Origin of the sequence: Flavobacterium johnsoniae UW101, from assembly GCF_000016645.1 — a bacterium.
Classification (GTDB): domain Bacteria; phylum Bacteroidota; class Bacteroidia; order Flavobacteriales; family Flavobacteriaceae; genus Flavobacterium; species Flavobacterium johnsoniae.
This window is the reverse complement of record NC_009441.1, coordinates 402511-460181: the sequence shown is the minus strand read 5'-3', so window position 1 is coordinate 460181 and position 57671 is coordinate 402511. Positions and strand designations below refer to the sequence as shown.

Below are 57671 nucleotides of genomic sequence, written 5' to 3'. Positions count from 1 at the left end.
GAGAAATCTTCGCTAGAGGCTCCTTATCGAATTTTGCCAATCTTTGTAAAGCTGCTTGAGGAGATTTCTCCTTCGTCGAAATGACAAAAATGCTTAAATTAAATTTTGTAAAGCTTTTTCTAAAGTGTCAAACTTAAATTGAAATTCATTTTCTAAAAGACGTTTCGGAACTACATTTCTGCTTTTTAAAACCAATTCTGTTTCTGTTCGAATAATAAAAGATCCGATTTCCAGAAAGAAATTATTCATCGAAATTCCGAATGGAAAGCCAACTGCTTTTCGAAGTTTCTGCATAAAATCAACATTTCGAATAGGTTTAGGAGAAACAATATTAATAACGCCAGTCATTTCTTTTTCAATAATAAAATCAATTGCATTGGCAAAATCGTCTTCATGAATCCAGCTCACAAACTGAATGCCTTTTCCTTGTTTTCCTCCAAAACCAATTTTTGCCAAAGTCTTTAACGGAATCAATGCGCCGCCATTTTTTCCTAAAACAATAGAAGTTCGCAAAGCAGTTTTTAAAGTCTTTGGAGTTTCAGTTTTAAAGAATGCTTTTTCCCATGAAAGTGCAACATTTATAGAAAAGTCATTTCCAATTTCACCATCATCTTCATCCATTTTTTTGTCAAGAGAATATCGATAAATGGTTGCCGTTGATGAATTCAGCCAATGTCTCGGTGGATTTTGGCAATTTAAAACCGCTTTATTTAGAATTTTGGTGCTTTCAATTCGGGATAAAAGAATCTCTTTTTTGTTCTTTTTCGTATAACGACAGTCAACAGATTTTCCTGCCAGATTAATTAAAACCGTTGCGTTTTCTAATTCTTTTTCCCAGCCTGAAAAAGTTCCGGCATTCCAGTTTACGTATTTAATACCGTTAATTGACTGAGATTTTCCTCGAGTCAGAATTACAATTTCGTCAAATTTATTTTTGAAATGATGGACTAAAACTTGTCCGAGAAAACCTGTTCCGGCTGCTATAATGAGTTTTTTCATTTGAGTTTTTTTTAGCCACGACCCGAGCGATAGCGAACAGGTGAAGCAATCACACGAATTACACCAATTTTTAAAATGTGTACAATCTGCATTAAAAATAATTAGTGAAAATTAGTGAAATTCGTGGCAAACTATTTTTAGGCTTTAAAAACTAATCTTTCTTCTCTCTGAGCTTCTTTAGCTTTTCTTTTTCCTCTAAAAAAGAAATATAAGTTGAAGAATAACATGATACCAAGATAAATAGAAAATCCTCCAATTTTGTAACTTAAATTTTCAATTAATTCCTGATAACTGTCGCGGTTTAACTGCATTTCTAAAATCATTAAGGCAAAACCAATGTTTAAAAGATAAAATCCGGTTTCAAAAAGTTTGTTGGTTGCCTGTGCAATATCTTCACGCCCTTTAAATATATCAAGCATAAAGATTTTTCCGTTTTTAAAAAGGGTTTTAGAAACGTAATATGTTAATAATAAAGCGACTGGCAAATAGATTCCGTAACCAATTAAAATTTTTGTAGTTTCCATAATATTTAGTTTTTGTTGTTATGAATTAGTTTTTGAGCGTATTTAGTTATAATTAAAATGTTGAGATAATGCAGAATTGAAATAATAAAAATTATAACAGCTGTTTTTATGCAGATCGTTTCAATTAATTGGGTGGATGAAATAATTTTTTGCCAGGAAATTAAAGTCATAGCGCAATAGCCAATATTTAAAAGATAATAGGCGAGAAGTAAAACCTGATTTATTTTCTGGCAGAGATCGGCATGGTTTGGAATTAGCTCTAAAACAAAAACATTTCCGTTTTTGTAACAGATTTTTCCAACTTTTAGGATAATGAAAATAGTTATGATGAGATAAATAAAATACCCAATAATATTATAATTCATGATTTCCAGATTTACAAGGTTTAATACATTTCTTCCAGAACAGGAATAACCTGCAGTTTTCTTTTATTTTTTACGGTAATTTTTGATCCTTTAGCCAGAAATACAGAAGTTGGTTTTTGAGTTTGAAGAAATCCGAAATCACGTCCATAATTTTTTTCAAAATCAATATCAATACGATGATTTAAGACTTCATATTGTTCCCATCTTGGATGTATAACTTCGTATTCAAAAGTAGTTTCTTGATCAATTTTTGTATATCCAAAATAATGTTCTGTAATGAATTCAGCTTCAGAATTAGTTTCAATTTGTGTCAATACATTTTTAGTTTCTAATTCAATTGTATTCCATTCTTTGTCATTTTTCCATTGATAAATAAAAGTATTGGTATTGTTACTTTCAATAATTTCATGTCTCATTTTCTGAGTTTCATAATGTTCCTGATACAAAGTATTGGCAATAAATGTGATGGCTTTTTTAGGTACAATTTCTTTAATAAAAACCACACCGCGTTTCCATTCGCCGTTTTCAAAACGTTTTACATAGAATCGCAGATTGACTTCTTCAAAATCAACATGAAAAGGAACTTTAATGCCTAAAACTTTGGTGTTTTTAAACATAAAACCAACCAGACTGACATAACATTTGTTGTTCCAAATATCGATTTCTGTTCCTTCTGGAAGATATTTTTCTAAAATTTCTCTATCAACCTCATAATTAAATAAGGCTAAATTTTTCCATTCTGCTTTTAAGAAATCCATTTTAATTGTTTTTAAATTTTTAAACTTTCAGAAAAAAATGAAAGTTTGAATTAAATTTTTTTATTTGAGTAATTTGATAACCATACGGCCCAGCCAGTTTTCATTCATTTCTGTTACTTTGTCAAGCATGTTGTCAACTTTTAAAACGAAATCATATAGTTTTTCTGTTTGATCTACAAAGTGTTTTTCTTCAGCAGAATCTTTTGGTTCTATTGTCGAAACTTCTTTTAAGATTTTTAGAGTAGGCTTAATTTCTCTTTTACTTCTTTCTCTGGATATTTTTACCGCAAGTTCATCCAGATCTTTTTCTGCTGTGAAAAACTCTTTTCTTTCTCCAGCTTTAAATTCTTTATAAACAATTCCCCAATCCATTAAACCTCTCAGGTTCATACTGGCATTTCCGCGGGAAATTTGCAATTCTTCCATAATTTCTTCCATAGAAACAGGTTCGTTTGAAACCATTAATAAAGCGTGGATCTGTGCCATCGTTTTATTAATTCCCCATTGAGAACCTAATGCTCCCCAGGTTTGTACAAACTTATTTTTTGCTTCTTTGAATTCCATGGATCAAATGTAAGTAAAAGTTTTTAAACTTTCAAAAATAATTGAAAGTTTAAAAGTTTTTGCTTTGGTATGTGTAAGAATAGTTTTAGTGTTGTTGTTTTAAGTAGTTCATACATAATATTTTGTGTTTTATGACATTTTTTACTAGTGTGTAAGAATTGTAATATAATTTCGTTCGTGGAAATATAATTAAGCTAGCCCAAGATCTATTTTCTACTTGATTTAAATGTGGAGCAGAACCCACTATAAAAAACGAGGCGGAACCTGAAAAGCCTTATGAGTAAGGAAAATAAACCAAAAAACAATGTCAATACCTACAAATCAATGCACGGTCTTTGTTCAAGTGTGGGCAGATGTCAATTCACTAAAACAAGGAAGTACTAATGGATGTTATGCTGTTAGTAACAAAAGCCAGCAATCAACTGGTGAAGGTTCGGCAAACTTAACTACTAAAGTAATCACTGGTAGTAATGTATGCTGGTCGGTTTTACCAATCGATCCTCAGTTTGCTAATGAATTTGCAATTACTCAGGTTGGAGCTCAATCTGGATGGGCGACTCCGCCGGCTCCAGTTCCAGGATCTCCTAATATGTTTACAGGACAGCTTACAACATCAACTGTTGGAGGAAATGTTAATTCAAATATAGTATTCAGCTATAATGGAGGAGGGCAATCTATAACAGTAACTCTGCCTGTAACTATTATACCTGTTACTGCTTAATAATTAATTAAAAAATAAAACTATGAATAATAGAACAAATTTAGCTTTTAGCGCAAGCTCTGTAATTCCTGCAAGAGTAATCAATATTGCAGTTGATACAGTCTTTTTATATAGCCAGACTTCTGGTCCATACGCAGGAACTGGTATTTATATGATGGATAATAATGCAGTTGGCGGAAGTACAGGAGAAGGTGGACTTGAGCTGTCTTCACAAGTTACAGCAGGTTTTGGAATCGCATTTAATGTTTTTCCTATTGATGCCGCTGGACAACAGGGAGATACTGTTCAAATTGTTGGTCTTGAGATTTCTAATGGTACAAATATTTTTGGAAATTGGGGATGGCCGGCACCACAGGCGACAGGATCATATCAGTGGTTAGGAACTGCTATGGTTCAAGGACAATGTACTTATCAAATTAAAATAGGAGTATCTGTTGGGGGGGCACCTATGCAGTATTACTGGTGGGACCCATTTTTAACATGCACCGCATAATATTTTAAGTGTATTACAAATTAGTACCTCCTAGTTTCCTCGGAGGTACTAATTCTTTATTATTGAAAATATTTTACATGACATTCATTAAGAATAAAATTGACAGCAGTTGGTTAAACTCAATAAATTAATACTGTGATTGAAAGTAATAAAGAAATAAGAAAATCTAAAATTGCTCCGTCAACATGTACTGTCTTTATCCAAGTATGGGTTGATGTTAATATGTTGTATACAAACAATCCAGAAAAAGGCTGTTATGTAGTTGATAACAGAAGTAAATATTCTGAATTTGAAGGCACTGATCAATTACAGACTTGCGTTGTGTCTGGCAGTAAAATCTGCTGGAGTATACTGCCTGTTGATCCGCAATATAGCGGCAAGCTAATTATAACTTCAATTAATGTAGAATTTGCCTATAATGACCCGCCTTTGCCTTACGATGATAATTTAAATGTTTGGACTGGAATTGCTGCGGTTACTCTTACACTTAAAAGTATTCCTGGTAATTTAACTTTTAGTTACAATGACAGTTCCTTGAGCCGTACAGTTGTATTGCCTATTTGTGTAAGACCTTCTACGAGCGGATGCTGAGGACTATCTGAAGGACTCGTTTTACGGTGTTTTTGAAAGTCATTTTTAAGATAATTGAAAAAAATAAAAACAGCTTATTTTTTCTTGTGTCATCTTTTTCGAGTTTTATGACTCAGAATTCTCATTTCATAACATTTTTTTAATTATGTCTATCTATCTAATATAGTTTTGGTATAGAAATAAACCCAATCCTATTATTTAAAATGTTGGTAAGCAATTAAATAATAAAACAAATCAAATAGGTGGAGCAGAACCCACTAAAAAAAACGAGGCGGATCCGAAAAGCCATACGAGTAGGAAACCAAAAACGAAAAGTTATGTCAGATTTATTAGCAGGTGCTTACTTAGCAAAAGGCACAATTGGAAATGTTGGAACACCAGGTGCTCCAATTGCATCATTTAGTTTAGTTGTTGTACCATCACAAAATTCTGTTTCTGGTACAGTAGTAATTACTCAGGCTGTACATGGCCCTGATAGCCATATTGTTGTTCCGGTAACTGGAAAAATATATGCAACTGGATTTGGACAATTTACTCAAGTTGTGAGTTTAAAAGGACAGTATGTTCACACTTTCCCTCCTCCTGCAATTGGTGCTTTTTTAGCAGATTTTGATGCTCATTTAGCGATTGATGGTTCATGGAATGGAACAGGAGGTTTTTCATATTATCAACATGATATTGAAAACGTACCAGTAAAAGCTGCTGCAAATTTACAAGCTGAGTTGGCATAAAAAAAGACCCCAAATTTTAATAACTCCAAAAACGATATGATTAGGAATTTAATAGAGTTCCTGATTTGGTTACTGTTTTGATTTAAAGGGTCGTCTAGTTTAGACGGCCCTTTTTTATTACCCAAAAAATAAATCTCAAAAATGAAAAAGAAAACAATTATAACCACAGCAGTTGCTCTTACAGCAGCAGCGGGGTCATTATTTTTTTTGAATAAAGAAAAAATAATGGATAAAACCGCGTATGCCGATAATGCAGCTGAATCTTGCAATTGCGAAGCCAGCTGGTTTCCGCATGAGCAGACTCCCGCGCCAGCAGAAGGCGACGGAAGTCCATTTGATTCTTCAAGCACTACCAATTGTATTTTTCATCAATGGTCATGGCAAAAATTTTTATGGGCAACAAAACCTCTGCCAAGCGGCAATCCGCTGTTTTTAGATTCTTTAGATATTGTTACTCCAGAAATGGAACGTGTTAGTCCGCAGTTAGGCGTAAAATTGGTTTTAACCTCAATTGCTCAGGCAGGTCCGGCTGGTGTTTTAGTCTCTAATCCAAAGGTTGTTCCGGGAAAAACTGCTGGCGATACTGTCTTTTATTCTATACACGTAAACAAAATATTATTTGATAAAGCAATTATTGCAGCTTCAGAAATCAACAGCGGAAAAACACCTTATTCAAATCTGGAAACATTTCCGGTTGGTTCACTTGAATTAAAAGTTTCATGGATCAGCACAGCTTCAATTCCAAAAGAAAAATTAGGAGATTACTTTATTACTAAAGCTGCAGTTAAAAATAAAGCCGGACAATACGAAGCAAAATCGGTTGCATTATTGGGAATGCATGTTGTAGGAGTTGTAAAAAATCATCCTGAATTTATCTGGGCTACTTTTGAGCATAAAGACATGGCTCCAATTTATGACTGGAAAAATAATTCTGTAACATCAAAGGATGAAAAACTGCTTTATGAAAGCGGTACAGATTCAGGCTTAAAAAGTATTACCTGGGATAGAACTAATAAGAAACCATTAGTGCCGGGTAAAGCATTTGTTCTTTATGAATATGGAGTTCCAAAGGTTGTTGAAACTAATGCGTACATGAAAACAAGCCAGTCAGAGCCAGTTAATTTTAATAATATTGATTTTATTAATAAATGTGTAGCTTCAAAACTAAATGATGTTTTCAAAAATTACTTTTACAATGGCTCAATTTGGCTGGATACTGATGGAATGTCTCCTTCAGATCAGGCGAAAGCAATTGTAAAAAGACAAATATCAAGTGTGCTTCCAGATTCATTGGCAAGAGGCTCTTCAAATTTGGCCAATATTACAATGGAAACTTATACGCAGACATTTAAAGACAGCATTCATAAAATTAATGCCGGCAATTTGGTAAACTGTTTTACTTGTCATCAATCTCAAAACTTTGATAAAACCCGCGGTATAGGAAAATCGCCTTTGTATTTAAGCCATATTTTTGAGTCTTACTTATACACAACAAAACCTAAACCTGTAACAGGGAAAAATACAGGTAATGCTAATCTGAAAGTACAACGTATAGAAGAAACAGAATCACTTAAACTAAAACAGTTTGATGAGTTTGTTCGTAACAATAAATAATACACAAAGGTGTTTTATTGATTTTGCTCCAAAAGATGAAAAACCGAAGCATTGCTTCGGTTTTTCGATTTATTGTTTGTTTTCTTTTGAGGAGTTAGGGGTTTTAAGAATGTTTTTCTGAAAATTATAAAGTTATGTTAATTCAGTACTTGAAATTTTAAATTAAATAATGAGAAAGATATTTTTGTAAAAATCACAATTTATGGAATTATACTACACTTTTTCAGTACTTATTGTACTAGCCTCTTTCTTCGCCTATTTGAATTTAAGATTTTTAAAACTTCCGGGAACTATAGGAATCATGATTATTGCCATGTTGGTTTCAGTTGGAATTCGCTTACTGGGAGATTCTTATTTTCCTGCTACTACAAGACATTTTTTTGATTTAATAAAAGAATTTGATTTCAATGAAATCTTAATGGGAGCAATGTTGAATTTTCTTTTATTTGCTGGAGCACTGCACGTAAATATGGCTGATTTGAAAGAACAGAAAGTGCCTATCATGATTTATTCTACAGTAAGCGTTGTATTATCTGCGTTAATTATTTCGATGCTGTTATATTATATCGCACCGTTTTTAGGAATCAATATTCCTTACGTATTCTGTCTGGTTTTTGGAACACTGATTTCTCCAACCGATCCAATCGTGGTGCTGGGTGTTTTAAAAGAAGCTAAAGTTCCTAAAAGAATAGAAACTAAAATTGTTGGAGAATCCTTGTTTAACGATGGAGTAGCGGTAGTAATGTTTGCTGTTGTTCTTAAAATGGCAACCGACCCAACATTTGATGTGAGTTTTAGTTCTATCGCATGGCTTTTTGCAAAAGAAGGAATTGGTGGACTTTTATTAGGAGCTGTTTTTGGATTTACAGCATCAAAAGTCATGAAGAAAATCGACGATTATAAAGTTTCGGTTTTAATAACACTTTCGATTGTAACGGGCGGATTTTTAGTTGCGCAGAGTTTACACGTTTCAAGTCCGCTGGCGATGGTCGTTGCCGGATTAATTATTGGAAACTATGGTAAAAAAGTTGCGATGAGCGAAGTAACTAAAGATTACTTAGGAAAGTTTTGGGAACTTATCGACGAAATCTTAAATGCGGTTCTATTCTTATTTATCGGTTTTGAATTGTTATTACTTCCAGATTTAAACAAACAATTGCTAACAGGATTTGTAGCTATTTTTATTGTTCTTTTCTCAAGATTGACTTCTATAGTTCTGCCTTGGAAATTCTTCGACATTTTTAAGTTCTTCGGAATTAAATCTGCTTATAATAAAGGTTCTTTGATGGTTTTGGTTTGGGGCGGAATTCGCGGCGGGGTTTCGATTGCTTTGGTACTTTCTATGCCTGAAGGAGAATATAAAAACCTTTTACTTGAAGTAACTTATATCGTGGTCTTATTTTCAATTGTTGTACAAGGACTTACAGTTGGAAAATTAGCTAAAAGAGTTTTAGAGAAAGAATAGTCAATTACAAATATTAAAAGTTTTTATTAGTAAAGGCCTGTAAAGATATTTTTATCAGGTCTTTTTTATGATTTCTGTTTCTTTAAATATTTTTAAACCACTATTTTTTTGAGCGATTTTTCTTATTTTTACTCTTTATTTTTTAATTTGCAACTAAAATATAGTTACGAATTGGATTTTAATGATAAATTTGTATGAGTAAAATTGATAAACTTATCGAAAGGTTGAAGTCAAAACCTAAAGATTTTTCTTGGGACGAAATGCTAAAAGTTTTGAACCATTTTGGTTATAATCAGATTTCACAAGGAAAGACAGGTGGTTCAAGAAGAAAATTTGTGAATGAAAATAAAGTGATTATAAGTCTACATGAACCACATCCACAAAAAATTTTGAAGGGATATCAGCTTGATATTATTATTGAACATTTGGAATTGTAAGATGAAAAACTATTTAGAATATAACGGATACATTGGTACATTAGAATTTTCTGCAGACGATAAAATATTCTTTGGAAAAATTCAAGGTATAAATGATTTAATAACCTTTGAAGGTTCTTCTGTTACAGAATTGGAAGAATCTTTTAAAGAAGCTGTTGATGATTATTTGGAGACATGCAAAGTCTTGAATAAAGTTCCAGATAAAACATATAAAGGATCTTTTAATGTGAGAGTGTCTCAAGAGTTACATCAAAAAATAGCTCTTTTAGCTTCTAAAAAAGGATTAAACTTAAATGAAATTGTAAAAGAAGCGTTGTCGTATGTTGTTAAACATGAAGAAATTTTAAGTTAGAAAAAACTAGAAACAGAAATGTTTCTGGTTTTTTCTTTATCGTTTATCTTCTTTAGAATAGTTCGATTCTCCGTTAATATTAATCTCTCCGCCTAAAAAACGAGGTTCGCGATTTCTTAGAACATCAAAGAAAGATTTAAAAACGGAAAGATATTCTCTAAAAGTAACATATTTATATCCTAAATATTCTCCATTATTAGCAGAAAAACCAACTGACTTTATTTCTAATTTGTTACCAATATAAACCGCGCGGTTTAAGTGATATTCCTGAGAGATTAAAGTGGCTTTCTTAATTTTGAAAATATGTTTAGCACGATACATTGTTGAGTAAGTATCAAAACCTGCATAATCAACAAATATTTTGGTTGTATCAACGCCCTGATTGTAGCAGTAATTTTTCATTACAGTTAATTCATCATATTCATCACGGCCATTATCTCCCGAAAGTAAAATTTTATTGATACGTTTTGCTTTCCAAAGCATAATTCCGGCATCCAAACGATCTTTTAAATATTTGCTTGGCTGATCTCCGTTAATTCCTGCTCCAAAAATAATTCCCACATCATTTTTAGGTAACTTTTTAATTGAGTAATAAATCTTGGTTTCGGTTGAAGATTTTACCCAATAATTTACTGTAACAACCGCAATTAACCCGATAATGGCAAGGTAAAACGCTATTTTAAAATATTTTTTCACGACTTATTTTTGTAAGATTAAGATTTAAAAAATGCGAAGATAGTTAAAGTAAAACAAATAAAAAACCGAAGCATTTCTACTTCGGTTATAATCTGAAATCTATCCCGATAGCTATCGGGTCTAAAATCTAAAATTAAAGCAATCCCGCTCTTTTCAGCAAAGCTTCCGGTTTTGGTTCCTGACCTCTAAAACGTTTGTATAAAGTCATTGGATGTTCTGTTCCTCCTTTTGAAAGAACGTTATCTTTAAATTTCTTAGCAATTTCTTCGTTGAAAATTCCGTTTTCATGGAAATATTCAAAAGCATCCGCATCCAGAACTTCAGCCCATTTGTAGCTGTAATATCCAGAAGAATAACCTCCTTGGAAAATATGAGAAAATGCTGTACTCATAGCATTTTCTTTTACGTCTGGATACAATTGTGTGTTAGCAAATTGTTCAGTTTCGAAAGCTTTTAGATCTGTAATATTGGTTGGATCTTGTCCGTGCCATGCCATATCTAATAATCCAAAACTCAATTGGCGCAGCGTTGCTAAACCTTCTTGGAAACTTGCACTTTCTTTAATTTTCTGTACATATTCAATCGGAATAATTTCTCCCGTCTCATAATGATTCGCAAACAAAGCCAAAGCTTCCGGCTCATAACACCAGTTTTCCATAATCTGACTTGGCAATTCTACGAAATCCCAGTAAACAGAAGTTCCAGATAAACTTGGGTAAACGGTATCAGCCAGCATTCCATGCAAACCATGTCCAAATTCGTGGAATAAAGTCGTTACTTCATTAAAAGTTAATAATGAAGGTTTTGTTTCTGTTGGTTTCGTGAAATTACAAACGTTAGAAATATGCGGTCTTTCGTTTACGCCGTCTTTCACATATTGCGATTTGAATGAAGTCATCCATGCACCGTTTCTTTTTCCTTTTCTTGGGAAGAAATCTGCGTAGAAAATAGAAACTAAATTGTCATTAGCATCTTTTACTTCATAAGTGGTAACTTCTTCGTGGTATTTATCAATATCAAAAACTTCTGTAAAAGTTAAACCGTATAATTTTTTGGCAACTGTAAAAGCACCGTCTAAAACTTTTTCTAATTGAAAATAAGGTTTAAGCTTTTCATCGTCTAAATTAAAAAGCTGTTGTTTTAATTTTTCAGAATAATAAGCACCGTCCCATTTTTCTAATTGTTCTATTCCGTCCAATTCTTTCGCGAAAGCAGTTAATTCTGCAAATTCTTTTTGAGCCGCTGGTTTAGCTTTTGCCAATAAATCATTTAAGAAAGAGAAAACTTTCTCTGGACTTTCAGCCATTCTTTCTTCCAGAACAAAATGCGCGTGTGTTTTGTAACCTAATAAATTGGCTCTTTCATGACGAAGTTTAGCAATTTTCAAAACGTTTTCTTCATTGTTGAATTCGTTATTCTGAAATGCTTTTGCTCCAAAAGCAATCGCCATTTTTTTTCGCAATTCACGATTGTCAGCATAAGTCAAAAACGGAATATAACTTGGATGATCTAAAGTAAAAATCCAACCTTCTTTTTCCTGATTTTTGGCTAATAATCTAGCTGCTTCAATTGTTCCTTCTGGCAAACCTGACAAATCCTTTTCATCTGTTAAATGCAACTCGAAGTTGTTCGTCTCTGCCAAAACATTTTCGCCAAATTGTAAACTCAATTTTGATAATTCTTTGTCGATTTCTCTTAACTGGTTTTTCTTGTCTTCTGGCAAGTTGGCTCCGTTTCTAGAAAAGCTTTTGTATTTTTTATCTAATAAAGTTGTTTGTTCCGGATTCAGATTCAAACTTTCTTTTTGATCATAAACTGCTTTTACTCTCGCAAATAAATCTGCATTCAAACGAATGTCATTTCCAAATTCTGAAAGTAGAGGCGAAACTTCTTGCGCAATTTTCTGCATTTCGTCATTCGTTTCAGCCGAATTTAAATTGAAGAAAATACTAGAAAGACGATCTAAAATGTCACCAGAATAATCCATTGCCACAATGGTGTTTTCAAAAGTAGGTACATCTGGATTATTTACAATCGCATCAATTTCGGCTTTAGCCAAAGCAATTCCTTCGTTGAAAGCAGGAACATAATCTTCGATTTTAATTTGCGAAAAAGGCGCGGTATTATGTTTGGTGTTAAAGTATTGTGTTAAAATGCTCATATTGTTTATGCTATTTAAAAATATAAAATTAGAAAATCATAATTTGAATTTCTCCGTATCCTGAAAAGTATTCCAAAATCGAAGTAACTCTAAATTAGTGTTTTCGATACGATAATAAAGTGAAATGTGTTTGGTAATGACAATTTTATAAACGCTTTTGTAGTTTGTTTTTATAAATAAAACATTGTCATTTTTTAAAAGTTTTATTGTGGCATTTACTTTGTCAATGAAATTTTGAGCAACTTTTTCAGACCATTCGGCTTCCAAATAATCGATGTTGTTCCAAAAGTCTTGTTTAGCTTGTGGAGCCCAAATTACATTCATTATTTAAAATATTTTGAATAACGATTTTTGGTTTCTTCCATAACAACATCATGCGAAATTCCTTCATTATTGTCTAAAGAATAAATAGCCTCACTTATATTGTTTTTTAATTTTTCAGAAAGGCTTTCTTTAGATTGAATGAACTCTACAATTTCCTGAATTAAATCAGGATTATCAATGTCTAAAACAATTTTAGCGAGCTCTATTTTAGAAGTTTGAATGTTCATTTTGCTTTTTTCTCAAAGTTAAGTTTTTCTTTTAGAATTTTTTATAATGAATCGTTAATAATTCCGATGTAGATTATTTCGCAAAGTTTCTCAAAGTAAAAACACAGAGATACACAAAAAATTTGTGTGCCTCTGTGTCTTCTTTGTGTATCTCTGTGAAATTACTTCTTTAAACCTTCAGCCGCTTTATTAACCGCAGCTTTCAGTTCTTCTTTATAAGAAATAATAGTATCTAAAACTTTTTTGTCGTGGCTTCCAATGATTTGTGCTGCTAAGATCCCAGCGTTTTTTGCACCGTTTAAAGCTACAGTTGCAACAGGAACACCGCCTGGCATTTGTAGAATCGATAATACCGAATCCCAGCCGTCGATAGAATTGCTTGATTTTACAGGAACTCCAATTACAGGAAGCGGAGACATTGAAGCCACCATTCCCGGTAAATGTGCTGCACCGCCCGCTCCGGCAATAATTACCGAAATGCCGCGAGTATGTGCATTTTTACTGAAATCGAATAATTTCTCCGGCGTTCTGTGTGCCGAAACGATATCAACTTCAACTTCTACATTAAATTGTTTTAATATGTCTATTGCATCCTGCATAACTGGCATGTCTGAGATGCTTCCCATTATAATGGCTACTTTGCTCATGTTTTTTATTTGTTTCAAGTTTTAAGTTTCAGGTTTCAAGTTATTTCTGATACTTAAAAATATTATAGTTTTAAACTGTAAACTGTGACTGCAGACTAATTTAAGCGCTAATTACTTTAATAGTATTCTTAACTTCTTGTGCAATTCTTCTGGCTTCCTGCATGTTTTCGTTTACGATCGTAACGTGTCCCATTTTTCTAAAAGGGCGAGTTTCTTTTTTGCCGTAAATATGCGGTGTAACGCCATCCCATCCTAAAATGGTTTCGATATTTTCATAAACGACATTTCCAGAATGACCTTCGGCACCCACTAAATTTACCATAATTCCGGCAACTTTACTGTCTGTGTTTCCTAACGGAAGATCTAAAATAGCACGTAAATGATTTTCGAATTGTGAAGTGTAGCTTGCTTCGATTGAATAATGTCCTGAATTGTGCGGACGCGGTGCTACTTCGTTTACCAAAATTTCATCGTCCTGAGTCTGGAACATTTCAACAGCCAAAAGTCCAACATGATTGAATTTCTCTGAAACATTCAAAGCAATTGCTCTGGCTTTTTCAGCTACTTTTTCGTCGATTCTTGCCGGGCAGATTACGTATTCAACCTGATTCGCTTCTGGGTGAAATTCCATTTCTACAACCGGATATGTTTTAATTTCTCCTGATGGATTTCTTACTACAATTACCGCCAATTCGTTTTTGAACGGAACCATCGTTTCTGCAATACATTCTACATTTGGTAAATCGTCCATGTCAGAAATCTGACGAATTACTTTTACGCCATTTCCGTCGTATCCAAACTCGGTGCATTTCCATACAAACGGAATAGTGATTTCGTTGTTTCCAACAGATTTTTGCAAATGTGCAGGACTTTCAAAACGTAAATATGATGCAGTTGGGATATTACTTTGAGTATAAAAATCTTTTTGAGTTCCTTTATTCTGAATTCCTTTTAAAGTTTTAGGAGACGGATATACTTTTACGCCTTCGTTTTCTAACTGCGTTAAAGCTTCAAGGTTTACCAATTCGATTTCAAAAGTCAGAACATCGACTTGTTTTCCAAAGTTGTAAACCGTTTCATAATCCATTAAATCGCCTTTAAAGAATTTGTTGCAGGCAATTTTACTTGGTGCTTCGTCGCTTGGATCCAGAACGTAAGTTTGTATGTCAAATTTTCTGGTGTCGAACAAAAGCATTTTGCCTAATTGCCCGCCGCCTAATATTCCTAATTTAAAATCAGAAGAAAAATAATTCATTTTGAGTTGTGTTTTTGCAAAGATACTTTTTAATCTTTTTTCAGCCAAAATTTAGTTTTTTTCGCCACGAATTGATAAAGTTTTGCCACTCCCGATAGCTATCGGGATAAAAGGATTAAAAATGATTTTCTACTTTTTGTTTTTTGCCACGAATTCACGAAATTTTATTAAATCTATGTTTAAAAATAATTCGAGAATTCGTGGCTATTAAAACTATTCAATTTTTTTTAAAACTTCGCGTGCTACGGCTTTGTAAGCTGCCGAATGATCTCCGTAATCTTTATTCAGGATGATTTGTAATTCAGGATGAATCCAGTCGTAGTGGTTTCCTAAAACATATAATGTTCTTATAGAATACGCTTTTGTCGCAACTTTTACGTCGTTAATAAGCCAGTCAAAACTTGCCTCTATGCAGTCCTGAAGATTTTTTTCTGATAAATGAATACTATTTTCGTCTTTTTTATAATGCGATTTTACTAAGAGCTGTACGACTTTTGCAATAGGGCGAATAGAACTTTCGTCTTTTAAAACTTTTAGATTCGAAAAGAAAAAATCGAGATGAGGCTGGAGCCAAAGCAATTCTTCATACGATACAAACTCTAAAATCCAGCAGGCTTTGTGATTGTTTTTGTCTTCGGGCGAAAAACAAATCGAAATTAATTCATTAAACAAATATGGATTTTCGAGAACATCCTGCGCGCACTTTAAACGGTTTTCCCGATAAGCGCTTACATAATCCAGTTTTTCCTGCAATTCAGAAAGTACGGTCATTGAATTTGTTTTGGTTTCAAGCATCTAAAATAAATAATTTAAGGATACGGCTCCGTAATAATTTACAGGAAGTCCCGGATAATAATATCGTGGAGATGAGTTTCCTGTTGGCACTGCATTTGGCAGAATCAGCGAAGCATATTTCTCATTGGTTACATTGTTTACCCCGGCAGAGATATGGCTCGTTAAACCTCGTAAAATTTCAAATCGATAACCTGTTTTTAAATTCAGAATAGTATATGAATCTGAATATGCTGTATTGGCATCATTTAGCTGAATTTCTCCCACAAATTGATAATCAGTACTAAAGTAAACGCCAATATTGGTATTTAATGTTATGCCTGCATTAATTTTTTGAGGAGCAACTCCTGTTAGTTTGTTTCCAGAAAAATCATTACCGCTGTCAATAAATTCTTTGAATTTGTAATTTCCTATAGATCCTGCTAAATAAGAGTTCAACACCAAAAATCGATTAATGGGCCAATTGTGATTTAAAGTAATTTCGATGCCTTCATGAAATGTTTTTCCCGCATTTGCACCCACATATTGGTCATCGCCGACTCTTTTGGCAACCAGTAAGTCTTTAATCTCCATTCGGTACAAAGAGATTTCGGTATAAAGTCTTTTGTTGAAAAAGTAGAATTTTCCGCCGACTTCAAAATTATATCCGTTTTCTGGTTTTATGTCAGGATTGATTTTGCCTTCACTTGTAAGTGTTTCTTCTGTTGCAGGAAGTGAAAATCCCCGGCTGACAGAAAAATAAAGTGTTTTTAAAGAATGTGGTTTGTATAGAAATGAAATTTGAGGTGAAAAAATGCCATCATAACTATATTCTTCATTGATGTTTTCTGTATAATTGTTGAGGTCAAATCTGGTTTTGTTATAATTTAAACCTGCCTGAATTTCTAATTGATCAGATAATAAAGTTCTTAATTGGGAAAATATATTGTAGAAATGTCTTTTTTGATCCGTTTCTGTAAGTTGATTTCCCTGCAGACTTCCTAAGCCATTATTTTGCTGATAAAGATTTTGAAAAGTATTCCCACTATACGTATCTGTAAAATATTCTGCACCGGCAATAAACTGATTTTCGACTCTTCCAATTTTAAAATTTCCCGAAAACTGAGTTCTTGCACCTGTTGCAAATGTATATTGACGAAGAATATCAAACGGACGAGGTTCGTTGCTGTCTTTATAATTGATAAAAACTGAAGTTGAATTCTTCAAATTTTCATTAATATTAAAATCATAAGCCAATCCGCCCAAAACCGATTTGTATTCTTTATATCCTTTTGAGGCAACCCAGGTTGGCGCTCCGGCTTTTGGATTTGTATTAAAAACTTCTTTACTAATCGAACTCGGAATAAAAGCCTTTAAATAAGTATAATTTGAAAAGTAGGTAAGTTTGCTGTTTTCTTTTCGGAATAATTCTCCGGCAAGTGTAATTCCTTCGCGATTATAGGAGCTGTTTTCCCGCCAGCCATCGGTTTTTAGATTGTGGTAGCTGATGTTCAAACTTCCTGATTTTTCATCTAAACCAAAATTCAGGCTGTTTTTTAATAATCCAAAAGAACCGAAAACAGTACTTATTCCTGCACTTTGGTTTCCGTTGTTAGAAAGTTGAGGTGAAATTAAAATTGCACCGCCCAAACCTGCGCCATAAACACTCGAAAGCGGTCCTTTAATAATTTCAATTTGATTGAGGTTTTCGAGATCAATATCATCAATAACCGTTTCGCTGTTTCCGGATGTTAATGGAATACTGCCATAAAAAGCTCTAATTTTATTAGTTCCATAAGTAGTTCTTGCGCCAATACCGCGAATAGAAATTCGGCTTGTTGTAAAATTAGAAGACTGCATAAATACACCAGGAATTGTATTGATAACCGTTGTAATATCAGTGGTATTATTTTGCAGTAAATCTTTTTTTGAAAGAATACCTATCGAAGCCGGAGTATTTAATAAACTATTATTAATGTGCAGTGAACTGATAACAACTTCTTTCAGCTTTTCAGTTTTGAGAGAATCAATAGTTTTGCTTCCCTTTTTTTGTGCTTCTATGTTTTGAAAAACAAAAAGTACAAAAACAAGAAAACAATATTTTTTTAAAATCATAAGATAAAATTAAGGGGCAGCATTTTTTTTAACACATAGAAACACAGCATTGATTGAGGCAAAAAAGGCGTTTCATGTATTTAACAACTTCTTTTTAAGCAAAAATCTATGTCTCTATGTGTTTAAAATTTTCTTATAGTTGGTTCTAATCCCTATCCAGATTTGAATTTGGGTTTTAGAATTTGGAATTTAGAATATTTATTTGGCTGTCACTTTCCAAATTGTGTTACTGCTGTCGTCATTTACTAAAAGCGAACCATCGTTCATAACCGTCACGGCAACCGGACGCCCGTAAACTTCTGCCTTATTTTCATCAGAAATAAAACCTGTTAAAAAATCTTCTGGTTTTTCCGAAGGTTTTCCATCTTTAAAAGGAACGAATAAAACTTTGTAACCCGAAATTTTAGAGCGGTTCCAAGATCCGTGCTGTCCAACGAAAACACCATTTTTATATTTTGCAGGAAAAGCATCTTTTGTGTAAAAAGCCAATCCTAATGAAGCTGTGTGAGCACCAACCGGAACATCCGGAACAATTGCTTTTTCAACTAAATCTTTTCTTTCGCCTTTCATTCTTGGATCAGGAATACTTCCAAAATAAGAATAAGGCCAGCCATAGAAACCATCTCTTTTTACGCTTGTAATATAATCCGGAACCAAGTCATCGCCTAATTCATCACGTTCGTTTACCGCAGTCCAAAGTTCTTTATTAACAGGATTCCAGTCCATTCCAACCGGATTTCGAAGTCCCGAAGCGTAGATTTTTTCACCAGTTCCATCAGGATTAATTTCCAAAATTCCGGCTCGGCGAACTTCTTTGTCTACACCATGTTCAGCATTATTACTTCCTGAACCTACAGAAACATAAATTTTGCTTCCGTCCGGACTTGCTAATAAATTTCGCGTCCAGTGATTGTTGTAACCTCCGGCTGGAAGTTCAAGTATTTTTTCGCCTTTTGTTTCTAATTTCAGCGGATTGTTTTTATAAGGATAACGGTATAATCCGTCAGTATTTGCGATGTAGAAAAAGTCTTTTAAAACCAGCATTCCAAAAGGTTTGTTTAAACCAGAAATAAAAACCTCACGAGTTTCAAATTTTCCATCTTTGTCTTTATCGCGCAAAACCGTAATTTGATTTTTACTGGTTCTTGTTCCGCTTTCTACTACAAAAATATCCTGATTAGGAGCAATATAAGTCCAACGCGGATTTTCGAATCCATCTGCAAATTTTGTTACTGTAAAACCTTCCGGCGCTTTAGGAGTTTTATCTTTTGGCCAGCCAATAACTTTGCTGTTGTTTGTTTTAGATTCGGTTGCATAGGGAGGAGGAAGCGTAATGTCTCCAACGGCAGTTTTTACAACATTGCCCAGCTGTTTTGCTAAAGCTTCTTTTTCTTCTTTTTTCACCTGCCCGTTGCAGGCAGTCATTAATGCCAATAGTGGTATTGAAAATAAGGTTAAGGATTTTTTCATTGGTTTTTTGGAGTTAAATAATTATATCAGAACAATTTAATAAAATTAAAAATAGCGACAAGATGGCATTTGTAAATATTAACTGATCTTTAACATTCGTGAAAAAATATACTTGGACTGCTTATTTTGATATAAACTGTTAAGTTCTAATTCTGTATCTTTGTCCATTATTTTAAAAAGAAAAATAATGATACAACTTCACGATAAACAATTTGTTCCGTTTATTTCGGCTAAAGAAATTGATTTTGCTTTAACCAAATTAGTGGCTCAGGTAGAAGATGATTTTGGAGATGATACTCCTATTTTTATTGGAGTTTTAAACGGTGCCTTTATGGTGGTTTCCGATTTTTTAAAAAAGTATAAAAAACCATGCGAAGTTTCATTTATAAAAATGGCTTCTTATGAAGGAACTGAAACAACAAATTCAGTTAAAGAATTAATTGGAATTAATCAGGATTTGTCAGGCCGAAGTGTTGTCATTATAGAAGATATTGTCGATACAGGAAATACAATCGAAGAATTGAAGCATTTATTTAAAGCACAAAATGTAAAGCATTTTAAAGTGGCAACTTTGTTCTTTAAACCAGAGGCTTATAAAAAAGACATGAAAATTGATTATGTGGGAATCAGAATCCCAAATAAATTCATTGTAGGTTACGGACTTGATTATGACGGTTTAGGAAGAAACCTGACTGAAGTTTACAAATTAGCAGAATAATAAACAAAACACAACTATATATTCATTTAAAACTTCTTGAAAAATAAGAAGTAACAACACGTACATTCATTATGATTAACATCGTTTTATTTGGAAAGCCTGGTGCAGGAAAAGGAACTCAGGCAGAATTTTTAAAAGAAAAATACAATTTAACTCACCTTTCTACAGGAGATATTTTTCGTTTCAATTTAAAAAATGATACTGAACTAGGAAAACAAGCAAGAGTTTTTATGGACAACGGAGAATTAGTTCCTTGTGAAGTAACAACTGCAATGTTAATTGACGAAGTAAAAAAACATCCGGATAGTGCAGGATTTTTATTCGACGGATATCCAAGAACTTTAGATCAGGCAGAAGCTTTAGATAAATTTTTACCAACAATTGGTTCTAGCGTAACAGCTACAATTGCTTTAGAAGCTGATGATGAAATTTTGGTAAAACGTTTACTTGAAAGAGGAAAAACAAGCGGAAGAGCTGACGATCAGGACGAAGAAAAAATTCGTGTGAGATATCAGGAATACAACGAAAAAACAGCTCCTTTAATTGGATATTACAAAGATCAAAACAAATTTTACGCTGTTGATGGTATCGGAACTATCGAACAAATCACAGAGCGTTTAACATCAGTTATAGATAATTTGTAACAAACGGATTAAAATAACCCTGTTGCAATTTATAATTGAAAAACCAAATAAATAACGAATCTACTAAACATTGGAAATACTAATAATATTTTTTCTAATACTATTAAACGGAGTTTTTTCTATGTCTGAAATTGCCCTTATTTCAGCTAGAAAAAACCGACTGGAAACAGCAGCAAAAAAAGGAAATAAAAGTGCAAAAACAGCACTCGATCTGGCTAATTCGCCTAACAAGTTTTTATCGACAGTTCAAATTGGAATTACCTTAATTGGTATTTTAACGGGTATTTATTCAGGAGATAAAATTACTGCCGACGTTGAGGTTTTTGTTGCAGGATTTGCCGCTTTAAAACCTTACGCACATTCAATTGCGGTTGGAATTGTGGTTGTTGTTTTAACGTTTTTCTCTTTGGTTTTAGGAGAATTGCTGCCAAAACGAATTGGATTAAATTATCCGGAATCGATTGCTAAAATGGTTGCAATGCCAATGAAAGTAATTTCGATAATTACTGCACCTTTTATTTGGTTATTAACTTCTTCAACAGATTTTTTACTGAATATTTTTCAGATAAAACCAACTGCTGACGGGAAAGTTACCGAAGAAGAAATTAAAGCTATCATTAAAGAAGGAACAGAAGTAGGAGAAGTTCAGGAAATTGAACAAGATATTGTGGAGCGTGTTTTTCATATTGGCGACCGAAAAGTAAGTTCGCTTATGACACACCGTAAATCAGTAGATATGCTTCCGTTGAATGCTGATAAAACTAAAATTAAAGAATTAGTTGTTCAGGATTTACATGCCGTTTATCCGGTTTACAACGAAAATTACGATGATATCGTTGGTGTGGTTACTTTAAAAAACATATTTGCCAATATCGAAAATGACAATTTTGATTTTGCTTCTATAATGACAGATGCTCCTTATTTAATGGAACAAACTACTGCTTACAAAGCTTTGGAAAATTTCAAAAAAACCGGAGTTCACTATGCATTAGTTTCAGATGAATACGGTGTTTTTCAGGGAATGATTACTTTAAATGACATTCTGGAAGCGCTGGTTGGTGATGCATCAGAATTTTACAAAGATGAATTTCAGCTTATAGAAAGAGAAGACGGGTCATGGCTGGTTGACGGACATTATTCGCTGCACGATTTCTTGACGTATTTTGAGTTAGATGAGCTGACAAATGATTACGAAGTAAACACAGTAAGCGGAATGATTATGACTGAGCTTTCACATATTCCAAAAGAAGGAGAAAAACTGGTTTGGCAGAAATTCGTCTTGGAAGTTGTCGATATGGACGGTGTTAAAATTGATAAAGTGCTTGTAAAAACGCTTAAAGAATAAATAAAAAAGTTTTCAGTCGCAGTTTTCAGCCGCAGTTTGTGCTGAAAATCTGGACTGGCACTGAAAAATAAATAAAATAGAATTTAGAAATAGAAATTGGAGTAATCTAAAATCTAAAACCTAAAATCTGAAATTCAGAAAAATGACAGAAGGAAATTTTGTAGATTACGTTAAGATATATGTTTCATCCGGAAAGGGAGGAAAAGGATCTACGCATTTACATAGAGAGAAATTTATTGAAAAAGGCGGTCCGGACGGTGGAGACGGAGGTCGAGGCGGACATGTGTATTTAGTTGGGAATAAAGGACTCTGGACATTATTTCATTTAAAGTTTGCGCGTCATATTAAAGCTGGTCACGGTGGAGATGGAGGATCAGACAGAAGTACGGGAGCAGATGGAGAAGATAAATTTATTGAAGTGCCATTAGGAACTGTTGTAAAAGACAAAGAAACGGGCGAGGTACTTTTTGAAATCACAGAAGACGGTGAAAAAAGAATTCTGGCAAAAGGAGGAAAAGGAGGTTTAGGAAACTGGCATTTTAGAAGTTCGACAAATCAAACGCCTCGTTATGCACAACCAGGTTTACCTGGTTTAGAAATGGACGTTATCCTTGAACTTAAAGTTTTGGCCGATGTTGGATTAGTTGGTTTTCCTAATGCAGGAAAATCTACTTTATTGTCTGTATTGACTTCTGCAAAACCAAAAATTGCCGATTATCCTTTTACAACCCTAAAACCAAATTTAGGAATTGTTGCTTACAGAGATTTTCAATCTTTTGTAATTGCTGATATTCCCGGAATTATTGAAGGTGCGGCAGAAGGAAAAGGTTTAGGACATTATTTCCTGCGTCATATCGAACGTAATTCAACTTTATTGTTTTTAGTTCCTGTAGATACACCGGATATAAAAGCTGAGTATGATATTTTGGTGAATGAATTAACAAAATATAATCCTGAAATGTTAGACAAAGAACGTCTTTTGGTTATCTCAAAATGTGATATGCTGGATGATGAACTTAAGGCCGAATTAAAAGCTGAATTAGATGTTTCTTTTAAAGATATTCCATATATGCTTATTTCATCTGTTGCCCAGCAAGGTTTGACAGATTTAAAAGATAAGCTTTGGAAAATGCTTAACGAATAATATCATTTTATTATAAATATAAAAACCCGGCAATGCAGATTGCCGGGTTTTTTACTTTCTGTATGACAAAACAAAAAGTATAGAGGATTTTACTTTCTAACTTAAATCCTGTAAAGTTTATAGGCCAAAATTCTTAGAAATTCCAATGTTTAGAGTTTTTCCAAAATTGAAACCTAAATTTTCTTGTCTCGGATCATTTTTTCCATCAAGATTGTCGTAGTTTATTCCTCCGATAGAGAAGTTTAACCCAAAACCATTTTTCATATTAATAAATAAAGCAGGTGTTAAGCTGGCATAAAAACCTTTTGCATTATTTACTGAAGTGTTTTGATACCCTGCACCTAGATCTGCAAAAACAGAAAACATTTGTGAAAGCGGAGTTGAATAACGTACAAAACCTCCAATTTTATATTTTTCAGTTTTATCTATCCCAGTAGTTTTTACATTCATAATTGATCCTTCAACTCCCGCAGTGCATTTTTCTGCAAATTGGTATCCAACTCTTGGTGAGAATTCGAAATTTTCAAGTTTAGAATCTCCTAATTTTTCTGAAGCATATCCAACATTTCCTCCTAATAAAATAGAATTTTTCTGTGCGCTTGCAATTGTTGTAATTAATAATACAACTGCAAATAATAATTTTTTCATGGTTAATTTATTTAATTGGCGGCAAATTTAGAATAAATATAATTGTAAGAAATATTTTAAGTTTAAAATTTCATATTGTGAGTTAATTTTTATAAAATGTTTATTATTTTAATTTTTAAAATCATTTTTAAAATAAGTTTTAAGTATTTTTCTATGGGTTAGCTTAAAGATTTAATAATTTATTTGGTTTTAGGATTAATTAAGAATTTCGAAAAATCATCAAATAATCTATTTAATCTGTTTTGTTTTTTGCTTTAATGTTTATTTTTTCTTTGAAAATGAGTTATATTCGCAGAACTTAAACAAAATAACATGAAAAAAATAGTTTTATTCTTGACCATGTGCCTTATGACTTTCCCTATGAGAGCCGATGAAGGAATGTGGTTTTTGATGTTTATCGAAAGATTGAACCATAGAGATATGGAAAAAATGGGCTTGCAATTAACAGCCGAAGAAATTTACAGTATCAATCACCATAGTTTGAAAGATGCTATTGTACAATTCAACGGAGGATGTACAGCTGAAATCGTTTCAAAAGAAGGATTGGTTTTAACAAACCACCACTGTGGTTACAATGCAATTGCTGAACTTTCTACAGCAGAACAAAACTATTTGAAAGATGGTTTCTGGGCTAAACAAAAGAGTGCCGAAATGAAACCAAAATCTCTATATGTTCGTTTCTTTGTTCGTATGGATGATGTTTCTAAAAGAATTTTATCAAAAGTAAACGATCAAATGACTGAAACTGAAAGAAACAAAATCATTCAGCAGGAAATTAGTTTGATTGAAAAAGAAAATAGCGAAAACGGAAAATATACAGTTTCTGTTCGTCCTTTCTTTCAAGGAAATGAATATTACTATTTCGTTTACCAGGATTATACAGATGTTCGTTTAGTGGGAACACCACCAGAAAGCGTTGGTAAATTTGGTGGAGATACAGACAACTGGGAATGGCCTCGTCAAACAGGAGATTTCTCAATGTTTAGAGTGTATGCTGATAAAGACGGAAATCCTGCAGCGTATTCTAAAGACAATGTGCCTTTGAAACCAAAACACTACCTGCCAGTAAGTATTAAAGGTGTAAAAGAAAATGATTTTGCTATGATCTTAGGTTATCCGGGAAGAACAAACCGCTGGATGCCGGCAGGAGGAATTGAGCAAAACATTAAATATGCTTATCCTGCATGGGTTGAAGGTGCTAAAACCGGAATGGATGTAATGAAAAAGTATATGGATAAAGATGCAACTGTTCGTTTACAGTATGCTTCTAAATATGCTTCTACAGCAAATTACTGGAAAAACCGTCAAGGTATGATCGATGCTTTAACAAAAGCTGGGACGGTTGATACTAAAGCAGAACAAGAAGATAAATTTTATGAGTGGGCAAGTAAACCTGCAAATAAAGAGAAATACGAAAACGTAATTCCAACTATTAACGATTATTATAGAGAAACAAACTTAAAAGCGCGTCATGATAACTATTTAATGCAGCTTTTACGTACTTCAAGCTATGCAACAGGACCTGCAAATTTAGGAAACTCATTGATCGCTTACTTTAACGAAAATGATGCTAAAAAAGCAGAAATGCTTCCTAAAATTAATGCAATGATCGAAAATATCTACGGTGAGTTTTATGAGCCGTTAGAAAAAGATATTTTAATTGCACAATTAAACTTATATGCTTCAAAAGCTTCTGAATATGGTTTGGCAACTCAAATTGCTGCTATGAAAGCGGCTAACAATGGTGATTTTACATCAGATGTTACTAAAGGAGCTGAAATGAGTTATTTTTCATCTAAAGAAAAAATACAAGCATTCATGGCTAATCCAAAACCATTAGCGATTGTACATGATCCGTTGTATATTATTTCTAATGATTTATTGACTAAATACCGTTCTAAAACAGATGATCAGGCAAAAGCAGATGATGGTTTTGCAACTGCTTACCGCGAATTGGTTGAAGGTTTAAGAGAGTCAAAATTGAATGCAATTAAATATCCAGATGCTAACTCAACTTTGAGATTGACTTACGGAAAAGTTCGTGCTTTACCTGCAGATCCGCGTAATGATGCAGCGATCAACAATTATACTACTATGGAAAGCATGGTGAAAAAGTATAAAGCAGGAGATCAGGAATTTGATTTACCAGCACGTTTATTAGAGTTAAATAAGAAAAAAGATTTCGGCCAATATGCTGATAAAGCAGGTTACATGCCGGTAAACTTTTTAACTGATAATGATATTACAGGTGGAAACTCAGGTTCTCCGGTTCTTAACGGAAAAGGTGAGTTAATTGGAATTGCTTTTGACGGTAACATCGAAGCTATGGCTGGAGACGTTATTTTTGATTCTAAATTACAAAGAACTATCAACGTTGATATTCGTTATGTACTTTGGCTTATTGACAAATACGCAGGAGCTAAAAACATTATTGACGAATTGACGATTGCTAAATAATCTCAATTTATTTATAAAATTAAACCCGACAGATTTTAAATCTGTCGGGTTTTTATTTGTCTTTAATTTTGAAAGAGATGTCAGGCTGAGCGAAGTCGAAGCTCTTCGTTGCGGGGCTTCGACTTCGCTCAGCCTGACAAAATATAGATTATTTTTTTGGAATTTACTATTGAACTTTTACTCGAATGCCTTTGGTATGACTTGCAAATTCAGGAGCATACATACTTTGGATTGTAGTAATTCCGTTTGAGAATTCACCGCTGTTGTTTACTCGAATATCATATTCTAAAACATAAGTTCCTTTGTTGATTTGATCAAAAAAGAAATGTGTTGCTGCGTCTTTGGTACTCATATAATAGCCCAGACGATTTTTGTATTGGTATTCAGAAAGTACATTCACAGGTTCAAAACAAGAAGCCCTCATGTCTTTTAAATGAACATATTCTGAGTCTTCTTTCGCAGTAATAATCAAACGAACTGTAACCAGATCACCTGTTTTTAAAGGATCTTTAGACGTAATTCTGTGCAGCTGGTCTCCTTTTAAAGAGCTTTTCTTTATGTACAATTCTTTTGAAACTGATAAAACGGCTCCAGAGTTGTTTTTAATTTTATCTAAATCTTCAAAATACTGCCAGTAAACACCGCCAAATCCCGGAACTTTGGATTTGTTTTGAATGCTTATTGAAGCCATTTCTTTTTTTACTTCTTCGGCTTTCCAGTTTAATTTGATATAACCCGTTTCGGCTTCTTTTTGATTTTCTGCCAGTTTTTTGGTCATGATTTTTTCATCTCCCAATTTAATAATAGTATTGTCTTTTACAGAAAGCCAGTCTGTACCCTGCATTAATAAAGCATAAACGGCTTCGGTTGTAGATTTAGTTGTAGGCCAGTTTTTAGTCTGTTTGTTTTTTAATAACCAGACTTTCATTGCATCAACAGATTTCGTGTCGTTAGATATTTCGGCGAAAGCCTCAATTAATAAAGCCTGAGTTTCTATAGGTGCCTGATACCAATACCATCCGGATTTATTCGCAATCCAGTACATTCCCCAATCTTCATTGTTTGATGAAGTTTCTTTTAGGCTTTCTACAATTTTTTTAGCAGTTTCTTTTTCACCAAATCGGTTTAGGGTTATTGCTGCTAATCCTTTTTCATAAATAGAATAATTGAGCCAGTCTTTTTTAGCTTTATCCAGATACAATTGGATTGTTTTCTTTAATGTATCAGACTGTGGATATTTTTCTAAATAGAAACTTCTGGTATACAAATAATGAAGATCAGAATAAGGATTATACCAGATTAACTTATCAACCTCTTTTAAGTTTTTGGTTCTTGTTTTATGGTATTCTATAAATTTACTGTCCAGAAACGGAATCCCGTTTTTAGCAATTTCATCGGCTTTATTTCCAGCCGTTTTTGTCAGTTTATTTAAATGTCCTAAACCGGCTAAAATATGTCTGGTTATATATTCATTTTCATAACCGCCTTCGAACCATGAAAATGCTCCTGAAGTATTTTGTTTTTGTTTTAATTTTTCAAAAGCACTTTCTAAAGAAGTTTTCATTTTTTCTAAATCAAACAAAAGAGCCAGATTCTTTTTCTTTTCATCTTCGCTTTGCGCATCATTCAGCCAAGGCGTTTCGGCGAGAATTAAAGATTTTAATTCTTCGTTTTCTTCCAGTTTAGAAACAGGTTTTCCGCTTTTTCTCCATTCTTCAAAAACAGATGCAATCTTAGGATTACTGGAAATAATTTCTGAAGCTAAAGAATTGGCATAATAACGTGCAAAAGTCTGTTCGGCACATTCGTGTTCATATTCCATTAAATAGGGCAGAGACTGAATCGCCAGCCATGTTGGGTTTGAAGTATATTCAAATGTAAACTGATGATTTTTTAAAGTTGTAGAATTATTGTTTTTTAAGTTTTCGAAAGTATATTCTTTTGTAGAATTTTCTCTTACCCACACCGGAATGCTTTCTGTTACAAGCATATTATTGGTCAGCACAGGAAGAATGTTTTCTTCACCGTCTGAGAAATTGCCGGCTTTTGCTATAATTTTATACTGAACGCCCTGTAAACCTTCCGGAATTGTAATTGTCCAGCTTACAGAAGTATTGCCATGTGATGAAATGGTGAAATTTTTAATGTTTTTTGTATTCAACATTTTATCATCAATTGGCTGCATAGTTACAGCATCAAAAAATTGTAAAGAAGCAATACCTGTTTTGGCCTGATCCGTCATATTAGAGATTTTGGCATTGATCACAATTTCATCCTTTTCTCTAAAAAAGCGAGGGAAATTAGGAACGACCATTAATTCTTTTTGTGTAATAACACTTTTCTCTAAATAGCCTGAAACTGCATCTTTGTTATGTGCCAGTAAACGGAATTTCCAAGCGGTTAAAGCTTCAGGCGATGTGAAATTAAAACTTACTTTTCCTTTAGAATCAGTTTTTAAATTAGGCAAAAAGAAAGCAGTTTCAGAAAGGTTTTTTCTCGCTTTTACCTGACTTAAGGCTTCAAGAGCTTTTTTGGTTGTAACGATAATGGCGCCATTTGCAGCTTTGCTGCCGTATAATGCAGTTGCTTTTTCTGGATCTAATGTTTCAATTGAAAGAATTTCTTTAGGATCAATATCTTTTATGGTTGTCATAATTTCACCATCGACAACATAGATAGGTTCATTTCCTGCTATATTGCTGTTTCCTCTAATGCGTAAAGCTGGAGCCGTTTTATTTGCTTTAACAGTGCCTTCGTCAAAATTACTTTCTTCCTTCATAACAGAAGGCGCAGCAAGTGCTAAACTTACTCTACGTCCAGAATCTGCTTCTTCTTGAATCATTGCACCTCCCACTTTTTTGTCTTTTAGTTCAGCGATTGTTATGCCCGCGTAAGCAGTACCAAATCGGCTGTTGTAAAAATCAAAGCCAAACCAGTTAAGTTTTATTTCATCAGAATGAAAATCAATTTGAGGAAATATTTCATTTAAATTTTCTAATGATAAATACGCCATGTCAAAACCTAATACCGATCTTGTCATAACAGAATTATAATAATAAGGATCAAGCTTTAGAAGGTTCCAGTCTTTTTTAGTGAATTGGTCTAATGAGCTGTCGTACATTGAAGCTAAAACTTCGGCTTCGATTTTTGCAGATTTACTATTTAATTTAAACGACCAGGTTTCGGCGCTTCCGGGTTGTATTTTATTTCTAAAAGTTTCAACTATCCATTCTAGTTTTTGTTCTTGTGTTTTAAGGTCAACTGTTATGGCATCAGTAAAACTGGCATTATCGAAAATGCTTTCAAATCCTATTTTTATCTCTTTTTCAAATTCGCTTTTCAGCGGAATTTTAATTACAGCTTCATGATTTTGCAAATGAAAGGTATCTTCAAAATATACTTTATTTTGGTAATTTCCATTTGCAGTAATATAAAGTTCAGGAATTACCGAAGACAGCTTAACAAGTACAAAACCATCTTTTTTAGGATCGTCATTCATTTGCTCTGCCGAAAATAAGCGGTCTGAATGGAATTTGTCCTTGCTTTGTTTGATGTTGAAGTTTGTTGTAGATTCAATTGTATTTTGAAAACTGTCTTTTGCAGTAAATACAATCTTGTAATTTCCGGATTTATAATTTGAAATGAAATCAAGAATGATTTTTTTATCTTTTTGCGTGTCTACTTTCTTTGAAAACAATAAAACTTCTCGAGATTTCTCTGCAAATGGATTTTCGTTGATTTCATACGGAAATAAGGCTTCAAATTCTTTAGCAGAAATAGTTTCAATTTCAGGTCTATTAAAGATTCTTGGTTTAAATTTATTTGGAAACGGACTCACAAAGTACAATTTGATTTCGCCTTTGGCAGGCAGAAATTCTCCATTTAAATTTGTGCTGTTTAAAATGATTTCGTTTTTGTCTTTTGTTTCAATGCTATTTGGAACAAGAGCGTCGATAATTAAATCATGATAACCCACTTTTACCGTTGTTACCGCTGTATGTGTTTCGCCGTTTATATCTGTAACCGAAACATTAATTTCATAATTGAAAACAGGTCTTTGTTCTTTCGAATTATTGTTTGAAGGCAATGCCATAAAGTCAATTGTGAATTTTCCTGAGGCATCGGTTTTGGTTTCGCCAACTGCTAAAGTCTCGTTTTCTTCGCGCCCGTAATAATTTCTAAAATAGGTTGTGTATCGGTTTACGCTGTATTTAACAACCGCGTCAGAGATACTGCTTCCGGCAAAAGCAATTGCTGTTCCTTTTATTTTAACTGATTCGTTAAGTTTAAAGCTTTCTTTTTTGGCATCGAAAGTAACTTCAAATTTTGGACGTTTGTATTCTTCAACACTAAAATAAGTAGTAGAATAATTAAAATTAGTAGTATTCCAAAACGCTGCTGCTGTTTCCTTTTTGGTGTAATCATCTGGTCTTTGCACGCTGATATGAAAATCACCTGTCAAACCATTTTTTGGCAGAACAAATTCACCCGAAAACGAACCAAACTCATTTGTTGTTAATTCAAATTCATTAATTTTTTGGTAATTAACATCGTTTACAACAATTTTAAAAGGCGTGTTTGGTACTACACTTGATTTGTTTTTGCTTTTTTGAATTGCAATACCTTTAAAATATACAGTTTGTCCCGGTCTGTAAATGGCTCTGTCTAAATAAAATTCGACTTTGGCACTTGCTCTTTCGTTTTCAGACAAACCATAATCAGAGACATATCTCAGGTAGTTTTTGTGAATTAAAATACTGTCATTTCCTATCGAAAATTCAACAGGTTCATAATTATAACTTTCGTTTTTCAATTGTAATGATACAATTCCTTTCGAGTCAGTTTTGGCAGTAGAAGTTGACGATTTTACCGTTACATTTTCAAGAGGTTTTCCGGTTTTTCGATCTAAAACCTGATAGTTTTCAATTTTATCTTGCCTCGTTGCCAAAACAGAAATGTTTGAAACCGTAATAACTTCGTAAGCAGAAGCTTTTTTGTTTTTAATATCAGAATCACTTTCAAAATAGACTAAATAGTTCCCAATGGTTAATTTAGGAAGCAGCAGTTCAGTATTGTATTCAAAATAATCGTTCTTGTTTTTTAAATCATAATTCTGTGAAACTACAGGAGTTTGATTTTTTATTGTTGATTTGCACAAGCTGTCTCTTGCTGTTTCAGATTGTTTTTGAAATTTTTTTACCTGAGATAAATTGATTTTATAATAAGAAACTTTCAGCCCGTTCAGGTTTTTATAACTTATATATGTTCTGGTGTTTTCGTTATCGTAAATATACTTTTCAAGTTGAATGGATACTGACTTTTCAGTAAGTTCTCTCTTTTTTAATAGAGCTAAATTTGCCGTATTGGTTTTTTTATTGATTTGTATAATCTCATCAAGTATTTTGAGAGCTTCGATATTATTTTTTGGATAAAACTCTTTTGAAGCTTTATTGGCTAAAAGTTCTGCTTTTTCAAGTTTTATTTTTTGAAGAAGATTTTCATCTTTAGCGATTTTTTCGACTTTGTCTAGATACTGGCTGAAAGTTTCATCAGAATGAATTAATGCATTATTACAGTATTTTACACGCTCAAATTGATTTTCTAATGATGGATTGTCTTTCTCTTTTTTTTGGTATAACTCAAGGGTTTTCTTTAAATACTCTTCTTTTATAAAATCAAAATTAAGGGTTAAAAATGATTCAGAACTGCCCAATAATTTATCTGAGTGCTGGAAAAGGTCTGAATATGGAATATTCCAGCTTTCGATTTTTTCTTTATAAAAAGTGATGTTTTCATCTAATACATAATCATACAAACTTGCGTTTTTGAATTTGTCTGAAGTAAATTCAAAAATTAAGGCATAGTTATTTAAAGGTGTTTTTTTTAGAATTTCTTCATTTTCTACTGTTTTATTGTAAAGCGCTATAATTTCTTTTTCTGGTGTTAAATAGATCGAAGCATTATCATGCGCAATACCATCAACTGCAGCCGTGTCAATTGTTGCTGCAGCCTGATCAATTAAAGAAGCTTCATCATCAACAACAGCTGCGGCGCTGTCTACTACAACTGCATAATCATCATAATTTGAATAATGATTAAGACATTTTGCATAAATCAATGTTAATATGGCTTTTGACGGAATTGAAACACGATTTATATCTGTTTTTAGGTTGTCCAGAATTTTTGTTTTGGCATTTTCGTCAATTACCATTAAATATTTGGCCTGATAAAAAAAGCATTTTATCATTTCAGTTTCATTCTTTTTTGCTGTTGCTTTTTTGTAAATTTTGGCAACTAATTCATTTGCAGATTTAATTTTGCCTTCGTTTTCAAATGCAATAACTTTTGCCCAGTTTTTATCATTTTGCTGAGCAAACAAGGTGGAAGAAATTAAAGTAAATACAAATAACATATTTTTCATAGAGTAGTTTTTAGTATATAGAGGCCTTTTTTTATTAAATGGTTGGGATGCGCGAAAAATAATTTTCGTACAAATTACTAATTTATCCCCAAAACCAAATGTGACATTTTATATTTCCTTATTTTTGAAAATTATTATTGAGTTTTATTAGTTACTTGCTATTTCGATTAACTGATTAAACAGTTTAACGATTAAACATTTTAAATGAAAACACATTTCATTGCCATTGGCGGAAGCGCGATGCACAACCTTGCATTAGCATTACATAATAAAGGATATCAGGTTACAGGAAGTGACGATGCTATTTTTGAACCTTCAAAATCAAGATTAGAAAAAAAAGGAATTCTTCCTGCAGAATTGGGCTGGTTTCCTGAAAAAATAACGGCAGATATTGATGCCATTATTTTAGGAATGCACGCTAAAGCTGATAATCCTGAATTATTAAAAGCGCAGGAATTGGGATTGAAAATTTATTCATATCCAGAGTTTTTATACGAACAGTCTAAAAATAAAACTCGTGTTGTGATTGGTGGTTCTCACGGAAAAACTACGATTACTTCGATGATTCTTCATGTAATGCATTATCATAATATTGCAGTTGATTACATGGTAGGAGCACAGCTGGAAGGTTTTGATACTATGGTTCACCTTACAGAAGAAAATGATTTTATGGTTTTGGAAGGCGATGAGTATTTATCTTCACCGATAGACAGACGACCAAAGTTTCATTTGTATCAGCCAAATATTGCTTTAATTTCTGGAATTGCCTGGGATCATATTAATGTTTTTCCAACGTATGAGAATTATGTAGAGCAGTTTGAAATTTTTATTGAAAAAATTACCAATGGCGGAATTTTAGTTTACAACGAAAATGATCCAGAAGTAAAACGTGTTTCAGAAGCTGCAACAAATCCAATTCGTAAATTACCTTACAGCACACCAGAATATTCTGTTGCCGATGGTGTAACGCTTTTAAAAACTCCCGAAGGTGATATGCCAATTGAAGTTTTTGGAGCTCACAATTTAAATAATTTAGCTGGAGCAAAATGGATCTGCCAAAATATGGGTGTTGACGAAGAAGATTTTTACGAAGCAATTGCAAGTTTTAAAGGTGCTTCTAAACGTTTGGAAAAAATTGCCGAAGGAAAAGGAAAAGTAGCCTATAAAGATTTTGCGCATTCACCAAGTAAAGTGGCCGCAACGACTAAAGCGGTGAAGGAACAATATCCAAACAGAACTTTAGTGGCGTGTTTAGAATTGCACACTTACAGCAGTTTAAATGCAGCATTCTTAAAAGAATATGAAGGAGCATTAGAATATGCTGATGTTGCAGTTGTGTTTTATTCGCCAGATGCCGTTAAGATTAAACAGCTTGAAGAAGTGACTTATGAGCAGATTGCAGCTGCATTTAACAGAAAAGATTTGATTATTTATACGAATCCAACTGAATTTAAAGAATATTTATTCCACTTAAATCTTGATAATTCTGCACTTTTATTAATGAGTTCAGGAAACTACGGAGGTTTGAATTTTGATGAAGTAAAAGGGTTGATTAATTAGAGAATTAGCCAATTTGAAAATTAGATAATAGGCCGGCTGTAAAAACAGCCGGCTTTTTTTAATATACTGTTTCTGTTTTTTATTTTTCGGATATGATTTGAAAAGCTATAAGAAGATTAAAAATTTAAAATCAAATATATTTTTTGAAAGATTTTTCTTCTTTTTGGTATATATTCGCTTTTTAAATTATTTGATTATGGAAGGAAGTCATTTTGCTATAAAAGATTGGTCAGAAGATGATAAGCCTCGCGAAAAATTAATGCTTAAGGGCAAAGAGGCTCTGAGTGATGCTGAATTAATGGCTATTTTAATTGGTTCTGGAAGTCGTAACGAATCTGCTGTTGCATTAAGCCAGCGGATTTTAGCTTCTGCTAAAAATTTAAACTCTTTATGGAAAATGTCTGTTTCGCAGTTAATAAAGTTTAAAGGAATAGGAGAGGCCAAAGCAGTTTCAATTGTTGCTGCATTAGAATTAGGCAGAAGACAGAGAGCGGAAGATATATTGAAGTTAAAAAAAATAACTTCGAGTAAAGATGCCTTTACTATTATGCAGCCAATTATTGGCGAACTTCCTCACGAAGAATTTTGGGTGCTTTTTCTTAATAATTCAAATAAGGTAATTTCTAAAGCACAATTGAGTAAAGGAGGAATTGCCGGAACAATTGTAGATGTGCGGTTGGTTTTTAAATTGGGATTAGAAAATGGCGCTACTGGTTTGATTTTGTGCCATAATCATCCTTCTGGAGAGTTAAATCCAAGTCAGGCTGATAAACAGATTACTAAGAAAATAAAAACGGCAGGAGAGATATTAGATGTTAAAATTTTAGACCATTTGATTATAACTGAAACAAAATATTATAGTTTTGTAGATGAAGGAATTTTCTAATCTATGAATACTAATATTACAGACATTTTTTTTGATTTAGATCATACATTGTGGGACTTTGATAAAAACTCTCAAATGGCTTTTGATCGTATTTTTAAAAACAATTTCGAAGGAATCAAAATTGAAGATTTTATTGAAAAATATCTTCCAATAAACCAGGAATGCTGGAGATTATATCAAAACGATCAAATTACGCATCAGGAATTGCGTTATAATAGACTGAAGCTTTCTTTTGATGCTTTGAACTATTCAATGACGGATGAAAATATAGATCAGATTTCAAACGATTATATAGAGTTTCTAACAGATAATAATTATCTTTTTGATGGTGCTATTGAGGTTCTGGAATATTTAAAACCAAAGTATAAACTTCACATTATTACGAATGGTTTTGCTCATGTTCAGGAAAAGAAAATTAATAATGCTTCGCTTGGAGGTTATTTTACCACGATTACGAATTCTGAATTAGCAGGTGTTAAAAAGCCAAATAGTATTATCTTTGATTATGCTGTCAATTTGGCCCAGTCATCAAAAGAAAACAGTATTATGATTGGAGATGATTTTGATGCCGATGTTAACGGAGCTTTAAATGCAGGTATGGACGCTATTTTTTTTAACGTAAAAAATATCGAAACACCTCAAAACTATAAACAAATTAATCATTTATTAGAACTTAAAAAATATTTATAATTATGAAACTAAAAGTTTTATTGACTTTGCTTCTTTGTTCGGTTATTGGATTCTCGCAATCTATTAACGACTATAAAGCTGTAATAATACCAGTAAAGTACGATTTTATGAAAACTGAAAATCAGTACAGATTAGCAACTTTAACAAAATCTAATCTTCTTAAAGCGGGTTTTAAAGCTTATTATGCTAATGAAGAAATGCCGGCAGGTTTAGGTGACAGATGTGAATTACTTTATGTTGATGTAAAAAAAGACAATGCTTTTTTGGTGACAAAGCTTTTTGTAGAGTTTAAAGATTGTTATGGGAAAATAGTTTATACATCTGAAACAGGAAAGAGCAGGGAAAAAGATTATGAAGCAGCTTATAAAGAAAGCTTAGATAACGCTTTTATTTCTATTATTGCACAGCATTATAAATATAATGGTAAAACAGTTACAACTCAGGTCGCCCAAACAAGTACTCCGGTTGTTTCAACTGTTGCAGCGACTACTGTGATTCCTACTCCGGATGTTTCAGATCCAAATTTATTATATGCACAGCCAACTGAAAATGGTTATCAATTGATTGACAAAACACCAAAAGTTGTCATGAAATTACTTAAAACGTCACGTCAGGATTCTTTTATAGCAATTAAAGATGGCGTACAAGGTTCTTTAAATGCAAAAGATAATGGCTGGTATTTTGAATACTACCAAAACGATAAATTAGTTTCAGAAAAAATTTCTGTAAAATTTTAAATAAAATACGGATTTAATATCCGTATTTATCTTTCCAGCGGTTCTTTAAAAATTCGCGGTTGCTGTTCTCTCTTGAATTGCTTCCCGGATTGTAAAGAACCGTTTCTTTTATAGCATCAGGAAGAAATTCCTGTTCGGCAAAATTATTGGCATAATCATGCGAATATTTATAGTCTTCACCATAACCTAACTCTTTCATAAGTTTAGTCGGCGCATTTCTTAAGTGAATTGGAACCGGTAAATCGCCCGTTTGTTTTACTAACTGCTGTGCGTTTCCAATTGCCATATACGACGCATTGCTTTTTGGCGATGTTGCCAGGTAAATAGCGCATTGACTTAAAATGATTCGGCTTTCCGGATATCCAATTGTAGAAACGGCCTGAAAAGTATTATTAGCCATGATAAATGCCGTTGGATTTGCATTTCCAATATCTTCACTCGATAAAATAAGCATTCTTCGTGCTATGAATTTTACATCTTCACCGCCTTCGATCATTCTTGCCAGCCAATAAACGGCTCCGTTTGGGTCGCTTCCTCTTATCGATTTTATAAAAGCAGAAACAATGTCATAATGCTGCTCTCCGGTTTTATCATACAAAACGGTATTTTGCTGAACTAATGCAAGAACGCGATCATTTGTTATTACTATTTCATCACTTGCAGATGCATTAACTACAAGCTCAAAAATGTTGAGTAGTTTTCTTCCGTCACCTCCTGAAAGTCTTAATAAGGCTTCTGTTTCTTTAAGGGTTATATTTTTTGAAGAAAGTTCTTTGTCAATTTTTATGGCACGGTGTAATAACGCTTCTAAATCGTCTTTCGTAAACGCGTTTAGTATATAAACCTGACTTCGGGATAATAATGCGGGAATGACCTCAAAACTTGGGTTTTCTGTGGTTGCGCCAATAAGTGTGATCCATCCTTTTTCAACTGCAGCTAAAAGTGAATCTTGCTGCGATTTGCTGAATCGGTGAATCTCATCAATAAATAAAATAGGATTTTTGGCAGTAAAAAGTCCTCCGCTTTGTTTGGCTTTTTCAATTACATCTCGAATATCTTTAACTCCAGAATTTATGGCACTCAGTTCATAAAAGGGACGTTTAGATTCTTGTGCAATAATTTGTGCCAGAGTCGTTTTTCCAGTTCCCGGCGGTCCCCAAAAAATTAAGGACGGAATTATTCCTTTCGAAATTTGCTGCGTTAAAGAGCCATTCGGGCCTACCAAATGACTTTGACTTATATAATCTTCTAGTGTCCGTGGGCGAATACGCTCTGCTAAAGGTGCTTCCATTTTGTAAAATTACTATTTTCAAAATTAATTTTATTGCTTCAAGAGTGATATACGAATTCAATTGTAAAACATTTAACAAAAATCATGCAGCTGACAAAATATCAGTAGATTTTCTTTGGATAGTTTTTTGATGTCGGTATCTACAACTTTGACCTGAAACTATATGAATGATAATCACTTTAAATTTTCGAATGCAGTTGTTGGACTTCCGCTGTTTTTTGTGCTTTTTTTATGGATAATTTATTGGATTCAAATTCGTTTTGATGTCGATTTTTATCAAAACGGAATTTATCCGAGAGATTTTTCCGGATTGCAAGGTGTATTATTTAGTCCTTTTATTCACGAAAACTTAGAGCATTTATATAATAATTCAATTCCGCTTTTAGTATTATTGGCAGCATTACAATTTTTCTATCCGAAACAGTCATTTGTGGTAATTGTTTTTGGAATTTTATTTTCGGGATTGATAACATGGATTATCGGCAGGGCAAATTTTCATATTGGAGCAAGCGGACTGATTTATGTTTTGGTCAGCTTTATTTTCTTTAAAGGAATTCAAACTAAATATTATCGATTAGTGGCACTTTCATTGTCAGTTATCCTGCTTTATGGCGGAATGATTTGGTATGTATTTCCAGATGTAGATAAAACAATTTCCTGGGAAGGTCATCTGGCGGGATTCATAACTGGATTTGGGCTTTCGCTGTATTATAAAACTCCAGAGTATACAAAACCTATAATTTACGATTGGCAAAGACCAGACTTTGATCCTTCAGCAGATCCTTTCATGAAGCATTTTGATGAAGATGGTAATTTTGTGAATACCGAAGTTGTTGAAGAAGAAACAGAAAATTTAGATTCTTTTTTTAATTCTAATATTACTGTAAATTATATTGTAACGAAATCAGAATCAGGAGATAAAGGTTGAAATGTAAACGGGGTTTAATTAAAATGCTTAATTTTGTTAAAGACCATTTTTAATTTCATTTTCTGATGTTATGAAAAAACTTTTTTTTACAGGTTTGATTTTATTGATTTTAGGAAATAAATCTTTTGCACAATGTGAGATAAAAAACAGAGTGCTTGCAGATGGTTCTATGATTTACTATTCTTACCCAGAAGTGTTTTATACAACAAAATCAAAGTCATTAAAAATAAATATTGTAACAGATAAAGAAAGTTATTTTGTTGCCTTGCAGCCAACTCCTTTTCCTGAAAAAAAGATAGGTAAAAAAATCACAGATGATTTAGTGATACATCTTGCAGATAAAAATGCCTACAAGCTGACTCATTATGATACGCAGTATATACAAAATGATTCTGTTATGCAGGTTTTGTATTTAATAGATTCTAAAGATTTAGAAGCTTTCTCTAAGTTTGAAGCACTTGTGGCGACTATAAACATGAAAGGGACAGAGTTTATTCGAGATTATAATTTCAAACTCCACAAAGACGAAATTGTAAAACAGCTGGCTTGTTTTTTAAAGAAAGAAGATAAGTAAAACTATTCATCATTTTCTTGAGGAGTTTGATGTAAAAGTTTCTTGCTTAGGTTTTTAAACAGATTGTTGAAAGTAAGAGTTAGTGAACCTGCATTTACGATTTGATTTCCGTTATCTCTAGGCAGATATTCATTTGCATAAGTTATCTCAATTTGAATGTCATCTGTAAACAAATACCCAGCTCCAAGATTTAATCTGTTTCTGTCAAAAAAACTTAGTCCGGTTACTTTGGTTTCTGATTTTAAGAAGATTTCATCAGAAGCTATTGCGTAAACAACACCACTTCGGAGAACTTTACTATTTATTGGTTTTAAGTATTTAATTTGCTGCCGATATCGAATCACATTTTCATAAGTGTCATCTTGGTTTCTCATGTGTCGAAGTTCCGTTCGCATTCTTGTGCTAAGTGTGTACCCCGTTTTATGAAAATAATAAATACCCTGTAAAGCAAACCTCCATTCAGGAGATTCAAACTGACCAATTTCAGGAACATCTTTGTTGTTGTAATAAGCTATAAAAGAAGAAAGCTTCCAACGCGGATTTAAATAATAGTGTCCCCACCCGCGAAAAGATCTTTGCGTATTTTGTTCAAATATATTCGGAGATGATTCTGTACTGCTGTAGCTAGTGCCAAGATTTAGTTCTGTTGACCATTTTTCATTGATGGTTCTGTTAAATTGAACTTCTCCCCAAAATTGATTGTAGTGTATGGTTTGTCCGCAGCTAATACTTGTAATTAATAACATTACAAGTATTGAACATGCTTTTTTATTTAGTATGGTATGATTAGGGTTTAAAGACATAAATTGTTTTATTTAATTGTCATTCCTAATTCTATGTTACTTAACTTCTTTGACGGACAGCTTCGTATAAAAATGCCCCACAGGCAACAGATACATTTAATGATCCTATAGATCCAAACATTGGTAATTTAGCTTTTTCATCTACGATTTTAAGAACAGAAGGATTTATTCCTCGATCTTCAGATCCCATTATAATAGCTAATGGTTCATTTAATGATAAGTCATAAATATTTTGATCTGTTTTTTCAGTTGCTGCTACTGTTTTAATTCCCGAACCCTGTAAATAAAAAATAGCATCTTTAATATGTTCAACCTTACAGATTGGCACATTAAAAACAGCTCCTGCTGAAGTTTTAACAGTGTCACCATTTACCGGCGCTGAACCTGCTTTTTGAACAATGATGCCATTAACACCAGTACATTCTGCAGTTCTGATTATAGCACCAAAATTTCGGGCATCAGAGATTTGATCTAAAATTAAAAAAAGAGGTTTTGAACCCGAAGCAATAGTTGATTCAACAAGATGTTCTATATCGATAAAACCAATTGGTGAAATTGTAGCAACAGCACCCTGGTGGTTGTTTGGTGTTAACCGATTTAATTTTTCAACAGGAACATAAGAGAAATTGATGTTGGCACGTTTCATTACCTTCATCAAATCTTTCATTAACTCTCCAGAAATCTCTTTTTGTATAAATACTTTGTCGACTTCCTGACCTGCTTGTATTGCTTCTATAATGGCTCTAATGCCAAATATTTGATGTTCTTTTTCCATAGGACAAATATAGGTATATTGTTTATATAAAAAAACCGCCCTGAATTAACAGAGCGGTTTTAGATTTATTAAGAAGTTTTATGTTTCTTCTTTCTTCGAATTAGATTGCGTCAGCATCAAATGTAACTGTTGTAGAAATCTGATCTGTCTGACCTCCTGTAGCAGTTATAACGAATCTGTAAGTAATTTTGTCTCCCGCAACAAGTCCTCCGTAAGTAGTGTAAGGAATTGCAGCTAAATTTACAGGTTGTGCACCATTAGTTAAAGTTAATGGTAATGCAGCAAATGTACCACTATCATTTTTAGACCAATATCCAACGATACTAGTTATTGTAGTAGTAGATTTTTTAACTGGAGCAATATATACTAAAGCCGGTGTTGTATCTCCGTATGTTATTGTTGATATACCACTTGAAGTAGTGTTTGCAAGTTTTCCTTCATCATTGAAACCTTGCCAAGAAATTCCTTTTCCAACCGTAAGTGTCCATGGGGCTCTTGTTGTTGATCCATCAGAATAAGTTGCAAGAATTGCTAATGAGTAAGATCCAGTTTTTCCAGTAAGAGTTGTTACTCCTCCTGAAGTTACAGGGAATACATCAAAACTTCCTAAAACAGAAGTGTTAAATGTACCTTTTCCTTCACTAAGTGTTAAGTCAGTAACTTTATCACCAAAAATAATTGGATCAGAAGTTGTTTTAGCTGTGTTTTTGAAAAGCTCAACTTTAGAAACAGTTACACCTTCTTGAGTAAAAGTATTAAACGGCAGAACATAATTATTGTCTAAACGACTAATACTTGATGTGGTTGGAACTGCGTTTCCGCCTACAGATGTCAAATTTACATTGTCATCTGCTGAATCACAAGAAGCTAATACCGCAATTAATGCGAACGCAGCTATTTGTTTTATATATTTTTTCATACTTGTATTATTAAATATTAGAATTTATCCCAGAAAAGTTTAGTAGTTACAGCGTTGTTACCCAATTTTGCAACTGCAGCTTCTAGATTTGCAGCATTTAATGTTTGCTCAATTCCTGGATAAGAGTAACGTTTAGGAACTTCAGTGATATCTCCAAAAGTTACAGCAGGAGCTGCTAAAACAGGGAAATCCAATCTTCTGTATGACGTCCAAGCTTCAAAACCTCTATTGTAATAAGCGATCCAAGCTTGTTCTCCAATTTTTTGTTTCCAAGTTCCTGTAGCTGTAGCATAAGCAACATCAGGTCTTGCTAAATATGTCGTAATGTCTCCTGAAGCAACTCCCCAGTCTTGTAATGACGCAGTAATTGCAGCATTGTAATGAGATTCAGCAGTACCTCCAACAGCAATACCTCTTTCAGCAGCTTCTGCTAATAAAAATTCTACTTCAGAGTAAGTGAATAATACACCTGGATAAACTGGGTCTTTAATCGTTGGAGTTAAGTGAGAGAAATCACCATATACGTTAACTGTTCCATATACTCCACCTTTATATTGTCCTGAACCAGCTGGATATTCTGTAAAGTATTTAGCTCTTCTAGGATCAGAAAGTGCATTCATTTTATTTACAAATGTATTAGCAGGCAAGAAATCATCACGACCACTAGCCACTAAATCAAGGTATAATGGGTTGTTGTTTGTCGTGTTAGTAGTATACGGCATATAAGTTCCATCTGCACTTGTTAAAATTAAACCATCAGCTTGTGCTGCTAATGCTTCTGTAGTAGCATAAGTTAAGTCTACATCAGCCATTGTGATAGCCATTCTAAAACGAAGAGAGTTTGCGAATTTAGCCCATTTTTGAGTGTCTCCACCGTAAATAAGGTCAGCTGAATCAAAACTTCCTTCACTATGATCTAATTTGTGAGATGCCGCTGTTAATACAGACAAAAGATCTTTGTAGATTGTTTGAGCATCATCATATTTTGGTTGTGGATGTCCATCTATATCTAAAGCTTCAGTATAAGGAACATCACCAAAAGTGTCAACTAAGATATTGTAGCAGTAAGAAGATAAAATGTCAATAATAGCAATTTTGTTTTCTATTACAATTAAGCCATCAGGAGTTCCTGTAAAATTTGCTTTTTGAGTAAGTAAAAGTTGTTTTGCTTCTTTAAAATCTCTTAATACATCACGGTAGTAAGTAGCCCAGTGACGATCTGGAATTGTACGTCCAGTAAGGTCATATTGAGTTTCCTGTGGGTATTGTACTTCTGTCCATTGTTGAGCATACAATCTGAATACATTAAAGTTTACAGATGTACTTGTCACCTGATCCACCATAAATTTCTCTGCATTTGTAAATAAAAATTCAGGAGTAGTTACGGTAGGGTTTTTTGTGTCTTGGTTCATATTCCCAAAATCATCAGAGCATGATGAAAATAAGGCAATGAATGATATTAATATTATTAGTCTATTTTTCATAGCTTAGAATTTTATTGTTAAGTTACAACCAATATTTCTAGTTGTTGGTAAAGAACCAATAGAAAGACCTTGAGATCCAACATTAGATCCTAATCCACTTTCTGGGTCTGCGTCTGGAATATTTTTCTGAATTATCCATAAGTTAGAACCAATAAGTGAAATTTTCGCATCTACTAATTTCATTTTTTGTACTAATGAAGATGGTAAGCTATAAGTAATGTTAACCTCTCTTAATTTGATAAAACCAGCATCATAAACATATTGGCTTCTAGGTCCATTTGTATAAGCATTTGTTATTGCTCCACCTGTAGAATAAGCAGTTCTCGTAGTGTTTGGAGTTCCGTCAGCATAAACACCTTCAAGAATTACACCACCACCATTAACAAGTGTATTTCTTTTAGGAATTCCAAGATCATTGTTTCCTGCTGTTTCATTAGTTAAACCTGTTCCTACACCATACCATTGGTCAGTAGAGAAAATGTCACCACCATGTTTAGTGTCAATTAAGAAACTGAAAGATAAACTTTTGTATGTGAATTTATTTCTAATACCTCCAATCCAGTCTGGATTGATGTTTCCTATGATATTGTTAGTAGATGTATTGATTACATATCTACCAGTAGCTGGGTTGATAACTCTTTGCCCATCTGCTGTGTAAGTGTAATCTGTTCCTTTTAATACTCCGAAAGGTTGTCCAACCACAGCATTTAAAGTTACAGTACCAGGGAAAGAAGATATTTGTAAGTTGCTTACACCATCAGCTAAAGCTGTAACCATATTTTCGTTTTTAGACCAGTTTACGTTAATATCCCAAGCAAAATTATTAGTTTTTACTGGAGTTACGTTAAACTGAACCTCAATACCTTTATTTTCGATTTTTGCAGCATTTACATATTTAGATGTATAACCTGTTGCAGTTGAGTAAGGTACTCTTACTGCTTCACCATCGTTTATGTTTTTATATAAACTCACATCAAATCCAATTCTTCTGTTTAAGAATTGCATCTCAAGACCTACCTCTGTAGTGTTTGTTTTAATAGGTCTTAAATCTGGATTATTTTTGATTGAGTTAACAGAATACATTTGATTGTTGTTGAACGGATCGTATTTTGTATAAGTGTCAACTAAAGCTAAAGCAGGTGTTCCAAGTGGGCTTTCAGAATAACCTCCTCTTAATTTACCAAAACTTAACCAGCTAGCATCGATGTTTTTTGAGAAAACCCAGCTACCAGAAACAGAGCTACTAATTAGGCTGTTATCGTCTGCAGGTAAGTTAGAGAAAGCATCTCTACGTGCAGTTGCATCGATGAAATAAGTATCTAAGAAACCTAACGAAGCAGAAGCATAATAACTGTTAACAGATGTTTTTGTTTCTCTTTCGTATGGATATGGACTAGCAGCTCTAGAGTTTGATAAACTGTAGATTCCAGGAATAATAAGACCTCCTTGTGTAGAAGCTGTGATTTGGTTGAAATATGTATTTCTGATTGTACCCCCAGCTACTCCAGTTAAACTTACGTTTTCACCAAAGTTATGTTTGAAGTTAAGAAGTAAATTATAGTTTTGCTCAGAGAAGTTTCCGTTGTAACGTTGGTATCCAGAAGTCTCGTCTAGTGCGTTAATACCGAAAGTTTTAGCTACAGAACCTACAGCTACTCTTTCTTCACGGATTTCAGCATATGTATCTGTTGAAACTTTTGCTGTTGCAGAAAGCCAGTCAGCAATTTTGTAAGTAAAGTTTGCGTAACCTATGAAACGATTTCTGCTGTCATTTTGATAGTTTTGGTAACGCTCAAAATATGGGTTGTTCCAGTAAGCTGGAGCTCCATTAGCAACAGATTTTCTGTTCCAAGTGATGTTTTCTCCGCCTGAATTGTTGTAAGCTCTTTCAAGCTCTTTAATATCAACGTTTGTTTGCCACCATTGACGGAAACCAGAAATTAAGTTGGCACTGTATCCTGTCATGTTTCTACCTAGAGTTTCTTGTGCTGAGAAATTAGCAAAAGTACTAAGAGATAATCTGTCTGTAAATTGGTGATTTAATTTTAAACTGAAGTTGTTTTTTCTTAATTCACTGTTTGGTAAAATACCAGTTTGTTTAGTATTAGTATAGTTGAAAACAACGTTAGTTTTTTCGTTTCCATCTTCGAAAGAGATGCTGTTTACTAATGAAAGTGAATTTTTGAAGAATTTAAATGGATCGTTAGCAGCAGCTTTCCATGGTGTTGCTTTTCCATAATTGTTGTTTCCCGGGTATAATGAGAAAGCATCCCATTGGTAAACATTTAATGTTGGGTCAAAAGCATCTCCTACAGAAGCGTCATCTCCCATAGCAACTACTAAGTCTGGAATACCATCACCATCGATATCTTGTTCTCCGAAAGAACCTCCGTAACCAGCACCGTAATCTTTTTGATATTTTACGAATGTAGATTTATCAGGGCTTCCTGTTACTACCTCAGATGAAACTGTAATACCTAATCCTCTTTTAGCTTTACCTTTTTTAGTAGTAATCATTAAAACTCCGTTTCCTGCTAAATAACCATATAATGCAGATGCAGTTGCACCTTTCAATACGTTAACACTTTCAATATCCTCTGGATTGATATCCATAGCGTTATTACCATAGTCAAAACCTCTACCTCCTGATGATTGAGCTGTTGTTCCGTCATTTGTGTTGTTACCATTGTTGATTGGCATACCATCAATAACGATTAACATTTCATTACTTTGACCAATAGCTTTAACCCCTCTTGATATTGCACTTGTTGAACCACCAAAGTTTGAGTTTCTTGTGATGTTAACACCGGCAACTTTTCCTGAAAGTTCATTCAAAAAGTTACCACTAGAAGTACCATTTCTTAGGTCTCCTCCTTTTACTTCTTGAGTAGCGTATCCAAGAGATTTTTTCTCTCTTTTAACACCTAAAGCTGTTGTTACAACAACGCTTTCAAGCTCTTGTGCATCTCCAGCTAATTTTACGTTAACTGTAGATGAAGTTGCAGCTATTTCTTGAGTTTTCATCCCAATGTAGCTAAATACCAAAACTTGGCTTGATGATGCTTTGATCGAATATTTACCATCAAAGTCTGTTTGTGTTCCTGCTTTAGTTCCTTTAACTAATACACTTACACCTGGTAAAGGCATTCCTGCATTGTCAGAAACTGTTCCAGAAACAGCTCTTTCTTGCGCAAAAGAAAGTTGCGCAACTAGTACTAATAAAAGCACTAAGAATCCATTGAACTTTAGTTTCATTTTTAAATATTTTGAATTAGTATCGCAAAACTCTTAATAATTTGTTAACTTTCCTAATATTAAAAGCTTTTTTTTTAGTTAAATTATGATTTTGCTCTATGATTTTGTTTTTTTATTGTTAATAAAAGCATCCGATTTAGGAATTCTCAGAATTTAAGGTAAATTATGATAATAATTAAAAATATTTAGACTGGAATAAATGTTAAATTTATTAATACTTAGTCTTTTATTGTTTTTTTTATAACTTTTATACTATAAAAATTATACTCTTTATGATAGGCTTTTTGTTAAAAATGATTTTCTTTTATAAAAAAAGCTTCTTATATGTATAAAAAACGCAGAAGTGTAATTTTATTTTTTTTGTTAAAAAATGACTTTATGATAATTTAACAATGAGGTTTTAATTGTGTTTTTTTTAGAGGTTAATATCTTTTTTTAACTCTCAGGTGTTTGTGTTTTATGGTATTTGAATTAGAATTTTACATTATAGGATAAGTTTAAAATGCTATTGTAGAATTTAATATTGCTGTTGTTTATTGTGCCATTTGCTATTGTTAGTTTTAGAAGTCCGTTTGATGTTAATATTCCGACTCCTATTCCAACTGAAACTAGATTGTTGAATTTTTTATTTTCAGGAGATGTTTGATCTTGGTATAGGCCGTAATCTAAAATTGAATGAAGATAAAGATTTTGATTTGCCAGAAAGCGATATTCTGTTAATAGTAAATTTATACTGTTGCCTTGTAAGCTGTTTTCTGCAAATCCTCTAATCGAATTCATTCCGCCAAAGCGAAACAGTTCATTGTTTATGTAATTTGTGCTTTTTAGATAAAGAAGTTGTGGGTTGATGTATATTAAATTCTTTTTGTTCAGTTCGATGTTGTATGCTAAATTTAGATTTGTGTAAAATTGACTGCTTGGTTCTGCTGTTTCTGGCAAGTTGTTGGTGTTTCTTTTTCCGTATCCTAATGTGCAGTTAAAAAAAGACTTTAATGGAAAAAGAGTGTTGGTTTGGTCAATTTTCTTGTATTCGTAATTTGATGTAATAAATGAATTCTTAAAGTCGCTTATTTTTGAATTGTTTGTGTTTTGGATGTCGCTTGATTCTGTTGCTTGGTAGCCTAGGTAAATTTTTGAATTGTAATTTAAGAGATATCCCAGTTCGATAGCTGTTTTTGTATTTTGAAAAGTGCTGTCTCGTTTAAAAATATTTAACTGTGCCTTTATTGCGAGCGAAGTTTTAAATATGTAGGGTATTTCTAATTTGGTGTTAAAAGTTTTTTGTTGATTTCCGTCGCTTTTCCAGTATAATGAAAAATGTTCCCCAGCATGGAGAGTGTTTATTAATGAAGCGTCTAAGTAGCTATTCAATCTTATTTTTTTGTCTTCATTGTTTGAAAATCCAATAAATCCATCAAAAGTGTTTGCTTTTCTTTTTTCTATATAAGTATAGATTTTTGTAGAGTCATTCGTAAAAAGTATTTCAGGATATTTTGTTTGTGAAACAAATTCGAAATTATTAATGTCTTCGTAAAGCTCTTTTAATGTTTCTTGATTAAAAGTTTTATTTAGATATTTTTTGTTGAGTTGTTTTAGATGACCTTTAGGAAAGAAATCAGTTGAACTCTGATTTGTGTAATTTAGGATGATTGAATTTATGACTCGTTTTTTTTCTTTTTTGAAATTCAGATCGGCATAAATTATTGCGTTTTTTCTTTGTATGTTTTCAAGTTTGATTTTGTTGAGTGAATAACCTGATTTTTCGGCAATTGAAGTTTCTTTTTCTAAATAGCTTTCGATTTCACTATAAGGTATGATTACGGTGTCGTTTTGTTTCTTTTTAAAATTAGAAATGGTATAATTTGTACCTATATATATATGAATGTATTTTATTTTGTTTTTTAATTCGAAAACGGAAATGTATGTACTGTCATTTGTTTTTTTAGTTTCAATAATCTTGTTGTCTATATAGCCTTCTTTTGAAAGTTTTTTAGAAATGTTTTTAATTTCGTCGAAAAGTGATTTCGTGTTATGGTGGATTGTTGTGTAGGATAAAGAGTCAATAGTTTTGTTTTCAAGGATATTCGAACCGTTTATTTTTAGGTAAAAGTTTTGAGTGTAAGCCGAGGTGCTTATTAAAATGAAAAAGAAGGTTTGAAAAAACAGTTTCAAGAATAAAGTTTTTTGTTTGGTTATATGTGATGCAAATATCTATTGTTTGTTTGTAAAAACATACAATTAAATAATGTTGTTGAAAATTAATAGATTAACGTTTGTATAGTGAAATTTATTTTATACATTTGCAACCCCGTAAAAAGCGGGAATTTAATATCATATTAATTTTTAGTATTAATTATGCCAACAATTCAACAATTAGTAAGAACAGGAAGAACTCAGATAACTAAGAAGAGTAAATCGGTTGCTTTAGATTCTTGTCCTCAAAGAAGAGGGGTTTGTACGCGTGTTTACACTACTACACCAAAAAAACCAAACTCTGCAATGCGTAAAGTTGCGCGTGTGCGTTTGACAAATGGTAATGAGGTGAATGCTTACATTCCTGGAGAAGGACACAATCTACAAGAGCACTCGATAGTATTAGTTAGAGGCGGAAGGGTAAAAGATTTACCAGGTGTTAGATATCATATCGTTCGTGGAGCGCTTGATACGTCAGGTGTTGCGGGAAGAACGCAAAGAAGATCTAAGTACGGTGCTAAACGCCCAAAAGAAGCAAAAAAGTAATTTAAAAACTTTTAAGAAAAAGACATGAGAAAAAGAGCGGCAAAGAAAAGACCACTTTTACCGGATCCTAGGTTTAACGACCAATTAGTAACACGTTTTGTGAATAACTTAATGTGGGATGGTAAGAAATCTACAGCTTTTAAAGTATTTTATGATGCTATTGATATCATCGAAACTAAAAAGCAAAATGATGAAAAAACTTCATTAGAAATTTGGAAAGATGCTTTAACAAACGTTATGCCTCACGTAGAAGTGCGTAGCCGTAGAGTTGGTGGAGCTACATTCCAAATCCCAATGCAGATTCGTCCGGACAGAAAAATTTCTATGGCTATGAAGTGGTTAATACTTTATGCTAGAAGAAGAAATGAAAAATCTATGGCACAACGTTTAGCATCAGAGTGTTTAGCTGCTGCTAAAGAAGAAGGTGCTGCGGTTAAGAAAAGAATGGATACTCACAAAATGGCAGAGGCTAATAAAGCATTCTCTCACTTTAGATTTTAATTCGTAAAGAAATGGCTAGAGATTTAAAATATACAAGAAATATCGGGATTGCTGCTCACATTGATGCTGGTAAAACAACAACTACTGAGCGTATTCTTTTTTATACTGGAAAATCACACAAAATTGGTGAGGTGCACGATGGTGCTGCGACAATGGACTGGATGGCGCAAGAGCAAGAAAGAGGTATTACAATTACGTCTGCTGCTACAACTTGTACTTGGAACTTTCCAACTGAGCAGGGAAAAGTTATTCCTCAATCATTACCTTATCACTTCAATATTATTGATACTCCTGGGCACGTTGACTTTACTGTAGAGGTAAATCGTTCTTTACGTGTACTTGATGGTTTAGTTTTCTTGTTTAGTGCTGTTGATGGTGTTGAGCCTCAATCAGAGACTAACTGGAGACTTGCAGATCAATATAGAGTTCCTCGTATGGGATTCGTAAACAAAATGGACCGTCAAGGTGCTAACTTTTTAGCTGTATGCGGACAGGTTAAAGATATGTTGAAATCGAATGCGGTTGCAATTACTTTACCTATTGGTGATGAAGCGGATTTTAAAGGTATTGTTGACTTAGTAAAAAATCAAGCTATTGTATGGCATGATGAAACACAAGGAGCTACTTTTGATATCGTTGATATACCTGCTGATATGGTTGACGAAGTAAAACACTATCGTTCTATTCTTATCGAAGAGATTGCTACTTATGACGAGAATCTTTTGGATAAATACATGGAAGATGAAAATTCTATTTCAGAAGAAGAAATCAATAATGCATTAAGAGCTGCTACTATTGATATGGCAATTATTCCAATGCTTGCTGGTTCGTCTTTCAAAAACAAAGGTGTTCAATTTATGTTGGATGCAGTTTGTAAGTATTTACCATCTCCTTTAGATAAAGAAGGTATTGAAGGTATTCATCCTGATGATGCTGATTTATTAGAAGAGGATCAAACTAAAATCTTGCGTAAGCCAGATGTTAAAGAGCCATTTGCTGCTTTAGCATTTAAAATTGCTACTGATCCATTCGTTGGTCGTTTAGCTTTCTTCCGTGCTTACTCTGGGCGTTTAGATGCAGGTTCTTATGTTTTAAATACTCGTTCTGGAAATAAAGAAAGAATTTCTCGTATTTACCAAATGCACGCGAACAAGCAAAATCCAATCGAATTTATTGAGGCTGGAGATATTGGAGCTGCTGTTGGATTTAAAGATATTAAAACAGGAGATACTCTTTGTGATGAAAAGAATCCAATTGTATTGGAATCTATGAAATTCCCGGATCCTGTAATTGGTATTGCTATTGAGCCAAAAACAAAAGCTGACGTTGATAAAATGGGTATGGCTTTAGCTAAATTGGCTGAAGAGGATCCGACATTTACAGTTAGAACTGATGAGGCTTCAGGGCAGACAATTATTTCTGGTATGGGTGAGCTTCACTTAGATATCTTAGTAGATCGTATGAAACGTGAATTTAAAGTTGAAGTAAACCAAGGTGAGCCTCAAGTTGAATACAAAGAAGCGTTTACAAGATCTGCAACACATAGAGAGACTTACAAGAAACAATCTGGAGGTCGTGGTAAATTCGGTGATATCGTATTTACAATTGAGCCTGCTGATGAAGTTGATGGTAAAGTTCCAGTTGGATTACAATTTATCAATGCTGTAAAAGGTGGTAACGTTCCTAAAGAATATATCCCTGCTGTTGAAAAAGGATTTAGAGAAGCTATGAAAACTGGTCCATTAGCAGGATATGCTGTGGATAGTTTAAAAGTAACTTTAACTGATGGATCTTTCCACCCTGTGGATTCTGATGCATTATCTTTTGAATTAGCTGCAAGAATGGGTTATAAAGAGTCTGGACGCGCTGCTGGAGCTGTTATTCTTGAGCCAATCATGAAAATCGAAGTTATTACTCCAGAAGAAAACATGGGTGATATTGTAGGTGACTTGAACCGTCGTAGAGGTCAGGTTAATGATATGGGTGATAGAAATGGTGCAAAAACTATTAAGGCTGATGTGCCTTTATCAGAAATGTTTGGATATGTAACTACATTAAGAACATTATCTTCTGGTAGAGCTACTTCTACAATGGAGTTTTCTCACTATGCAGAAACACCTTCTAATATTTCAGAAGAGGTAATCAAAAAAGCAAAAGGTAACGCTTAATTTTAAGAAAATGAGTCAAAAAATCAGAATAAAACTAAAATCTTACGATCACATGTTGGTAGATAAATCTGCTGAAAAGATCGTAAAAACAGTAAAAACTACTGGAGCAGTTGTGACAGGTCCAATCCCGTTGCCAACTCACAAAAAACTTTTCACTGTATTGCGTTCTCCGCACGTTAACAAAAAAGCGAGAGAGCAATTTGAAGTAATGTCATACAAGAGATTGATTGATATTTATTCATCTTCATCTAAAACTATTGATGCTTTAATGAAACTTGAGTTACCAAGTGGTGTTGAAGTAGAGATTAAAGTATAATTTTATTATATTTTTTATATAAAAAGCGAGTCAGAAATGTCTCGCTTTTTTTGTTTTTGAATTATAGGCTTTTTTGTGTGATTTTAAGATGTTATATGTTTAATATTTTTTTTCACCAATTTTTGTAAAGCCCTTTGTTTTAAAGCTATTCAGATGATTTTTGTTGTTGTTTTGTTAATTAATTGTTAGGCGTAAGTCGATTGTAAAAGGGTAAAAGAGTTTGAAAAATTAGATTAGAAAAAGTTGTTTTTGATGCTGGTTTGAGGCTTGGATTTTGATTATGAGCGATTTAATTTTTGTAACTGTTTGGTATATTCAATTTTAATGTCTACTTTTGCACTCCCTGTTTGGAAATTTCTGTTATTTTCAAATTGAAGGGAATTTTAGTAATTAATAATTAATATTTATGTCTGGGTTAATTGGTAAAAAAATCGGCATGACTAGTATTTTCGACGAAAACGGGAAAAACATTCCTTGTACAGTAATCGAAGCTGGACCATGTGTTGTTACCCAAGTCAGAACCAACGAGGTTGACGGGTATGAAGCGTTGCAACTTGGTTTCGATGACAAAAACGAGAAACATTCTACTAAAGCTGCTTTAGGGCACTTTAAAAAAGCTGGAACTGTTGCTAAGAAAAAAGTCGTTGAATTCCAAGATTTTGCAACTGAGCAAAAATTAGGAGATCTTATTGATGTTTCTATTTTTGAAGAAGGAGAGTTTGTAGACGTGCAAGGTGTGTCTAAAGGTAAAGGTTTCCAAGGTGTTGTTAAACGTCACGGTTTTGGTGGGGTTGGGCAAGCTACACATGGTCAGCACAACCGTTTAAGAGCGCCAGGTTCTGTAGGAGCATCTTCTTATCCGTCTAGAGTATTCAAAGGAATGCGTATGGCTGGAAGAATGGGAGGAGATAATGTAAAAGTTCAAAACCTTAGAGTTTTAAAAGTAGTTGCTGAAAAGAATCTACTTGTTGTTAAAGGATGTATTCCAGGACACAAAAACTCTTACGTAATCATTCAGAAGTAATGGAAGTAAAAGTATTAGATTTCAACGGAAAAGATACTGGAAGAAAAGTTCAACTTTCTGATTCAGTATTCGCAATTGAACCAAACAATCACGCAGTATATCTTGATGTTAAGCAATATCTTGCTAATCAAAGACAAGGTACTCATAAAGCTAAAGAAAGAGCTGAAGTAACTGGAAGTACGCGTAAGATTAAAAAACAAAAAGGTACGGGTACGGCTCGTGCGGGAAGTGTTAAGAATCCTTTGTTTAAAGGTGGAGGAACAGTTTTCGGGCCAAGACCAAGAAGTTATTCATTCAAATTGAATAAAAACTTAAAAAGATTGGCTAGAAAATCAGCTTTCTCTATCAAAGCAAAAGAGTCGAATATTATCGTTCTTGAAGACTTTAATTTTGAAGCGCCAAACACTAAAAATTTCATTAACGTTTTGAAAGCTTTAGGGTTAGAAAATAAAAAATCTCTATTTGTGTTGGGTGAGTCAAATAAAAATGTATATTTGTCGTCACGCAATTTAAAGGCCTCTAATGTCGTAACTAGCTCAGAATTAAGCACTTACGCAATATTAAACACTAATAATTTAGTGCTTTTGGAGGGTTCTTTAGAGTTAATTGAAGAAAATTTAAGTAAATAATAGGAGTATGAGTATCATAATTAGACCTATAGTAACTGAAAAAGTAACCAAAGAAAGTGAAGTTCTTAACCGTTTCGGATTCGTTGTTGACAAAAAAGCAAACAAAGTTCAAATTAAGAAAGCTGTTGAAGCTGCTTATGGAGTAACTATCGTTTCTGTTAACACAATGAATGTGAGACCAGACAGATCTACTAAATACACTAAAAGTGGTTTAATCAGTGGAAAGACAAATGCAATCAAAAAAGCAATTGTTCAAGTACAAGAAGGAGAAACAATTGATTTTTACAACAATATCTAAGATAGAAAAATGTCAGTAAGAAAATTAAAACCTATTACCCCGGGTCAGCGATTTAGAGTTGTGAATGGTTATGACGCTATTACAACTGATAAGCCGGAACGCTCTTTGATAGCGCCGATAAAAAACTCAGGAGGTAGAAATAGTCAAGGAAAGATGACCATGCGTTATACGGGTGGTGGTCACAAGCAGAGATATCGTATTATTGATTTCAAAAGAACTAAAGATGGAATTCCAGCTACAGTGAAATCAATCGAATATGATCCAAATCGTACTGCGTTTATCGCTTTATTAGCTTATGCTGATGGAGAGAAAACTTATATTATCGCTCAAAACGGATTGAAAGTTGGTCAGAAATTAGTTTCTGGTCCAGAATCTCAACCAGAGATTGGTAATACTTTACCTTTAAGCAGAATTCCTCTTGGAACTGTTATATCTTGTATTGAGTTACGTCCAGGACAAGGAGCTGTAATTGCTCGTTCAGCTGGAACTTTTGCTCAGTTAATGGCAAGAGACGGGAAATACGCAACAATTAAAATGCCATCTGGAGAAACAAGATTAATCTTGTTAACTTGTTCGGCTACAATTGGAGCTGTTTCTAACTCTGACCACCAATTAGTTGTATCTGGAAAAGCAGGTAGAACAAGATGGTTAGGAAGAAGACCTAGAACTAGACCAGTAGCGATGAACCCAGTTGATCACCCTATGGGAGGTGGTGAAGGACGTTCTTCTGGAGGGCACCCACGTTCAAGAAACGGATTGCCAGCTAAAGGTTACAGAACTCGTTCTAAGAAAAACCCGAGTAACAAGTATATCGTAGAACGTAGAAAGAAATAATAAGATATGGCACGTTCATTAAAAAAAGGACCTTTCGTTCATTATAAATTAGACAAGAAAGTTCAAGAAAACGTAGAAAGTGGTAAAAATAGTGTAGTTAAGACTTGGTCTAGAGCTTCTATGATTACTCCGGATTTCGTTGGACAAACTATCGCAGTTCATAACGGTCGTCAATTTGTACCAGTTTACGTAACAGAAAACATGGTAGGTCACAAATTAGGAGAGTTTTCGCCAACTAGATCTTTTAGAGGTCATGCTGGAGCAAAAAATAAAGGTAAAAAATAAAAGAAGCAATGGGAGTTCGTAAAAGAGAAACAGCAGATGCGAGAAAAGAGGCTAATAAGTCTATCGCTTTCGCAAAATTGAATAACTGCCCTACTTCACCTAGAAAAATGCGCTTAGTAGCGGACTTGGTAAGAGGTCAGAAGGTAGAAAGAGCACTTAACATCTTAAGATTCAGTTCTAAAGAAGCTTCAAGAAAATTAGAAAAACTATTATTATCTGCAATCAACAACTGGGAGCAAAAAAATAGTGAAGGTAATTTAGAAGAAGCTGGATTATTTGTTAAAGAGATCAGAGTAGATGGTGGAATGATGTTAAAAAGACTTCGTCCAGCTCCACAAGGTCGTGCACACAGAATAAGAAAACGTTCTAATCACGTAACAATCGTGCTTGGAGCTATCAATAACACACAAAGCAATTCTTAAGCAGCATGGGACAAAAGACAAATCCAATTGGAAATAGACTTGGTATCATCAGAGGATGGGACTCAAACTGGTATGGTGGAAATGATTACGGCGATAAATTAGCTGAAGATCACAAAATCAGAAAGTATATCCACGCTCGTTTATCAAAAGCTAGTGTATCTAAAGTAATCATCGAGAGAACTTTAAAGCTTGTAACCGTTACTATCACTACTGCTAGACCTGGTATCATTATCGGAAAAGGCGGACAAGAGGTAGACAAGTTAAAAGAGGAACTTAAGAAAGTTACTGATAAAGAGGTTCAAATTAACATCTTTGAAATTAAAAGACCTGAGTTAGATGCTTATCTTGTGGCGACAAGCATCGCTCGTCAAATCGAAAGCCGTATTTCTTACAGACGTGCAATCAAAATGGCTATTGCTGCTTCTATGCGTATGAACGCTGAAGGTATCAAAGTTTTGATTTCTGGTCGTTTGAATGGTGCTGAGATGGCGCGTTCTGAAGGTTTCAAAGAAGGTAGAATTCCTCTATCAACTTTCAGAGCTGATATTGATTATGCTTTGGCTGAAGCTCACACTACTTACGGTAGAATGGGTATCAAAGTATGGATCATGAAAGGTGAAGTTTATGGAAAGAGAGATCTTTCTCCACTTGCTGGAATGGATAAAAAACAATCTGGTACTGGCGGTGGTAAAGGTGGAGATGCCCCTAGAGGTAAATCTAACTTTAATAAAGGTGGAAAACCAGACGCTCGTAAAAGAAAGTAAATTTTTAAACTAAAGAAAAATGTTACAGCCTAAAAGAACAAAATACCGTAAGGTACAAAAAGGTAGAATGAAGGGTAACTCTCAAAGAGGGCATGAACTTTCAAATGGAATGTTTGGTATTAAATCTGTGCATGAAGATGGAATGTTCTTAACTTCACGTCAAATCGAAGCTGCGCGTATCGCTGCAACTCGTTACATGAAAAGAGAAGGACAATTGTGGATTAAAATTTTCCCAGACAAACCTATCACTAAGAAACCTCTTGAAGTACGTATGGGTAAAGGTAAAGGAGCAGTTGAATATTGGGCTGCTGTTGTTAAACCAGGAAGAATTATGTTTGAAGTTGGAGGGGTTCCATTGTCAGTTGCAAAAGAGGCTTTACGTCTTGCAGCTCAAAAACTTCCAGTAAAAACTAAGTTCGTCGTTGCTAGAGATTTCGAAGCATAATTTATATTTATTATGAAACAATCAGAAATAAAAGATCTTTCTGCAGCGGAGTTGCAAGAAAAGCTTAGTCAAACTAAGAAAGTATATGCTGACCTAAAAATGGCTCACGCTATTTCTCCAATTGCTAACCCACTTCGAATTAGAAGCGTTAGAAGAACAGTTGCTAGATTAGCTACAGAGTTAACTAAAAGAGAGTTACAATAATTGTATTCTGCTGAAAGATGGAAGAAAAAAGAAATTTAAGAAAAGAAAGAATAGGTGTTGTTACTTCAAATAAGATGGATAAATCTATCGTTATTTCAGAAGTAAGAAAAGTAAAACACCCATTATACGGTAAGTTCGTGTTGAAAACTAAGAAATATGTTGCACACGACGAAACAAACGACTGTAACATTGGTGATACTGTAAGAATTAGCGAAACGCGTCCTTTAAGTAAAACGAAATGTTGGAGATTAGTTGAAATCTTAGAAAGAGCTAAATAATTATGGTACAACAAGAATCAAGACTAAAAGTAGCAGATAACACGGGAGCTAAAGAAGTTTTAACTATTCGTGTTTTAGGAGGTACTAAAAGAAGATATGCCTCTGTTGGTGACAAAATTGTAGTTTCTATCAAAGATGCAACTCCAAACGGAAACGTAAAAAAAGGAGCGGTTTCAACTGCAGTTGTTGTGCGTACTAAAAAAGA

57 protein-coding genes (1 of these 57 running past the window's edge) are annotated in these 57671 nt (G+C 33.5%); 34 read left to right on the top strand and 23 right to left on the bottom strand.

Annotated elements, in window-relative coordinates; all coding sequences use genetic code 11:
• Positions 1-93 precede the first annotated feature (93 nt).
• The 5 genes from FJOH_RS02310 to FJOH_RS02290 form a co-directional block, all read right to left on the bottom strand.
• Positions 94-999 carry a TIGR01777 family oxidoreductase gene (locus tag FJOH_RS02310; protein WP_012022535.1) on the bottom strand — a complete coding sequence of 302 codons (906 nt, stop codon included), beginning with the start codon at positions 997-999 and terminating at the stop codon, positions 94-96.
• A gap of 137 nt (positions 1000-1136) precedes the next feature.
• Positions 1137-1523, bottom strand: a complete 387-nt coding sequence (locus tag FJOH_RS02305; protein ID WP_012022534.1) for a hypothetical protein — start codon at positions 1521-1523, stop codon at positions 1137-1139.
• 5 nt (positions 1524-1528) lie between these two features.
• On the bottom strand, positions 1529-1888 hold the full coding sequence (locus FJOH_RS02300; RefSeq protein WP_012022533.1) for a hypothetical protein: 360 nt from the start codon (positions 1886-1888) through the stop codon (positions 1529-1531).
• A gap of 20 nt (positions 1889-1908) precedes the next feature.
• Entirely contained in the window at positions 1909-2646 is a 738-nt protein-coding gene (locus tag FJOH_RS02295) for a YqjF family protein (protein WP_012022532.1), read from the bottom strand.
• Positions 2647-2706: 60 nt separating this feature from the next.
• Positions 2707-3210 carry a GbsR/MarR family transcriptional regulator gene (locus FJOH_RS02290; protein ID WP_012022531.1) on the bottom strand — a complete coding sequence of 168 codons (504 nt, stop codon included), beginning with the start codon at positions 3208-3210 and terminating at the stop codon, positions 2707-2709.
• Positions 3211-3514: 304 nt separating this feature from the next.
• Here FJOH_RS02290 and FJOH_RS02285 point away from each other — a divergent pair, with 304 nt between their 5' ends.
• The 8 genes from FJOH_RS02285 (at position 3515) to FJOH_RS02250 (ending at position 9614) form a co-directional block, all read left to right on the top strand.
• Positions 3515-3931: a hypothetical protein gene (locus FJOH_RS02285; protein WP_012022530.1), complete on the top strand. Its 417-nt coding sequence runs from the start codon at positions 3515-3517 to the stop codon at positions 3929-3931.
• 22 nt (positions 3932-3953) lie between these two features.
• Positions 3954-4424, top strand: coding sequence for a hypothetical protein (locus FJOH_RS02280; protein WP_012022529.1), 471 nt, complete (start codon positions 3954-3956; stop codon positions 4422-4424).
• A gap of 135 nt (positions 4425-4559) precedes the next feature.
• Complete coding sequence (locus tag FJOH_RS26145; RefSeq protein ID WP_052295171.1) at positions 4560-5015, top strand: hypothetical protein; 456 nt, start codon at positions 4560-4562, stop codon at positions 5013-5015.
• A gap of 317 nt (positions 5016-5332) precedes the next feature.
• Positions 5333-5746 (top strand): DUF1842 domain-containing protein, encoded by a 414-nt coding sequence (locus tag FJOH_RS02270; RefSeq protein WP_012022527.1) that lies wholly within the window; start codon positions 5333-5335, stop codon positions 5744-5746.
• Positions 5747-5887: 141 nt separating this feature from the next.
• Complete coding sequence (locus FJOH_RS02265; protein ID WP_012022526.1) at positions 5888-7360, top strand: hypothetical protein; 1473 nt, start codon at positions 5888-5890, stop codon at positions 7358-7360.
• A 202-nt stretch (positions 7361-7562) separates the two neighbouring features.
• Positions 7563-8825 carry a cation:proton antiporter gene (locus FJOH_RS02260; RefSeq protein WP_012022525.1) on the top strand — a complete coding sequence of 421 codons (1263 nt, stop codon included), beginning with the start codon at positions 7563-7565 and terminating at the stop codon, positions 8823-8825.
• A gap of 194 nt (positions 8826-9019) precedes the next feature.
• Positions 9020-9262 (top strand): type II toxin-antitoxin system HicA family toxin, encoded by a 243-nt coding sequence (locus FJOH_RS02255; RefSeq protein WP_012022524.1) that lies wholly within the window; start codon positions 9020-9022, stop codon positions 9260-9262.
• Position 9263: 1 nt separating this feature from the next.
• A complete protein-coding gene (locus FJOH_RS02250; protein ID WP_012022523.1) occupies positions 9264-9614 on the top strand; it encodes a type II toxin-antitoxin system HicB family antitoxin in 351 nt (116 codons plus the stop codon).
• Between the two features lie 36 nt (positions 9615-9650).
• On the opposite strand, the gene FJOH_RS02245 is transcribed toward FJOH_RS02250, so the two are convergent.
• The 9 genes from FJOH_RS02245 to FJOH_RS02205 form a co-directional block, all read right to left on the bottom strand.
• The gene (locus FJOH_RS02245) at positions 9651-10310 is read right to left on the bottom strand and encodes a SanA/YdcF family protein (protein WP_012022522.1); all 660 of its coding nucleotides are present in this window, start codon (positions 10308-10310) and stop codon (positions 9651-9653) included.
• Between the two features lie 133 nt (positions 10311-10443).
• Complete coding sequence (locus FJOH_RS02240) at positions 10444-12471, bottom strand: M3 family metallopeptidase (RefSeq protein ID WP_012022521.1); 2028 nt, start codon at positions 12469-12471, stop codon at positions 10444-10446.
• A gap of 36 nt (positions 12472-12507) precedes the next feature.
• On the bottom strand, positions 12508-12795 hold the full coding sequence (locus FJOH_RS02235; RefSeq protein ID WP_012022520.1) for a type II toxin-antitoxin system RelE/ParE family toxin: 288 nt from the start codon (positions 12793-12795) through the stop codon (positions 12508-12510).
• Positions 12795-13022, bottom strand: a complete 228-nt coding sequence (locus FJOH_RS02230; RefSeq protein WP_012022519.1) for a hypothetical protein — start codon at positions 13020-13022, stop codon at positions 12795-12797. Before FJOH_RS02230 ends, FJOH_RS02235 begins: the two co-directional genes overlap by 1 nt.
• 161 nt (positions 13023-13183) lie before the next feature.
• Positions 13184-13669: a 5-(carboxyamino)imidazole ribonucleotide mutase gene (gene purE, locus FJOH_RS02225; RefSeq protein WP_012022518.1), complete on the bottom strand. Its 486-nt coding sequence runs from the start codon at positions 13667-13669 to the stop codon at positions 13184-13186.
• Between the two features lie 100 nt (positions 13670-13769).
• On the bottom strand, positions 13770-14924 hold the full coding sequence (locus FJOH_RS02220; protein ID WP_012022517.1) for a 5-(carboxyamino)imidazole ribonucleotide synthase: 1155 nt from the start codon (positions 14922-14924) through the stop codon (positions 13770-13772).
• A gap of 213 nt (positions 14925-15137) precedes the next feature.
• Positions 15138-15695 (bottom strand): hypothetical protein, encoded by a 558-nt coding sequence (locus FJOH_RS02215; protein WP_044048202.1) that lies wholly within the window; start codon positions 15693-15695, stop codon positions 15138-15140.
• A 24-nt stretch (positions 15696-15719) separates the two neighbouring features.
• Entirely contained in the window at positions 15720-17810 is a 2091-nt protein-coding gene (locus FJOH_RS02210; RefSeq protein WP_012022515.1) for a TonB-dependent receptor, read from the bottom strand.
• Between the two features lie 198 nt (positions 17811-18008).
• A complete protein-coding gene (locus FJOH_RS02205) occupies positions 18009-19280 on the bottom strand; it encodes a PQQ-dependent sugar dehydrogenase (RefSeq protein ID WP_012022514.1) in 1272 nt (423 codons plus the stop codon).
• A 187-nt stretch (positions 19281-19467) separates the two neighbouring features.
• On the opposite strand from FJOH_RS02205, the gene hpt reads away from it, so the two are divergent.
• The 4 genes from hpt (at position 19468) to obgE (ending at position 23131) form a co-directional block, all read left to right on the top strand.
• Positions 19468-19998 (top strand): hypoxanthine phosphoribosyltransferase, encoded by a 531-nt coding sequence (gene hpt, locus FJOH_RS02200; protein ID WP_012022513.1) that lies wholly within the window; start codon positions 19468-19470, stop codon positions 19996-19998.
• A 71-nt stretch (positions 19999-20069) separates the two neighbouring features.
• Positions 20070-20642 carry an adenylate kinase gene (locus FJOH_RS02195; RefSeq protein ID WP_012022512.1) on the top strand — a complete coding sequence of 191 codons (573 nt, stop codon included), beginning with the start codon at positions 20070-20072 and terminating at the stop codon, positions 20640-20642.
• Positions 20643-20763: 121 nt separating this feature from the next.
• The gene (locus tag FJOH_RS02190) at positions 20764-21987 is read left to right on the top strand and encodes a hemolysin family protein (RefSeq protein WP_012022511.1); all 1224 of its coding nucleotides are present in this window, start codon (positions 20764-20766) and stop codon (positions 21985-21987) included.
• 142 nt (positions 21988-22129) lie between these two features.
• Entirely contained in the window at positions 22130-23131 is a 1002-nt protein-coding gene (gene obgE, locus FJOH_RS02185) for a GTPase ObgE (protein ID WP_012022510.1), read from the top strand.
• A gap of 117 nt (positions 23132-23248) precedes the next feature.
• On the opposite strand, the gene FJOH_RS02180 is transcribed toward obgE, so the two are convergent.
• Positions 23249-23779: an outer membrane beta-barrel protein gene (locus FJOH_RS02180; RefSeq protein WP_012022509.1), complete on the bottom strand. Its 531-nt coding sequence runs from the start codon at positions 23777-23779 to the stop codon at positions 23249-23251.
• A 312-nt stretch (positions 23780-24091) separates the two neighbouring features.
• On the opposite strand from FJOH_RS02180, the gene FJOH_RS02175 reads away from it, so the two are divergent.
• A complete protein-coding gene (locus FJOH_RS02175) occupies positions 24092-26236 on the top strand; it encodes a S46 family peptidase (protein WP_012022508.1) in 2145 nt (714 codons plus the stop codon).
• A gap of 166 nt (positions 26237-26402) precedes the next feature.
• On the opposite strand, the gene FJOH_RS26140 is transcribed toward FJOH_RS02175, so the two are convergent.
• Positions 26403-32657: an alpha-2-macroglobulin family protein gene (locus tag FJOH_RS26140; RefSeq protein WP_012022507.1), complete on the bottom strand. Its 6255-nt coding sequence runs from the start codon at positions 32655-32657 to the stop codon at positions 26403-26405.
• A gap of 204 nt (positions 32658-32861) precedes the next feature.
• Here FJOH_RS26140 and FJOH_RS02165 point away from each other — a divergent pair, with 204 nt between their 5' ends.
• The 4 genes from FJOH_RS02165 to FJOH_RS02150 all read left to right on the top strand — a co-directional run bounded on the left by FJOH_RS02165 (position 32862) and on the right by FJOH_RS02150 (position 36530).
• A complete protein-coding gene (locus FJOH_RS02165; RefSeq protein ID WP_012022506.1) occupies positions 32862-34217 on the top strand; it encodes a UDP-N-acetylmuramate--L-alanine ligase in 1356 nt (451 codons plus the stop codon).
• A 196-nt stretch (positions 34218-34413) separates the two neighbouring features.
• Complete coding sequence (gene radC / locus FJOH_RS02160) at positions 34414-35103, top strand: RadC family protein (protein WP_012022505.1); 690 nt, start codon at positions 34414-34416, stop codon at positions 35101-35103.
• Positions 35104-35106: 3 nt separating this feature from the next.
• Positions 35107-35793: a YjjG family noncanonical pyrimidine nucleotidase gene (locus FJOH_RS02155; protein ID WP_012022504.1), complete on the top strand. Its 687-nt coding sequence runs from the start codon at positions 35107-35109 to the stop codon at positions 35791-35793.
• Positions 35794-35795: 2 nt separating this feature from the next.
• A complete protein-coding gene (locus tag FJOH_RS02150; protein WP_012022503.1) occupies positions 35796-36530 on the top strand; it encodes a hypothetical protein in 735 nt (244 codons plus the stop codon).
• Positions 36531-36543: 13 nt separating this feature from the next.
• Here the strand turns inward: FJOH_RS02150 and FJOH_RS02145 are convergent, their stop codons facing one another.
• Positions 36544-37821, bottom strand: coding sequence for a replication-associated recombination protein A (locus tag FJOH_RS02145; protein WP_012022502.1), 1278 nt, complete (start codon positions 37819-37821; stop codon positions 36544-36546).
• A gap of 163 nt (positions 37822-37984) precedes the next feature.
• Here FJOH_RS02145 and FJOH_RS02140 point away from each other — a divergent pair, with 163 nt between their 5' ends.
• Positions 37985-38749: a rhomboid family intramembrane serine protease gene (locus tag FJOH_RS02140; protein ID WP_012022501.1), complete on the top strand. Its 765-nt coding sequence runs from the start codon at positions 37985-37987 to the stop codon at positions 38747-38749.
• A gap of 70 nt (positions 38750-38819) precedes the next feature.
• On the top strand, positions 38820-39323 hold the full coding sequence (locus tag FJOH_RS02135; protein WP_012022500.1) for a hypothetical protein: 504 nt from the start codon (positions 38820-38822) through the stop codon (positions 39321-39323).
• Between the two features lie 2 nt (positions 39324-39325).
• Here FJOH_RS02135 and FJOH_RS02130 read toward each other — a convergent pair whose 3' ends face one another.
• The 6 genes from FJOH_RS02130 to FJOH_RS02105 form a co-directional block, all read right to left on the bottom strand.
• Positions 39326-40126 (bottom strand): DUF2490 domain-containing protein, encoded by an 801-nt coding sequence (locus FJOH_RS02130; RefSeq protein ID WP_012022499.1) that lies wholly within the window; start codon positions 40124-40126, stop codon positions 39326-39328.
• A 40-nt stretch (positions 40127-40166) separates the two neighbouring features.
• A complete protein-coding gene (rlmB, locus tag FJOH_RS02125; RefSeq protein ID WP_012022498.1) occupies positions 40167-40901 on the bottom strand; it encodes a 23S rRNA (guanosine(2251)-2'-O)-methyltransferase RlmB in 735 nt (244 codons plus the stop codon).
• A 100-nt stretch (positions 40902-41001) separates the two neighbouring features.
• On the bottom strand, positions 41002-41820 hold the full coding sequence (locus FJOH_RS02120; RefSeq protein WP_012022497.1) for a hypothetical protein: 819 nt from the start codon (positions 41818-41820) through the stop codon (positions 41002-41004).
• 17 nt (positions 41821-41837) lie between these two features.
• A complete protein-coding gene (locus FJOH_RS02115; RefSeq protein WP_012022496.1) occupies positions 41838-43304 on the bottom strand; it encodes a SusD/RagB family nutrient-binding outer membrane lipoprotein in 1467 nt (488 codons plus the stop codon).
• Between the two features lie 3 nt (positions 43305-43307).
• Positions 43308-46559: a SusC/RagA family TonB-linked outer membrane protein gene (locus FJOH_RS02110; protein WP_012022495.1), complete on the bottom strand. Its 3252-nt coding sequence runs from the start codon at positions 46557-46559 to the stop codon at positions 43308-43310.
• 471 nt (positions 46560-47030) lie between these two features.
• On the bottom strand, positions 47031-48731 hold the full coding sequence (locus FJOH_RS02105; RefSeq protein ID WP_012022494.1) for a BamA/TamA family outer membrane protein: 1701 nt from the start codon (positions 48729-48731) through the stop codon (positions 47031-47033).
• Between the two features lie 183 nt (positions 48732-48914).
• Between FJOH_RS02105 and rpsL the strand changes: the two genes are divergently transcribed.
• The 15 genes from rpsL to rplN form a co-directional block, all read left to right on the top strand.
• A complete protein-coding gene (rpsL, locus tag FJOH_RS02100; RefSeq protein WP_007136570.1) occupies positions 48915-49298 on the top strand; it encodes a 30S ribosomal protein S12 in 384 nt (127 codons plus the stop codon).
• A 24-nt stretch (positions 49299-49322) separates the two neighbouring features.
• Entirely contained in the window at positions 49323-49799 is a 477-nt protein-coding gene (rpsG, locus tag FJOH_RS02095) for a 30S ribosomal protein S7 (RefSeq protein ID WP_012022493.1), read from the top strand.
• Between the two features lie 11 nt (positions 49800-49810).
• Positions 49811-51967: an elongation factor G gene (fusA, locus tag FJOH_RS02090; protein WP_012022492.1), complete on the top strand. Its 2157-nt coding sequence runs from the start codon at positions 49811-49813 to the stop codon at positions 51965-51967.
• 10 nt (positions 51968-51977) lie between these two features.
• Complete coding sequence (gene rpsJ, locus FJOH_RS02085; RefSeq protein WP_007803605.1) at positions 51978-52283, top strand: 30S ribosomal protein S10; 306 nt, start codon at positions 51978-51980, stop codon at positions 52281-52283.
• A 406-nt stretch (positions 52284-52689) separates the two neighbouring features.
• Positions 52690-53307 carry a 50S ribosomal protein L3 gene (gene rplC, locus FJOH_RS02080; RefSeq protein WP_012022491.1) on the top strand — a complete coding sequence of 206 codons (618 nt, stop codon included), beginning with the start codon at positions 52690-52692 and terminating at the stop codon, positions 53305-53307.
• Positions 53307-53936: a 50S ribosomal protein L4 gene (gene rplD / locus FJOH_RS02075; RefSeq protein ID WP_012022490.1), complete on the top strand. Its 630-nt coding sequence runs from the start codon at positions 53307-53309 to the stop codon at positions 53934-53936. The genes rplC and rplD overlap by 1 nt, the downstream gene beginning before the upstream one ends.
• 7 nt (positions 53937-53943) lie before the next feature.
• Positions 53944-54234 carry a 50S ribosomal protein L23 gene (gene rplW / locus FJOH_RS02070; protein ID WP_012022489.1) on the top strand — a complete coding sequence of 97 codons (291 nt, stop codon included), beginning with the start codon at positions 53944-53946 and terminating at the stop codon, positions 54232-54234.
• Positions 54235-54243: 9 nt separating this feature from the next.
• Positions 54244-55068 (top strand): 50S ribosomal protein L2, encoded by an 825-nt coding sequence (gene rplB, locus FJOH_RS02065; protein ID WP_008464287.1) that lies wholly within the window; start codon positions 54244-54246, stop codon positions 55066-55068.
• A 6-nt stretch (positions 55069-55074) separates the two neighbouring features.
• Positions 55075-55353 (top strand): 30S ribosomal protein S19, encoded by a 279-nt coding sequence (gene rpsS / locus FJOH_RS02060; RefSeq protein WP_012022488.1) that lies wholly within the window; start codon positions 55075-55077, stop codon positions 55351-55353.
• Between the two features lie 8 nt (positions 55354-55361).
• A complete protein-coding gene (gene rplV / locus FJOH_RS02055) occupies positions 55362-55775 on the top strand; it encodes a 50S ribosomal protein L22 (protein ID WP_007803631.1) in 414 nt (137 codons plus the stop codon).
• Positions 55776-55780: 5 nt separating this feature from the next.
• Positions 55781-56539: a 30S ribosomal protein S3 gene (rpsC, locus tag FJOH_RS02050; RefSeq protein WP_012022487.1), complete on the top strand. Its 759-nt coding sequence runs from the start codon at positions 55781-55783 to the stop codon at positions 56537-56539.
• Between the two features lie 19 nt (positions 56540-56558).
• On the top strand, positions 56559-56984 hold the full coding sequence (gene rplP, locus FJOH_RS02045) for a 50S ribosomal protein L16 (protein WP_008464295.1): 426 nt from the start codon (positions 56559-56561) through the stop codon (positions 56982-56984).
• Positions 56985-56996: 12 nt separating this feature from the next.
• A complete protein-coding gene (rpmC, locus tag FJOH_RS02040; RefSeq protein ID WP_012022486.1) occupies positions 56997-57188 on the top strand; it encodes a 50S ribosomal protein L29 in 192 nt (63 codons plus the stop codon).
• Between the two features lie 17 nt (positions 57189-57205).
• Positions 57206-57466, top strand: coding sequence for a 30S ribosomal protein S17 (gene rpsQ / locus FJOH_RS02035; protein ID WP_012022485.1), 261 nt, complete (start codon positions 57206-57208; stop codon positions 57464-57466).
• A gap of 2 nt (positions 57467-57468) precedes the next feature.
• Positions 57469-57671, top strand: the 5' portion of a protein-coding gene (rplN, locus tag FJOH_RS02030; RefSeq protein WP_007803649.1) for a 50S ribosomal protein L14. Its footprint extends 166 nt past the window's final position; 203 of the gene's 369 nt are visible here — the first part of the coding sequence; its start codon is at positions 57469-57471; the stop codon falls past the right edge of the window.

Coding starts and splice junctions, on each gene's coding strand:
- FJOH_RS02310 (WP_012022535.1), bottom strand. CDS start 999: ATGAAAAAACTCATTATAGCAGCCGGAACAGGTTTTCTCGGACAAGTT.
- FJOH_RS02305 (WP_012022534.1), bottom strand. CDS start 1,523: ATGGAAACTACAAAAATTTTAATTGGTTACGGAATCTATTTGCCAGTC.
- FJOH_RS02300 (WP_012022533.1), bottom strand. CDS start 1,888: ATGAATTATAATATTATTGGGTATTTTATTTATCTCATCATAACTATT.
- FJOH_RS02295 (WP_012022532.1), bottom strand. CDS start 2,646: ATGGATTTCTTAAAAGCAGAATGGAAAAATTTAGCCTTATTTAATTAT.
- FJOH_RS02290 (WP_012022531.1), bottom strand. CDS start 3,210: ATGGAATTCAAAGAAGCAAAAAATAAGTTTGTACAAACCTGGGGAGCA.
- FJOH_RS02285 (WP_012022530.1), top strand. CDS start 3,515: ATGTCAATACCTACAAATCAATGCACGGTCTTTGTTCAAGTGTGGGCA.
- FJOH_RS02280 (WP_012022529.1), top strand. CDS start 3,954: ATGAATAATAGAACAAATTTAGCTTTTAGCGCAAGCTCTGTAATTCCT.
- FJOH_RS02270 (WP_012022527.1), top strand. CDS start 5,333: ATGTCAGATTTATTAGCAGGTGCTTACTTAGCAAAAGGCACAATTGGA.
- FJOH_RS02265 (WP_012022526.1), top strand. CDS start 5,888: ATGAAAAAGAAAACAATTATAACCACAGCAGTTGCTCTTACAGCAGCA.
- FJOH_RS02260 (WP_012022525.1), top strand. CDS start 7,563: ATGGAATTATACTACACTTTTTCAGTACTTATTGTACTAGCCTCTTTC.
- FJOH_RS02255 (WP_012022524.1), top strand. CDS start 9,020: ATGAGTAAAATTGATAAACTTATCGAAAGGTTGAAGTCAAAACCTAAA.
- FJOH_RS02250 (WP_012022523.1), top strand. CDS start 9,264: ATGAAAAACTATTTAGAATATAACGGATACATTGGTACATTAGAATTT.
- FJOH_RS02240 (WP_012022521.1), bottom strand. CDS start 12,471: ATGAGCATTTTAACACAATACTTTAACACCAAACATAATACCGCGCCT.
- FJOH_RS02235 (WP_012022520.1), bottom strand. CDS start 12,795: ATGAATGTAATTTGGGCTCCACAAGCTAAACAAGACTTTTGGAACAAC.
- FJOH_RS02230 (WP_012022519.1), bottom strand. CDS start 13,022: ATGAACATTCAAACTTCTAAAATAGAGCTCGCTAAAATTGTTTTAGAC.
- purE (WP_012022518.1), bottom strand. CDS start 13,669: ATGAGCAAAGTAGCCATTATAATGGGAAGCATCTCAGACATGCCAGTT.
- FJOH_RS02220 (WP_012022517.1), bottom strand. CDS start 14,924: ATGAATTATTTTTCTTCTGATTTTAAATTAGGAATATTAGGCGGCGGG.
- FJOH_RS02215 (WP_044048202.1), bottom strand. CDS start 15,695: ATGACCGTACTTTCTGAATTGCAGGAAAAACTGGATTATGTAAGCGCT.
- FJOH_RS02210 (WP_012022515.1), bottom strand. CDS start 17,810: ATGATTTTAAAAAAATATTGTTTTCTTGTTTTTGTACTTTTTGTTTTT.
- FJOH_RS02205 (WP_012022514.1), bottom strand. CDS start 19,280: ATGAAAAAATCCTTAACCTTATTTTCAATACCACTATTGGCATTAATG.
- hpt (WP_012022513.1), top strand. CDS start 19,468: ATGATACAACTTCACGATAAACAATTTGTTCCGTTTATTTCGGCTAAA.
- FJOH_RS02195 (WP_012022512.1), top strand. CDS start 20,070: ATGATTAACATCGTTTTATTTGGAAAGCCTGGTGCAGGAAAAGGAACT.
- FJOH_RS02190 (WP_012022511.1), top strand. CDS start 20,764: ATGTCTGAAATTGCCCTTATTTCAGCTAGAAAAAACCGACTGGAAACA.
- obgE (WP_012022510.1), top strand. CDS start 22,130: ATGACAGAAGGAAATTTTGTAGATTACGTTAAGATATATGTTTCATCC.
- FJOH_RS02180 (WP_012022509.1), bottom strand. CDS start 23,779: ATGAAAAAATTATTATTTGCAGTTGTATTATTAATTACAACAATTGCA.
- FJOH_RS02175 (WP_012022508.1), top strand. CDS start 24,092: ATGAAAAAAATAGTTTTATTCTTGACCATGTGCCTTATGACTTTCCCT.
- FJOH_RS26140 (WP_012022507.1), bottom strand. CDS start 32,657: ATGAAAAATATGTTATTTGTATTTACTTTAATTTCTTCCACCTTGTTT.
- FJOH_RS02165 (WP_012022506.1), top strand. CDS start 32,862: ATGAAAACACATTTCATTGCCATTGGCGGAAGCGCGATGCACAACCTT.
- radC (WP_012022505.1), top strand. CDS start 34,414: ATGGAAGGAAGTCATTTTGCTATAAAAGATTGGTCAGAAGATGATAAG.
- FJOH_RS02155 (WP_012022504.1), top strand. CDS start 35,107: ATGAATACTAATATTACAGACATTTTTTTTGATTTAGATCATACATTG.
- FJOH_RS02150 (WP_012022503.1), top strand. CDS start 35,796: ATGAAACTAAAAGTTTTATTGACTTTGCTTCTTTGTTCGGTTATTGGA.
- FJOH_RS02145 (WP_012022502.1), bottom strand. CDS start 37,821: ATGGAAGCACCTTTAGCAGAGCGTATTCGCCCACGGACACTAGAAGAT.
- FJOH_RS02140 (WP_012022501.1), top strand. CDS start 37,985: ATGAATGATAATCACTTTAAATTTTCGAATGCAGTTGTTGGACTTCCG.
- FJOH_RS02135 (WP_012022500.1), top strand. CDS start 38,820: ATGAAAAAACTTTTTTTTACAGGTTTGATTTTATTGATTTTAGGAAAT.
- FJOH_RS02130 (WP_012022499.1), bottom strand. CDS start 40,126: ATGTCTTTAAACCCTAATCATACCATACTAAATAAAAAAGCATGTTCA.
- rlmB (WP_012022498.1), bottom strand. CDS start 40,901: ATGGAAAAAGAACATCAAATATTTGGCATTAGAGCCATTATAGAAGCA.
- FJOH_RS02120 (WP_012022497.1), bottom strand. CDS start 41,820: ATGAAAAAATATATAAAACAAATAGCTGCGTTCGCATTAATTGCGGTA.
- FJOH_RS02115 (WP_012022496.1), bottom strand. CDS start 43,304: ATGAAAAATAGACTAATAATATTAATATCATTCATTGCCTTATTTTCA.
- FJOH_RS02110 (WP_012022495.1), bottom strand. CDS start 46,559: ATGAAACTAAAGTTCAATGGATTCTTAGTGCTTTTATTAGTACTAGTT.
- rpsL (WP_007136570.1), top strand. CDS start 48,915: ATGCCAACAATTCAACAATTAGTAAGAACAGGAAGAACTCAGATAACT.
- rpsG (WP_012022493.1), top strand. CDS start 49,323: ATGAGAAAAAGAGCGGCAAAGAAAAGACCACTTTTACCGGATCCTAGG.
- fusA (WP_012022492.1), top strand. CDS start 49,811: ATGGCTAGAGATTTAAAATATACAAGAAATATCGGGATTGCTGCTCAC.
- rpsJ (WP_007803605.1), top strand. CDS start 51,978: ATGAGTCAAAAAATCAGAATAAAACTAAAATCTTACGATCACATGTTG.
- rplC (WP_012022491.1), top strand. CDS start 52,690: ATGTCTGGGTTAATTGGTAAAAAAATCGGCATGACTAGTATTTTCGAC.
- rplD (WP_012022490.1), top strand. CDS start 53,307: ATGGAAGTAAAAGTATTAGATTTCAACGGAAAAGATACTGGAAGAAAA.
- rplW (WP_012022489.1), top strand. CDS start 53,944: ATGAGTATCATAATTAGACCTATAGTAACTGAAAAAGTAACCAAAGAA.
- rplB (WP_008464287.1), top strand. CDS start 54,244: ATGTCAGTAAGAAAATTAAAACCTATTACCCCGGGTCAGCGATTTAGA.
- rpsS (WP_012022488.1), top strand. CDS start 55,075: ATGGCACGTTCATTAAAAAAAGGACCTTTCGTTCATTATAAATTAGAC.
- rplV (WP_007803631.1), top strand. CDS start 55,362: ATGGGAGTTCGTAAAAGAGAAACAGCAGATGCGAGAAAAGAGGCTAAT.
- rpsC (WP_012022487.1), top strand. CDS start 55,781: ATGGGACAAAAGACAAATCCAATTGGAAATAGACTTGGTATCATCAGA.
- rplP (WP_008464295.1), top strand. CDS start 56,559: ATGTTACAGCCTAAAAGAACAAAATACCGTAAGGTACAAAAAGGTAGA.
- rpmC (WP_012022486.1), top strand. CDS start 56,997: ATGAAACAATCAGAAATAAAAGATCTTTCTGCAGCGGAGTTGCAAGAA.
- rpsQ (WP_012022485.1), top strand. CDS start 57,206: ATGGAAGAAAAAAGAAATTTAAGAAAAGAAAGAATAGGTGTTGTTACT.